Consider the following 57,671-nt stretch of genomic DNA (forward strand, 5'->3'; position numbering starts at 1 on the left):
AACACCAGGACAAATTGAGTTTGGTAAGTTATTAGTGGAAGAGCTAAAAGAAATTGGTTTAACAGAAGTAACGATGGATGATAATGGCTATGTAATGGCAACACTTCCAGCTAATACGGACAAGGATGTTCCTGTAATCGGATTTTTAGCCCATTTAGATACGGCAACAGACTTTACAGGGAAAAACGTCAAACCACAAATTCATGAAAATTTTGATGGTAATGCAATTACGTTAAATGAAGAGCTAAATGTTGTGTTAACATCAGAGCAGTTCCCGGAATTACCATCATATAAAGGACATACCATTATTACAACTGATGGTACAACACTTCTAGGAGCAGATGATAAAGCTGGTCTTACAGAAATTATGGTTGCAATGAACCATTTAATACATAATCCACAAATTAAGCACGGGAAAATAAGAGTAGCATTTACACCGGATGAAGAAATTGGTCGTGGGCCAGCGCATTTTGATGTAGAAGCGTTTGGTGCATCATTCGCTTATACGATGGATGGAGGTCCATTAGGTGGTTTAGAGTATGAAAGTTTTAATGCTGCAGGTGCTAAGTTAACGTTTAACGGAACGAATACACATCCTGGAACAGCAAAAAATAAAATGCGCAATGCTACTAAACTTGCTATGGAGTTTAATGGGTATTTACCAGTAGAAGATGCGCCAGAATATACAGAAGGCTATGAAGGATTCTATCATTTACTTTCTTTAAATGGTGATGTTGAGCAAAGTAAAGCATATTATATTATTCGAGACTTTGATCGTGAAAATTTTGAGGCACGTAAAAATAACGTTAAAAATATTGTGAAGACTATGCAAGAAAAATATGGCGAAGATGCAGTCGTTTTAGAAATGAATGATCAATACTATAACATGCTTGAAAAAATTGAACCGGTAAGAGAAATTGTTGATATTGCATATGAAGCAATGAAAAGTTTAGACATTGAACCAAATATTCATCCGATTCGCGGAGGCACAGATGGATCACAATTATCATATATGGGATTACCGACGCCGAATATTTTCACTGGTGGTGAAAACTATCACGGTAAATTTGAGTATGTTTCGGTAGATACTATGGAAAAAGCCGTTCAAGTTATTGTGGAAATTGCAAGACGTTTTGAGGAGCAAGCTTAAAAAAGAACCAAGTAGTACGAATGTGCTACTTGGTTCTTTTAATATAGTACTCGCCACAAATAAAAAGTCGCATAAGACTCCCAATTAGCCCAGTTTGCCGCGAAATCTTTTATTTCATTTTTTGTCGGTTTATTTTCGGAACCTGTTATAAATTTAATTGCATTATGCAGACCAACATCATCAATTGGAAAAGCCGAAGGAAATCTTAAACAACGCATTAAAACATAGTTGGCAGTCCATGGTCCTATACCATGGATAGCAGTTAATTGTTTCTCAGCAACCTTTACATCTTGTGTTTGCAGTAAATCCTCTTTTGATAATTTTCTCTCTGTAATAAGCTTCGCAATACCGATTAAATATTCACATTTTCTAGTCGTCATTTTTAATTGTTGAAGATTTTCTACATGTAGATTTGCAATTGTTTCAGGTGATGGGAATATCCAATGTTTTCTATCGTCCCATTCTACATAACTTCCAAATTGCTCAACTAATCTCCTTTTTAGTGTATAAGCATATGTTAAGTTAATTTGTTGACCGATAATTCCCCAGGAAAGTGCCTCAAATAAGTCTGGAATGCCTAAAGTACGAAGGCCATAATATTGTTCAATTGGTCCTTGAAGGAGTAAATCATGTTTAGCTAATGTATAAAATGGGGCTAAATCAGTAGTTAAATCAAACCATTCTTTTACATAGTTAACTACAGCTTCACGTATCGATTTTTCAGATGTATATGGTTCTTCTAAACAACGTATTTGAATATTCCCATCTGTATTCACACTAATTTCAACTAAAGGATTTACATCTTGAACAGGGATAACTTTATAAATTTTGTTATCTTCAATATGGAACATACATTCATTGTTAGAGCGTGATAGATAACGTAAATTTTCTTGGAAACAAAATTCTTTTGGAACTGCTATAGATAATGCGCTATTATATTCTGCTGTCATATGAATTCCACCTGCAACTTTTCTAATGTAAGCAATTTTTTCTTCATTTCTAATCCACCCCTAAATCCGGTTAGTTTCCCATTCTTCCCAATAACGCGGTGACAAGGAATGGTAATAAGAAGAGGGTTAGCAGCAATAGCAGAAGCAACGGCGCGCACAGCTTTAGGTTTTTGAATTCTTTCAGCAATTTCTGTATAAGAATATGTCTTTCCATAAGGAATTTCACGTACCGTATTCCAAACAGATAATTGAAAATTAGTTCCATAAGCATCGATAGGAAATGTAAAAGTTTCTCGCTTGTTTTCTAAATACTCGATAACTTCTTGCGTATATATTTGCAAGTAACCTGGACTATGGGTCAATATATGTTGGGGCAGTTTTTTTCTAGCCCATATATTTAATTCTTCAAAGTTTTCGTCTTGTGATCCAATGAAACATAGTCCATTTTCAGTTGCAGCAATATGAAATCGCCAATTTTTATGTGTAAGTAGCGTCCAATATATATAATTATTTTTGTAGGAATTCATTATCGTATCCCTCTTTCATTTCGTTCTTTTTTCGATATTCAGTAGGAGTAAATCCGGTTTTCTTTTTAAATAAAGTTGCGAAATACTCTGGGTTTTCTATCCCGACAGCAGTACTAATTTCTTTAATAGATTGATTTGTGTGTAAAAGGTATTCGGTTGCTTTAAGAACCCTGAATTGTTGTATATATTCTATAGGAGTTAACCCTATTATTCTTTTGAAAGTACGTTGTAAATGAAAAGGGCTACCGTGACACATTTCCGCAAGCATGTCGAGAGTTAAGGATTCGTCATAATGCTTTTCGATATAGTCTTTAATTTGTTCTACCCACTCTTCATTAGGTAAAGTGATCCCATTTGGCTTACAACGTTTGCACGGGCGAAAGTTCTCACTTAATGCTTGCTCTGCATGATGAAAAATTCGTACATTGTTTCTATTCGGTATTCTTGATTTGCATGATGGTCTGCAAAAGATTCCAGTTGATTTCACAGCATAAAAGAATTTGCTATCATAGGAAGAATCATTATGAATAATTGCTTGCCAATACTCATTTGTTAATGTAACTCCTTCATTGTGCATAGAACATCACCTCTGAAATTAGTATAACCTGAATAAAGTGCGTATGTATGTATTCATAAATGTAAGAGCAAGATTACAAAGGTGAAAATATGATTGTTTTCTATTTTGTGATAGCATGAAATTTGGAAATAAACATCAAGAGGAGGACTATAAATGAAGTTAATTTCATGGAATGTAAATGGTTTGCGAGCTGTTATCGCAAAAGGTGGATTTTTGGAATATCTTGAGGAATCAAGTGCTGACATATTTTGTCTACAAGAGATTAAATTACAAGAAGGGCAAATTGATTTAAATTTAGAGGGATATTATACATACTGGAATTATGCTGTGAAAAAAGGATATTCAGGAACTGCTATTTTTTCGAAAAAAGAACCGCTTTCAGTTACATATGGTTTAGGCATTGAAGAGCATGATCAAGAAGGGCGACTTATTACTTTAGAATTCGAAGATTTTTACATGATAACGTTATATACACCAAATTCAAAACGTGGATTAGAACGATTAGATTACAGAATGAAATGGGAAGATGATTTCAGGTCCTATATCAAACGATTAGATGAGAAGAAACCAGTTATTTTTTGTGGAGACTTAAATGTTGCTCATAAAGAAATCGATTTGAAAAATCCGAAAAGTAATCGTGAAAATCCTGGATTCTCTGATGAGGAACGAGAGAAATTTTCATGTATTTTAGAAGAAGGATTTATTGATACATATCGTTACCTTTATCCTAATCAAGAAGGTGCATACTCGTGGTGGTCGTATCGTATGGGCGCGAGAGCGAAAAATATCGGATGGCGTTTAGATTATTTTGTTGTTTCGGAAAGAATGAAAGACCAAATAACAGAAGCGAAAATTAATAGTGAAGTAATGGGGTCAGACCATTGTCCAGTTGAATTACATATAAATTTCTAAAAAAAAAGAAGTATCTCCCTAATATTAGGGAGATACTTCTTTAATTCAGTTTGTTAAAATTTTTCAAATCATTCTTGAAATAATTTCATATTAAATATATACTTAGTAACGATAATCATTATCAGTGAAAATGATTATCAAGTGATGAAGGCGTAAAAGAATTATAGTCTAGGGGAAGTGAACGGGAATGAGTTCTGGATAAAATTATTAATCTAATGAAATATATATATGGGACAAGGTTCATATAGTTAAATTTTATTGAGAATATAGTTTGAAAATTCGAGAGGAGACATATAAAGATGAACAAGAAATTATTTACTTTAGGGATGGTTACAGTTTTAAGTGTAGGTTTAGCGGCATGTAATAGTGCGGATAAAACTTCAGGCGAGCAAAAACAACAGACAAAAGCTACGGAAACGAAAAAAGATGAAAAACGAAAAATCACATATTTAGGTAAAGAGTATACAGTGCCAGCAAAAGTAGATAAAATTGCGACAGCTAGTTTAGAGTCAATGGAAGATGCGGCAGTACTTGGAATTAAACCAGTTGGTGCCATTACTGTAGGTGGTAAATTACCAAAATATCTTGAAAAAGAGTTAGAAGGTGCTAAATCTGTTGGTGAGAAAATGCAACCCAATTTCGAAACATTACTACAATTAAAACCAGATGTTATTACATCGAGTACGAAATTCCCAGCAGAAACAGCTGAAAAGTTTACGAAAGTAGCTCCTACATTCCCGGTATCACACGTTTCAACAAATTGGGAAGATAACTTAAAGTTAATGGGAGAATTAACTGGTAAAAAAGATAAAGCCGAAAAAATTATTAAGGATTACAATTCGGACGCTGAAAAAGCAAAAGCAAAACTAGGAGATAAGTTAAAAGATAAAAAAGTACTTGTCATAAGACTAAGAGCAAACGAATTATTCCTATATCCAGAAGGAGTATACTTCAATCCTGTAATTTATAAAGATCTTGGACTAACTGCTCCAGAACAATTGAAAACTGTAAAAGCACAAGAGAAAATTTCATTTGAAAAACTTGCTGAACTTAACCCAGATTATATTTTCTTACAATATGAGGCAAGTGAAAATAAAAACCCGAAAGTGTTAGAAGAAATTGAAAGTAATCCAATTTGGCAAAGTATGAATGCTGCGAAGGAAAAGAAAGTATTTGTAAATGTTGTAGATCCAATGGCACAAGGTGGTACAGCTTGGAGTAAAACAGCATTCTTAAAAGAAGCCGTGAAAAATTTATCTAAATAATACAATAAGTAAGGTGCGTTGAATGATATGCAGAAAACAAATGCAGTACCAGTAACTATATTATGTATAGCACCCATACTCATCTTATTTACAATTATACTTTCGATTTTGTATGGGGCAAAAAGTATTGACGCTGAAACAGTGTGGAACGCATTATTTCATTTTGATTCAAGCGATGTAAATCATAATATTATTATTACTTCACGTTTACCAAGGGTAGTTGCAGCTCTTTTAGTCGGAGCATTTCTAGCCATATCAGGAGCACTTATGCAGGGGATGACAAGAAACTATCTTGCATCCCCTTCTATTATGGGTGTGACGGATGGCGCTGCCTTTGTTATTACACTTAGCATGATTTTTCTTCCGGGAATGTCATCAATTGGTATGGTTGTATGTTCAATGATTGGTTCTGCACTAGGAGCCGGTATCGTGTTTGGTTTTGGTTCGCTCCTTCAAAATGGCTTATCACCAGTTAGGTTAGCGATTATAGGAACAGTTATTGGAACATTTTTAAGTAGTGTATCGGCTGCAATGGCTTCGTATTTCCAAATTTCTCAAAATGTTAGTTTTTGGTTTAATGCAAAGTTAGATCAAGTAGATCCTAATATCATTAAAATCACGATACCGTTTGGGATAATTGGAATAATTTTAGCATTGTTAATATCAAAATCTATTACCATTCTTTCATTAGGCGAAGAGGTTTCTATTAATTTAGGGCAACGTACAAAACTAGTTAAAGCGATGGCAATTTTATCGGTAATTTTCTTAACAGGAACAGCAGTTGCTTTAGTGGGGAAAGTTGGTTTTGTAGGTTTAATTATTCCGCACATTACGCGCTTTATAATTGGGGTAGATTATAAGTGGATTTTGCCATGTGCAGGTGTTATTGGTGGCGTTTTCTTAGCGTTATGTGACGTTTTGAGTAGATTTGTAAACTATCCATTTGAAACACCTATTGGAGTCGTTACCTCTTTAATTGGAATTCCTTTCTTCCTTTATTTAATCCGTACTAGAGGAGGAGAGAGACATGCTTAAAAGTTCAAGTCAACGTTTCGGAATGACGATGGGGATTATTATATTTTTAATACTATGTGCTATTTATATTAGTTTAACAAATGGTACGTTCGACATTACGATTACAGATGTATTTAAAACACTGTTTAGAATTGATCCAGTACCAGAACATGATTTAGTTATTTTTGAGTTTCGCCTTCCGCGCATCGTAATTGCTGGATTAGTAGGATTAGGCCTTGGTGTTGCGGGTGCCGTTATTCAAGGGATTACGAGAAATGGGTTGGCGGACCCAGGTATTTTAGGCGTAAATGCCGGAGCAGGAACAGCGATTGTCATTTTTATGTTTTTCTTTCAAGGGCAATTAAAAAGCACAGACTGGGTTTCTATTATGATGATGCCAATGTTTGGTTTAGTAGGCGGATTAGGTGCAGCTATCATCATTTATCTGTTTTCTTGGAAAAACGGTAAATTAGATTCGCAGCGACTTTTATTAACAGGGATTGCAATTGGATCAGGATTTGGAGCCTTTTCTATGTACTTATCACTCAAAATGAAGTCAACTGATTTTGAAATGGCCGCAGTGTGGGTGTCTGGAAGCATATATAGTGCAAACTGGAAGTATATTGTGGCTATGTTACCATGGCTTATTATCTTAATTCCGCTTATACAAAAGAAAGCTTATTTATTAGATTTATTTCAATTGGAAGAAACGAGTATTACAAGTTTAGGTGTTTCAGTAGAAAGAGAGAAATCGATTTTACTATTAAGTAGTATCGGGCTTGTGAGCGCATGTGTTGCTGTTTCAGGGAGTATCGGTTTTATTGGCTTAATGGCACCGCATATAGCGAAAAGGCTTGTCGGTATTCAACATAAGTATATAATTCCTACGTGCGGCGTAATCGGAATGTTTCTTGTAATTGCTTCAGACTTTATTGCGAAAACAGTTTTTACACCTGTAGAGCTACCAGTGGGAATCGTTATTTCTATTGTCGGTGTACCGTATTTCTTATATTTACTTTATAAGGCGAAAGCGTAAGAGGAGGAATAAAAGTGAGTATTTTAAGTGCAAAAAATTTAGAAACAAGTTATGAAAAGCTTACAGTGTTTCGCGATTTAAATGTGGAAATACAAGAAGGAAAAGTAACGACAATTATAGGTCCAAACGGTTGCGGTAAATCGACATTGTTAAAAACAATGGGAAGAATTTTAAAACAAAAAAGCGGTAAAGTATATTTGCAAGGACAGGATTTACATACAATTCCAACGAAAGAAATTGCGAAGCAGTTAGCTTTACTCCCGCAAACTCCAATTGCACCAGGTGAGCTTAAAGTGGAAGAATTAATTTCTTATGGACGCTATCCACATCGAAATAACGTAAATAAGTTAACGACAAAAGATAAAGAAATGATTGATTGGGCATTAGATATAACGAAAACTTCTGAATTTCGAACGAGACAAATTGCAAATTTATCAGGTGGTCAAAGACAAAAGGTATGGCTAGCGATGGCATTAGCACAAGAGACAGAAGTGTTGCTATTAGATGAGCCAACTACATACCTTGATATGTCTCATCAATTAGATGTATTACAAATTGTGGAGAAGTTAAATAAAGAACATAATTGTACGGTTGTTATGGTATTACATGATATTAACCATGCATCAAGGTTTTCAGATGAAATTATTGCAATGAAGGAAGGCGAAATTGTTACAACTGGTAGCCCAGAAGAAATCATTACAAATGAAGTGTTAAAAGAAGTATTTCATATTGATGCGCGTGTCATGATTGATCCGTATAACGGGGCTCCTGTTTGTTTCGGTTATGATAGCGTTGTATCTCAAGAAGAAAAAATCGAAATATATGTAACAAGTTAAAAAGGGGGGGATAGGGTGAATACTACAGTTGAAAAACAGCAGATTATAACATCTAATACAGAGCAGTGGAAAATGTATTCAAAATTAGAAGGTAAGGAATATCAAATTCATATTTCAAAGCCGAAGCAACCAGCACCGGATTCAGGATATCCTGTCATTTACGTATTAGATGGCAATGCCTTTTTTCAAACATTTCATGAAGCAGTTAAAATACAATCAGTAAGAGCGGAAAAAACCGGTGTTTCACCAGCTATTATAGTAGGAGTGGGTTATCCAATTGAAGGCGCATTTTCAGGGGAAGAAAGGTGCTATGATTTTACGCCTAGCGTAATTTCAAAAGATGCCCCTTTAAAACCAGACGGTAAACCGTGGCCTAAAACAGGAGGAGCACATAATTTCTTTACTTTTATTGAAGAAGAACTGAAACCACAAATTGAAAAGAATTTTGAGATTGATAAAGGTAAGCAAACTTTATTTGGGCATTCTTTAGGTGGCCTATTCGCTTTGCATATACTATTTACAAACTTGAATGCTTTTCAAAATTATTTTATTAGTAGTCCATCTATATGGTGGAATAATAAATCCGTTCTTGAAAAAGAAGAGAACCTTATAATTGAATTAAACAATGCTAAGTTTGAAACAGGAGTGTTCCTTACAGTTGGATCACTTGAACGAGAGCATATGGTTGTAGGTGCAAATGAATTATCAGAGCGCCTTCTCCAAGTAAACCACGATAAACTTAAATTTAAGTTTTATGAAGCTGAAGGGGAGAATCATGCATCTGTTGTGCCGACGTCTTTAAGTAAAGGATTGAGGTTTATTAGTTACGTATAGGAAAAAAGGTTATGGATGAAATATTCCATAACCTTTTTTAATGTGTAGAATTGTCCTTTTCGAAAGTTTTGTTTCAACTTTTCGTCTAAAGAGACAAAAAGTTGTCACAATTCGGTCACAATTAGCATAAACATAAAATAGACGAAATGAACTTATTTCCAAAAGGCTTGGTTTATTACAATCAGGATTCGTAGAGCTGAAAAAGCATGGATGAAAAGTTCACTATATTCCCAAGGAGGTAGATCGTATGAAAACAATTCTTGCTATCGCTGGACTTATTTGGGTTCTATCACATGGCATTCCAATTTATGAAGGAGAACAAATTCGCAGTGCTCTAAATAAAAATTTTAATGAATATCATATCATTGATCGGCAAGATAATGTTGTGACAGTTCGAGTAAATGACTGTTTTCATACGGTAACCGTTGAAGGAACTTCAGTAGTGAATGATACAAAAGTATGTGATCAGCAATAATTATATATGGAAAGAAAAAATTCTCGGGTTAAATATCTGAAAATTTAAATTAAAACATTATAGACGAAGAATAAGCGGGGGCGGGTAATCCCCGCTTATTCTTGTTTCACTTTATTGAATTTTGATGAGAGATATAATGATTTTTTGACAAAAAGGAAAGGGTATACTGAAAATTGAGATTAAGAAGCTAATGCGTTGTTAAGAATAATCATAAAGTGTAAATATACTCTTATGGGGTATCATGCGTAGATATTTAATGCTATAATTGGTATACTCATAAAAAACAATTGTTTTATTGGATGAAGAGAAACTTTAAGAAGGTGATAATATGGATCATAAAGAGCATGAAGCAGTAACACATAGATCAGAAAAAGAAAAAGAACAGATTATAAATAGATTAAAGAGAATTGAAGGACAGGTCCGCGGTATTCAAAACATGATTGAAAATGATCGTTATTGCGTAGATATTTTAGTGCAAATTTCAGCGATTAATGCAGCGATGAAAAAAGTAGGAATGGGCGTTCTCAAAAATCATACGAGTCATTGTGTTTCAGGAGCTATTAAAAATGGAAATGGTGACGAAGCAATTGAAGAATTAATGACAGTATTTGAACGTTTTTCAAAAGCGTAAAAACAAGCTAGTATTTAACTGGCTTGTTTTTTTGTTTACCCTCATATTGGATTTGGGTGTATTGTAGTGAAAAAGTGTGTGTAAAATAAACTTTTAGAAAATAATTGAAAAATCATGATACAAAACCATTGATTACCTTAGGGGGGTATGGTAAGATATAATTGTGATTAACAAACAATGAATAAACAAGAGGAGGATTTTAAATGGAACAGTTAACATTACAGGTTGAAGGTATGTCTTGTGGACATTGTGTAAATGCTATCGAAAGCAGTGTGAAAGAGCTAAACGGTGTTGAACAAGTGAAGGTTCAATTAGCAGAAGGAACTGTTGAAGTTACTATCGACTCGTCTGCTGTCACATTAAAAGATATCGTTGCTGTAATCGAAGATCAAGGATACGATGTTCAATAATTATTTTTAGATATGAAAATAAATCGTACTTTAAATGAAGTACGATTTATTTTGCTAATCATTATACCTCATAAGGGTATATAGAGGTGAGAGACATGAATGAAAAAAAAGAGGCCAATCTTCAAATATCAGGAATGACATGTGCGGCATGTGCAAATAGAATTGAAAAAGGTCTAAAAAAAGTAGAAGGTGTTCATGAGGCAAATGTAAATTTTGCGCTTGAAAAAACAAAAATAATGTACGATCCAACTAAAACAAATCCGCAACAATTTAAAGAAAAAGTTGAATCATTAGGATATGGAATTGTAAGTGATAAAGCTGAATTTACTGTTTCAGGAATGACATGTGCAGCATGTGCAAATAGAGTTGAAAAGCGTTTAAATAAGTTAGATGGTGTGAACAAGGCGACAGTAAATTTTGCTTTAGAATCAGCCACAGTAGACTTTAACCCTGATGAAGTTAATGTAAATGAAATGAAGAGCGCGATTACGAAGCTAGGATATAAATTAGAAGTGAAACCAGATGATCAAGATGCATCAACTGATCATCGATTACAAGAAATTGAAAGACAAAAGAAGAAGTTTATTATTTCGTTTATTTTATCTTTCCCATTATTGTGGGCAATGGTTAGTCATTTCTCATTTACGTCATTTATTTATTTACCGGATATGTTAATGAACCCTTGGGTGCAACTAGCACTTGCAACTCCTGTTCAATTTATCATTGGTGGACAGTTTTATGTTGGGGCTTATAAAGCGTTACGCAATAAAAGTGCTAATATGGATGTTCTCGTGGCGCTTGGAACGTCGGCCGCGTACTTCTATAGTGTATATTTAAGTATTCAATCTATTGGTTCTTCGGAACATATGACAGATTTATATTTTGAAACGAGTGCGGTACTTATTACATTAATTATTTTAGGTAAATTATTTGAAGCGAAAGCAAAAGGGCGCTCATCAGAAGCAATTAAAAAATTGATGGGTTTACAAGCGAAGACAGCTACAGTTGTGCGAGATGGAACAGAAATAAAAATTTTGATTGAAGAAGTAGTAACTGGTGATATCGTCTATGTAAAGCCTGGTGAAAAAATACCAGTAGATGGTGAGATTGTAGAAGGAAAGTCAGCAATTGATGAATCGATGTTAACGGGTGAAAGTATTCCTGTTGATAAGTCAATTGGGGATGTAGTAATAGGTTCGACAATAAATAAAAATGGATTTTTAAAAGTGAAAGCAACTAAGGTAGGAAGAGATACTGCATTAGCTCAAATTATTAAAGTAGTAGAAGAGGCACAAGGTTCAAAAGCTCCTATTCAAAGGGTAGCAGATCAAATTTCAGGTATTTTCGTACCGGTTGTAGTTGTGATTGCGATTATCACATTTGCAGTATGGATGATATTTGTTACACCTGGTGATTTTGGCGGAGCACTTGAGAAAATGATAGCAGTACTTGTTATTGCTTGTCCATGTGCATTAGGTCTTGCAACGCCTACATCTATTATGGCAGGATCAGGAAGATCGGCTGAGTATGGTATTTTATTTAAAGGTGGAGAGCATTTAGAAGCAACGCACCGATTAGATACGGTTATTCTAGATAAAACGGGTACAGTGACAAATGGGAAGCCGGTATTAACAGATGTAATTGTAGCAGATGGATTCAATGAAAATGAACTGCTTAGATTAGTAGGGGCAGCAGAAAGAAATTCTGAACATCCGCTTGCAGAAGCGATTGTAGAAGGAATTAAAGAAAAGAAAATTGATATCCCGAGTTCAGAAACGTTTGAAGCGATTCCGGGATTTGGTATCGAATCAGTTGTAGAAGGAAAACACTTATTAATTGGTACACGTCGATTAATGAAGAAATTCAATATTGATATTGAAGAAGTTTCTAAATCAATGGAAGCGCTAGAACGAGAAGGAAAAACAGCAATGCTTATTGCAATCGATAAAGAATATGCTGGTATAGTTGCCGTTGCAGATACTGTGAAAGATACTTCAAAAGCAGCTATCGCAAGACTGAAAAAAATGGGTCTAGACGTTGTGATGATTACAGGAGATAATACACAAACTGCTCAGGCAATTGCAAAGCAAGTTGGTATTGATCACGTAATTGCAGAAGTATTGCCAGAAGGAAAAGCAGAAGAAGTGAAAAAACTGCAAGCAAATGGTAAGAAAGTAGCGATGGTTGGAGACGGGATAAATGATGCTCCTGCTCTTGCTACAGCGAACATTGGTATGGCAATTGGAACGGGAACGGATGTAGCGATGGAAGCAGCGGATATAACGTTAATCCGCGGTGACTTAAATAGTATTGCTGATGCGATATTTATGAGTAAAATGACGATAAGAAATATTAAACAAAATTTATTCTGGGCATTAGCTTATAACGCGTTAGGAATTCCAATTGCGGCATTAGGTTTCTTAGCCCCTTGGGTTGCTGGAGCAGCGATGGCATTTAGTTCTGTATCCGTTGTATTAAATGCATTACGATTACAAAGAGTTAAATTAAAACCTTAAAAAGCTACATTAAGTAATTGAATAGAATTAAAAAACAATACTTGAATAAGTATTGTTTTTTTGTTCGTATAGAAATTAAAACGATATAATAAAGCAGAAATATAGAATCGTATGTAGTAGAAAAGTTAAGAGGTAGTTTGGTAAGGAGACTTATATATGTTAAAAGATATTATAATTAGAACATTCCAGAAAAAAGATTTAGATCAAGTATTACAATTGTTCTATGAAACAGTTCATACGGTTAATGCAAAAGATTATAATGAGTTACAGCTACAGGCGTGGGCACCGGAGCGACTAGATAGAGAAAATTGGTTACAGTCTTTAGAAAAGAATATTAGCTATGTAGCGGATCATAAAGGTATGATTGTGGGGTTTGGGGATTATAACGATGATCGTTACGTAGATCGTTTATTTACGCATAAAGATTATCAAGGGAAAAGAGTCGCTTCATACATACTACAGAAGTTAGAAAAAGAAGCAGTGAACTTGGGACATAGGGAGATATATACAGAGGCGAGCATTACCGCAAAACCTTTTTTTGAAAGTAAAGATTTTATTTGCATAAAAGAACAAAAGAAACAGCATAATGGTCAGATTTTTATTAATTATGTTATGAAAAAATATCCTTCTCATAAATGAGAAGGATATTTTTCATTATTTTACAGCTTCTTTTAGTTCTTTACCAGCTTTGAAAGCAGGTACTTTAGAAGCTGCGATTTGCATTTCTTCACCAGTTTGTGGGTTACGGCCTGTACGAGCAGCTCTTTCGCGAACTTCGAATGTACCGAATCCGATAAGTTGTACTTTTTCACCAGCAGCTAAAGTGTTAGTGATTGATTCTACTACAGTTTGTACAACTACAGTAGCTTCTTTTTGAGAAATCTCAGCATTTTGTGCTACGTTTTTAATTAATTCTGTTTTGTTCATGTTTTTCACCTCATATGTAAATAATGCTATTTAAGTTGTTATTATAACGTATAAAACATTCGAGAACAAGTGTACGTACATATATTCGCAAAAAAAATGAAATTTGTAATATTTTTAGGGTTCTTTATAGACATTCTATTTAAGCCGACAGAGATTTGTTCTTCATTTCAGTCTTCTCTTGATAAGAAGATAGTTTCTTATTATAAGATATGAAGTAAGGTAGTGCTACAAATAACATACCTCCTACTAAATTTCCAAAGAAAACAAAAATAAAGTTTGGAAAATATTCAGCCCAAGTGAAATGACCGGCAAAAATTGCGGCTGGGATGACAAACATATTTGCTACAACGTGTTGAAATCCAATCGCAACAAAAGTCATAACTGGGAACCAAATACCGATAATCTTTCCGATAAATTCTTTACTTCCCATACTGAGCCAAACAGCTAAACAAACGAGCCAATTACATCCGATTGCAGAAATAAATGCTTGCAATGGTGTATCTTGTAGTTTCGCTTGAGCGATAGAAATAGTTTTCGCTAAAAAAGCTCCTTCAGTTAAGCCAACGATATGGCCGAAAAAGTAGGCTACAAATACAGCCCCTATGAAATTGCTAAACGTAACAATAACTAAATTTCGTATGAAATGAAATAAAGTAATTTTCTTTTGAAGCCAAGCCATAGAAACTGTCATCATGTTACCAGTTACTAGTTCACCGCCTGCAAGAATAACGAGAATAAGACCGATAGGGAATACAGCAGCGCCTAGAAAACTAGTAAATGATCCCCAATATTTTGGCATTGTTCCAATAACATGAATATCGAGTAAATACCCTAATGCGATAAAAGCACCGCCAAAAAAACCGAGAATTAGCATAGGGAGTAATGATAAATGAGCTTTTTTCCTTCCGGAATTCGCAGCAAGTTCCGTAATTTCTTCTGGTGTAAATACAGACATGAATAACCCCTCCGTAATAAAATGATGGAATGAATAGAAAAAGATTCGAAAATATATGTATTATAAAAATATGGTATGACTTCTGTATAAAATTGTCAAAGTGAATAGGGAGGAAATTACATATTAATAACATTGTTCATGTTGTCACATTAATGTAACAATAAGGATTTAAAGTGTTTCTAGAGGTGAAAACATGAATACGAATCATGTAAAAAGAACGAAAAAATCAATCGTAAAGATATTTATTATTAGTTTTATAAGTATATTAATGATACTAGTAAGTTTGTATTATTATGCGACAGAAATAGAACGAAAACTAGTAACAGTTACATGGAATGAAATAGAAGCTTCTGCAATTCCTAAAGAATTTAATAATAAAAAAATATTACAGTTTTCAGATGTACATTTAGGGCCAGAGTTTACATTGAAGCAACTTGAACATTTGGTGGAGAAGATGAATGAATTACATCCAGATATAGTAGTTTTTACCGGAGATTTAATAGATAAATTTGGTTCTTATAGTGCAGAAAGAGAGGGAGCGAAGGCTATTTTGCAGAAAATTTATGCTCCCTTAGGGAAATATGCTGTGTTTGGGAATCATGATAGGGGCGGGGGCGGTAGTTTATTTTACAAAAAATATATCGAGGAAGCTGGTTTTTCTGTATTAGTAAATGAAGTGCAGAAAATTAAAGTGGAAAACGGCAAATATATTACAATATCAGGTTTGGATGATTTTCTATTAGGGAAGCCGAAAATAGATTCAACTTTAAAAAACTTGAAACAAAATGATTTCAACATGTTATTAGTACATGAGCCGGATGTTGTAACCAAAATAAATCGTTACCCAGTTGATCTTCAACTGTCAGGACATAGTCACGGGGGACAAGTCCAAATCCCTTTTGTAGGTCCGTTAATTACTACCAAACTAGCTGAGAGTTATGTTGAAGGTATGTATGAAGTGGAGGGGAAGAGTAAGCAGTTATATTTATATGTAAATCGTGGTATTGGGACTACTAGGATGCCTGTTAGATTTTGTAGTGTACCTGAACTTTCAGTTTTTGTGTTGAAGCAAAAGAGTGACTAGAATATTTAACAATATGATTCGGAGGAACGTGCGATGTTGGGCGATGGAAAACAGTTTCTTAAAACTTTAGATGTGACAAAGTAATTTTCATAAATAAAAAACAACAATAGGACCTATAAAGGGTCCTATTGCTGTTTTTATCCTGCATTGATTGCCCATAAATGTCCGATTGATGGGGGCTAATTATAGTTTTACTTTGTTATTTTTGCAAGGAAAGACCATCAAAATATGTTCTATAGTTATTTGAGAATTCGAAGTTGTTTTTGCATCCCAATTAATAGACCAAGACATTAGGCCGCGGAATGCAGGATAGCCACTCTGGTTAGAAAGTTTATACTTTCCTCCGAACGGAACTCCTTTAATGATATAATTTAAAGCTTTTTTCATTTCAGTTGGCGAAATGTATCCACCACTTGGAGCTGCCGCTGGTGCTGCTGGAAGCCCAATCATGACTTGATCTGAACGAAGAGCTGGGAAAATGTTATTTGCATTACCACCTACAGGAAAACCATGTAAGAGCATATCTGCCATAGCGACCTCGTAGTCTGCAGTACCTTGATTGTAGTTATTACCGTCCATTCCAATCCCGCTACCAGCGTTGTAGTGTTGAACATGAATGTATGTTAGTTTATCTTTCACTCCGTAAATAATTGGTAAATATGCACCCCATATGCTTCCATATGCGCTATAACCGCCTTGAACATAAGCTGTTTCAGGAGCCATGCTTAATAGAAAATCTGGACCATAATGATCTGAGATTGTTCGAATAGCTGATATAAGATTTACGATTTGGGGAGTAGTTGGATTTTTGAAATTAGTATCATTTCCGTTTAAGTAAATACCTGATTCAAGGTCAATATCTATTCCATCAAAACCGTATTTATCGATTAGAGACTGTATGGAATTAATAAAACGATCCTTAGCGGCATTGTCAGGAAGTAAAACGACTCCATTTTGTCCACCTATTGAAAGAACTACTTTCTTTCCTTTACTTTTTAAATAAGAAATATCTGATTTGAAGTCTGCATCTGTACCATACACAGGAGAAAATTCAACAGTGGAACGATCACCACCAGTTTCACCAAAAGATACATTGATTACATCCCATTTTGGTGAAACGTCTTTTAATTTAATAATGCCAGTACCGTTATCAAAGTTATGCCAATATCCAACGAGTAATTTTGAACCTAAATTGTTTGCTGCTTGTGCTTGGAAAGGGGATAGCGGTAGAAGTAAGAACATTACTAAAATACAACAAAAAAATTTGAACTTGTTTAACATATCAACACTCCTATACAAAAAGTTGTCTAGATGTATAATCTTGTTTATTTAATAATATCTGAAAATTCTTTCTTTTGTAAAGGGACTATAATTTTCTCAACAATTGTGTATGGGAAAGTATTAAACCTAATGTAATAATTTTTGAAGAAGGTTGAATTGTAATTGTTAAATTCAGAATATTTTGATATATTTTAACGTATAGAACAAAATCTTTCGCACAGTACTCTTACATAAGTTTCAAAATTTAGTTTGGAAGGGGATGTACAAGATTTGGATAAAAATCTAAAGAAAGACCTCAAAATACGCCACATTACAATGATTTCAATTGGCGGCGTAATAGGGGCTGGTTTGTTTGTTGGAAGTGGTGCAGTTGTACATTCGGCAGGACCAGGTTCTATCGTTTCATATGCATTAGCAGGACTTCTAGTCATTTTCGTCATGAGAATGCTAGGAGAAATGGCAGCTGTTAATCCGACAAGTGGTTCATTTGCAACGTATGCAAGAGAAGCGATTGGTCCTTGGGCGGGTTATACAATAGGCTGGTTATACTGGTTTTTTTGGGTAATTGTTATTGCAATAGAAGCCACAGCAGGTGCTGGTATTATCCAATATTGGATTCCACAAATACCGCTTTGGTTATTAAGTTTAATATTAACAATTTTATTAACGCTGACGAACGTTTTTTCGGTGAAATCATTTGGAGAGTTTGAATATTGGTTTTCTTTTATTAAAGTAATAAGTATTGTTTTGTTCCTTTGTCTAGGTCTTGCTGTTATTTTAGGATTTGTTCCAGGAACAGAAGCACCCGGCACTTCGAATTTAATTGGACAAGGTGGATTTATGCCAAACGGTATAAGTTCGGTCCTGCTTGGAATTACTGTTGTTATATTTTCATTTATGGGATCAGAGATTGTAGCAGTAGCGGCTGGTGAATCTGCAGAACCTGTAAAAGCAGTAAAAACAGCAACAAACAGTGTGATTTGGCGTATTCTTGTATTTTTTATTGGGTCTATAGCGGTAGTTGTTACGCTACTGCCATGGAATTCAGCAAACATATTAAAAAGTCCATTTGTAGCTGTACTTGAACATATAGGAATACCAGCGGCAGCACAAATTATGAATTTTATCGTTTTAACAGCTGTACTTTCTTGCTTAAATTCAGGCTTATATACAAATTCAAGAATGCTTTTTTCAATGGCAGAAAGAGGAGATGCTCCAAAGTCATTTTTAAAATTGAACAGTAGTGGTGTTCCCGTTCGAGCGGTTTTATTTGGAACTTTCTTCGCTTATATTGGAGTTGTGTTTAGTTACATTTCTCCAGATAAAGTCTTTTTGTTTTTAGTGAATGCATCTGGCGGGATTGCGTTACTAGTTTATCTCGTTATTGCAGTTTCGCATTTAAAGATGCGTAAAAAAATGGGGAAAGTAGAACAACAAAATTTGAAAGTGAAAATGTGGCTTTTTCCGTATGTAACATATGTTACAATTGCTGCTATTATAGCAGTTTTAGTTGCGATGTTCGCAATTGATACTTTACGTTCACAAGCACTTTTAACAATGTTTGTTACAGTTCTTATCATACTTTCTTATTTTATTTTTAATAGAAATAAAAATAGCACAGTTTTGAATCCTAAAAGTAAGAATGAGGAATCTGTTCGATTCTAATTTTCTTATTTTCGAAGAGAGTTACACCCAGTCATTGCTATAAAAGAATCATATATAATCATAGAAACAAGTAATTACTATTGTCATAGTGGATATAAACTTTTTTCTTGACTTTTTATACGAAGGCGAGCAAAATGGTAAAAAAGGAAGGGGGGATGATGATGGAAGAGTACGTATTAGAGCTGTATAACCTGTTATATACGACAGAATGGCAAGATATTGTTTCGTTTCTAGGAATCGTATTTTGCATGAAAATTGTAATTGTATATATGGAAGAGCAAGGTATGTTCTATTCCTTCTCATCTCCGTTCGATGTGCAGCGCGAGCCGTTGCTAAACTATGCCAATGTGAATTACGAACAATTTCCTTTTGTAGTTTTCTTTATGATTCGATTTATTACAGCAATTGTAAGGAAAAAGGAAAGTGATGATGAAGAGTGCCACTCAACTTGTAAGGTAGCTAACGTTTTTTAAGCTAAATACAAGGAGGAGATTTATATGTGGTTTCGATTTCTTATGATTGGTTTCTTTTCATTAACAGCAATTTCATTAATGGGATATCAAGTGTCTGAAATTTTTCAAGCATATAGCGATACATTTTTTAACAAAAACTAATCGCATTGCTATTTGAATAATAAAGCGATAAAATCCTTCTTAAGAAGTTTTATTAAGAAGGATTTTTTTCTTTGTCTGGTCTTGCTGTGTCAAACTATTGTCACATTTACACTGTGAATAATATGTTAAAATAGTGAGGTTATGTATACATACTTGAAGGAAGAGGGAGTGACCATTTTGGTGGATCAATCAACAAATCAGAAAAGCTATGCTCCTATTGTGATAACGCTTTCTGTAATTGTAAATGCGATTATTTTATTTTTGTTCTTTGGACCTGTTGGCTATGAAGGAGAAGTACATTTTGATGTAACGATTTTACCAATGTTAAACGCGATTTTTAATAGCTTTACGTTCGTATTTTTATTAGCAGCGTTATTCTCTATTATTAAAAAGAATGTGAAAATGCATCGTGGTTTTATCCTTGCAGCATTTACGACAACTTTACTATTTTGTGTGTCGTATTTATCGTATCATTACTTAGCACCGGCAACACATTTTGGCGGAGAAGGATTCATTAAATATGTGTATTTCATCATTTTAATTACACATATTATCCTAGCAGCAATTATCGTACCACTTGCATTGTTTGCGCTTGTATTTGGTTTTACAAATCAATTAACACGTCACCGTAAAATTGTACGTTGGACGATGCCGATTTGGTTATATGTAAGTTTATCTGGTGTTATTGTTTACTTAATGATCTCACCTTATTACCAATAAAAAAATCTCAGCCTGTAGGCTGGGATTTTTTTATTAGGCAAATATTTTTGTGAAATGAAAAAAATATGGTATACAAAAGTATAGTTGCTTTTCATATAGAAGGGATGGTAAAGAAATATGCAAAATTTTGTATTTCGTAATCCAACGAAACTTATTTTCGGTAAAGGTCAATTAGAACAGTTAAAAACTGAAATTCCACAGTTCGGTAAAAAAGTTCTTCTCGTATACGGGGGAGGCAGCATTAAAAGAAACGGTATTTATGATAATGTAATTTCTATTTTAAAGGATATTAATGCAGAAGTATTTGAATTAACAGGTGTTGAACCGAATCCACGTGTATCAACTGTAAAGAAAGGGATTCAAATTTGTAAAGAGAATGGTGTTGAATTTATTTTAGCAGTTGGTGGAGGAAGTGTAATCGACTGTACGAAGGCAATTGCAGCTGGTAGTAAGTACGATGGAGATGTATGGGATATTGTAACGAAAAAAACATTTGCTAATGAGGCATTACCATTTGGTACTGTACTTACTCTTGCAGCAACAGGATCTGAAATGAATGCAGGCTCGGTAATTACAAACTGGGAAACGAATGAAAAGTATGGATGGGGTAGCCCGGTTACTTTCCCGCAGTTTTCGATTTTAGATCCAGTTCATACTACTTCTGTACCGAAAGATCAAACAATTTACGGTATGGTAGATATTATGTCGCACGTATTAGAACAATATTTCCATCATGGAACGAATACAGAACTACAAGATCGTTATTGTGAAGCTGTTTTAAAAACAGTAATTGAGACAGCTCCTAAGCTTTTAAGTGATTTAGAAAATTATGAGCATAGAGAAACTATTTTATATTGTGGTACTATGGCGTTAAACGGCATTTTAGCAATGGGAGTAAAAGGAGATTGGGCGACTCATAATATTGAGCATGCAGTTTCTGCTGTTCATGATATACCACACGGGGGTGGCCTTGCGATTTTATTCCCGAACTGGATGAAGCATGTTGTAGAGGGAAATGTAAGTCGTTTTAAACAGTTTGCTATTCGAGTATTCAATGTAGAAACAGATGGAAAGACTGATCGAGAAATTGCGTTAGAAGGAATTCAGGCGTTACGTCAATTTTGGACTTCAATTGAGGCGCCAGTAACATTATCTGATTACGCTATTGGAGAAAATGAAATTGATTTAATGGCGGATAAAGCGATGGCGTATGGTGAATTTGGTAACTTTAAAAAATTAAATAAAGATGATGTTTTAAGTATATATAAAGCTTCTTTATAAGTGAATTTAGAAAAGAAATCTATTTGATTGTTTGATCGAATAGGTTTCTTTTTTTGCTGTTTATAAATGTTTGTGGATGTTTTTGGTTATTTTTGATTGTTTATGGTTGATTTTTGTGACCGTTTTCATTATACTGTAATCAAAGAAGAGGTGAATAAAATGTTAACTCCTGAACGTCATCAAATGATATTGCAACTTGTAAAAGAACAGAAAGTTGTAAAATTACAGCAATTAGTTGAAAGAACAGAAAGCTCTGAGTCGACAATTCGCCGTGATTTAGCACAATTGGAAAAGCAAAGGTTATTAAAAAGAGTTCATGGTGGTGCCGCTGTTTTAACAGGAAAAGGGCAAGAACCAACGATGGTCGAAAAATCATCCAAAAACATTCAAATAAAACAACAAATTGCTAAGTATGCGGCTAGCATTATTGAACAAGGTGATTGTATTTATTTAGATGCAGGAAGTACAACATTTGAAATGATTCCATTTTTAATAAATAAAGATGTTACTGTCGTTACGAATGGACTTATGCATATTGAAGCTTTAGTTGAAAATAATATTCGTGCGTATTTACTAGGCGGAATGATGAAGAGTAGGACGAAAGCTTTAATCGGTGCTATGGCACAGGAAAGTATGCAGAAGTATCGTTTTGATAAATGTTTTTTAGGTGCAAATGGTGTACATGAACAGCTTGGCTTTACAACGCCAGATCCAGAAGAAGCGCTCTTAAAACAAATGGCATTAACATTAGCAAACGAAGGATATTTCTTAATTGATGAAAGTAAGTTTTCAGAAGTTGCGTTTGCGAAAATTGCAAATGTTGAAGATGCAAATATTATTACAAACCATTTAGAAATTGATTTAGAAAAATATAAACAACAAACCAATGTAATTGAGGCTGATAAACAATGATCTATACAGTTACTTTAAACCCATCTATTGATTATGTAGTGCAAGTTTCTTCCTTTGATTTAGGAACAATAAATCGAGCGGAAAAAGATATGAAGTTTCCTGGAGGAAAAGGAATTAATGTTTCTCGTGTTCTTCAGCGTTTAGGTGTTAAAAATATAGCACTTGGATTTACTGGTGGATTTACTGGTCAATTTATTAAAGAGGTATTACAGACGGAAGGTGTAACAACAAACTTCGTCCAAGTAGATGAAGATACTCGCATTAATGTGAAAATAAAAGGGGAAGAAGAAACAGAATTAAATGGCCAAGGTCCTATTGTAACAAAAGAGCAGTTCGAACAGTTAATGAAAAAAATTGAGAGTATGCAACCTGGAGATTGTGTTGTACTTGCTGGGAGTGTACCAGTTTCTATTCCAAGTACCTTTTACGAATCAATTGCTGCGTTTGGAGCTGAAAAAGGTATTCGTGTAGTAGTAGATGCAAGTGGAAGTGCACTGCAACATGTAATTAAAAATAAGCCATTTTTAATTAAGCCAAACCACCATGAACTTGGTGAGTTGTTTGGAGTGGAGCTTTCAACAGTAGAGGACGTTTTACCTTATGGAAGAAAATTAATTGAACAAGGTGTAAAACACGTTATCGTATCGATGGCTGGAGAGGGAGCTTTATTATTTACGGCAGAAGGTATATATGAAGCGACTGTTCCAAAAGGTGTTGTAATTAATTCAGTTGGGGCCGGGGATTCTCTTGTTGCAGGGTTTGTAGGCAAATATGAACAGACAAAAGATATTGAAAAGGCATTTCATTACGGCGTTGCAACAGGGAGTGCAACAGCATTTTCAGCTGATTTATGTAAGAAGGAAAAAGTAGAAGAATTATTGTCGCAAGTAATTGTAGCTAAGCGATAGGGGGAAGCAACATATGAAAATTACAGAACTATTAAAAAGGGATACAGTCATTATGGATTTGACAGCTTCAAATAAAGAAGCTGTCATAGATGAATTAGTTGAGAAATTAAACGGGGCAAATCGTTTAAATAGTAAAACGGAATTTAAAGAAGCTATTTTAAAGCGGGAGGCCCAAAGTACGACTGGAATAGGGGAAGGTATTGCAATACCTCATGCGAAGACAAAGGCTGTTAAACAACCATCGATTTGTTTTGGTAGAAGTGTAAGCGGTATCAATTATGAGTCGCTTGACGGACAGCCAGCACACTTATTCTTTATGATTGCTGCAAGTGAAGGAGCGAATAATACTCATTTAGAAACGTTGTCTCGTTTATCGACATTATTAATGGATGAAGGATTTCGCAAGCAACTATTAGAAGCAAAGGATGAAAGTGAGCTTCTTCAACTATTTGATGAAAAAGAGAATGAAAAAGAAGAAGAGATTGAAGTCGCAAAACCAGAAGGAAATGAACCGTACGTACTTGCTGTTACAGCTTGTCCAACTGGAATCGCTCACACATATATGGCAGCGGATAGCTTAAAAGCAAAAGCGACAGAGTTAGGAATAGCGATTAAAGTTGAAACAAACGGATCAACAGGTATTAAAAACGGTTTAACGAAAGAGGATATTGAACGTGCAACAGCTATTATTGTTGCGGCGGATAAACAAGTAGAAATGAATCGTTTTGCTGGTAAACATGTCATTCAAGTGCCAGTTGCTGATGGGATTCGAAAAACGGAAAATCTGCTTAAGCGAGCTGTCAAACAAGATGCACCAATCTTTAAAGGTGTAAAAGAGGACGGGAAATCAGAAAGTATTGAGGGAGAAAAAGGATTAGGAATTTATAAGCATTTAATGAGCGGTGTAAGTAATATGCTTCCATTCGTTGTTGGTGGCGGGATTTTAATAGCGCTAGCGTTTTCGTTTGGTGGTATAAAGGCGGAAGGTCCTTTAGCTGAATTGTTCATGTCAATTGGTGGAGGAAAAACAGGTGCGTTTTTATTCCTTGTACCAATTTTAGCTGGATTTATTGCAAGTTCTATTGCTGATCGTCCTGGTTTTATGCCTGGTGTTGTAGGTGGATTTTTAGCGGCGAATGCGAATGCTGGATTTTTAGGTGGATTAATTGCTGGTTTCTTAGCTGGATATGTTGTTTTAGGGTTGAAAAGATTATTTTCAGGACTACCAGTACAATTAGAAGGAATTAAACCTGTATTGTTATATCCAGTCTTTGGATTATTGATTACAGGAGTTGTAATGCAAAAAGTAGTAATTCCGCCTGTAGTAGCATTAAATGAAATGTTGACAGGGTGGTTAAATGGTTTAAACGGTACGAATGCTATATTACTAGGTCTTATTTTAGGTGGTATGATGGCAATTGATATGGGGGGGCCAATTAATAAAGCGGCATTTACGTTTGGTATTGCTGCAATAGAAGCGCAGAATTTTGGAGTGCACTCAGCAGTTATGGCTGGTGGGATGGTACCACCACTTGCGATTGCATTCGCAACTACATTCTTTAAATCAAAGTTTACAGAAGCGGAACGTAAATCTGGTTTAACAAATTATATTATGGGAGCGTCGTTCATTACAGAAGGTGCGATTCCGTTTGCAGCTGCAGATCCGGTTCGAGTAATCGTAAGTTGTGTTGTTGGTTCAAGTATTGCAGGTGCGTTATCTATGTTATTCCAAATTACATTACCGGCACCGCATGGTGGATTGTTTGTTATCGCATTAGTAAATAAACCGGTGCTATATATTTTCTCGATATTCATAGGGACAGTTATTTCAGCTCTTATGATGGGGATTTGGAAAAAGAAAGTTAAATAACACATGAAAAAGGAGTAGCTTTTATTAGCTGCTCTTTTTTATTACAAAAAAGGAGATTAATAATTGGAGAATGATGATTTTTGGTAAAAGATGTAATGAAATATGGTTTTTTTGTAACAAAAAAGTAATACTGTAATTTTTTGGAAAAAATTCTGGGCTAGTATGTGGAAAATATATGAAAACTATTGGGGATTCTATTAGAAATGGAATTCATTAATATGGAAATTTATGTTACAACTCATTAATCGTGTATTACGAATGGTTTGTAATTGTGTGATTTCTAAAAATCCTAAAAATCTGTTGCTATAATGAAAATACGAAAACAAAGCAAATGGAGGCTATTCATGAAAAAATTATTAGGTATAGCAACGGCGGCAGTTTTTGGTCTTGGGATTTTTGCAGGTTCTGCGAAAGCAGAAACGATTGTAACAACAGACGTATTAAATGTTAGAGAAAACCCAACTGTAGAGTCAAAGCTTGTAGGTAAAATGTTAAGTGGAAATAAATTAGATGTTATAAATACAGAAAACGGATGGGCAAAAATTAAATTAAATGGTAAAGAAGCGTTTGTAAGTGCTGAATTTACAAAAAGTACATATTATGTAACGCCGGGCGTGTTAAATGTTCGTGCTGGAGCGAATACTGACTCTGAAATTCTTGGTAAACTGAATAAAGATGATGTAATTGAAACGACAAATCAAGTTCAAAATGAATGGTTACAATTTGACTATAATGGAAAAACAGGATATGTTCACATGCCATTTTTAACAGGGACGGCACCTGTAATTGAAAAGAAAGAAGTTGTAACGCAAGAAGAGGCGCCAGTAAGAGTAAATACGCCGGTTAAAAATAATAAAGTAGTTAAGAGCAAAGAGTCTGTTAAAAATGTAGAATCAAGTAAACCTGTGGCAAAACAGCAGTCAACTACGAAACAAGTTACGAAATCTACTGAAACAAGTGCACCTGCTGGTGGACGTGAAATAACAGTAGAAGCGACAGCGTATACAGCGCATCCAAGTGAGAATGGTACGTATGGTGGTCGTGTATTAACTGCAATGGGGCATGATTTAACAGCAAATCCGAATATGAAAGTAATTGCTGTTGATCCTAAAGTAATTCCGCTTGGATCAAAAGTATGGGTAGAAGGATATGGAGAAGCGATTGCTGGAGATACTGGTGGTGCGATTAAAGGAAATCGTATTGATGTATTAGTCGGTTCAGATGGTAGTGCCGATAGCTGGGGGCGCAAATCTGTAAAAGTGAAAGTAATCAAATAGTGTATATGTATTAATATAAAAGGCGGTTGCTTGAAAGTGTGTAGGCAACCGCTTTTTATGGATTATTGAAAAGGATAAATAGTTTTACCTGTAATAATTTTATATGCACTGCAAAATTGATTTTGTATATACTCTGTATTTTTATTTTCTGGATGTAATGTTGTTTCTTGGAGAGTAGAATGAAAAGAACGTAGCAAACAATTTAAGGCGAAATATAATTCTTCTTGTGAACAATTTTGTTCTTTTGTAGCAGTAGCTAAAATAAGGTCTTTTGTTAAAGATGAAAAATTGATGGTGGATTGTTTCATAGTCAACTCATCCTCTCGAAGGTATTTTTAATCATGTATATGCGGAATTGGACAAACTATGTTCTTTTTTATTTGTAATTTCATGTACCGGAATGAAAGAACTTGCAATCATGCCGTTAAAATTGGTAAGATTGGATATAATCAATAGATGGAGTACATTACATAAAGAGAGTTGAATGATATGGGAGAAGTGCAACGTGAAAAAGTTGCTGTCATCATTGGACCAACTGCTGTTGGAAAGACGAAGTTAAGTATTGATCTTGCCAAAGCGTTGAATGGTGAAATTATAAGTGGAGATTCCATGCAGATTTATCGTACGATGGATATTGGAACTGCAAAGGTGACAAAAGAAGAGATGGATGGAATTCCGCATTATATGGTCGATATAAAAAATCCGGAAGAATCATTTTCTGTTGCCGAATTTCAAGAACGTGTTCGTAAGCATATTCGAGAGATTACAGAGCGTGGTAAATTGCCAATTATCGTTGGTGGAACTGGTCTGTATATACAATCTGTTTTATTCGATTATCAGTTTACGGATGATGCTGGCGATACTATATACCGAGAACAAATGGAAAAGTTAGCATTAGAACGTGGTGTGGAATATGTACATAAGAAATTACAAGAAGTAGACCCAGAAAGTGCTGAGCGTATTCATGCAAATAATGTACGTCGTGTCATTAGAGCGTTAGAAATTTTCCACACGACGGGTGAAAAAATGAGTGATCAACTTGAAAAACAAGAAAACGAGTTATTATACGATGTTTCCTTGATTGGCTTGACAATGGATCGAGAAATGCTATACGATCGCATTAACTTACGAGTTGATATAATGATGGACCAAGGTTTATTAGAAGAAGTAGAAGGATTGTATAATAGCGGGATACGAGAGTGTCAATCTATTCAAGCGATTGGGTATAAAGAGTTATACGATTATTTTGAGAATCGTGTCTCTTTAGAAGAAGCGGTATCACAATTAAAGACAAATTCACGTCGTTATGCAAAACGTCAATTAACGTGGTTCCGTAATAAGATGGATGTCACATGGTTTGATGTTACAGACGGTGAAAAAACGTCAGAAATTTTACGATACATAGAAGGAAAGCTACAACTAAAGTCGAATAATAGTAAGTAGAGAAAAAGAGGAGGATTCGACATGAAGCAATCAATCAATATTCAAGATCAATTTTTAAATCAACTCCGTAAAGAGAATACGTTTGTTACGCTGTACTTATTAAATGGTTTCCAGCTTCGTGGATTAATTAAAGGATTTGATAATTTTACAGTCCTACTGGAAACAGAAGGTAAGCAACAGCTTATTTATAAACATGCAATTTCTACATTTGTACCACAAAAAAATGTTTCAATTGAATTAGAGTAGTAATGAATTATTGTACATAACAAAAAAAGAGCGAATTTGAAGTGACCCCTAAAAGTTAGACACGGTTATTTCATTAGGCAGCTTGATAAAAGTGAGTCCGGTATTGTACCGGGCTCATTTTTAATTTTGCCTTAATCCGTTTCGTATTATAATAATCTATATATTTTTTTAATTCTATTTTAAAGTGCTCTACATTTTCAAATTCTTTTATGTATAGGAACTCTGACTTCATAATCCCAAAGAAATTTTCTATTACTGCGTTGTCGTAACAGTTGCCTTTTCGAGACATACTCTGGACGATAGCTCTTGATTCAAGTGTCCGGACGTACTGTCTCATTTGATAATGCCATCCTTGATCCGAATGCATTAGTAGCTGGTGATTTTCAGGTAAGCGTTCTAATGCTTTCTCTAACATCTCTGAAACAAGTGAATACGTCGGTCTAGAACCAATTGTATAGGTAATAATTTCACCATTATACAAGTCTAATACAGGTGATACATACAGTTTCTCTCCAAACAATTTAAACTCTGTGATGTCCGTTACCCATTTTTGATTCGGGGCATCTGTATAAAAATTACGCTCTAAAATATTAGGTGCAATTTTACCGACTTTCCCTTTATAGGATTTATATTTCCTCATACGCACAACACACTTTAATCCAAGCTCTTTCATAATGCGCTGAACCTTCTTGTGATTCACTTTCTGATCACGATTCGTTAACTCATCACGAATGCGACGGTAGCCATAACGACCTTCATTTTCCTCATAAATTGCTTTAATTTCAGCTTTCAAATCGGCATCTTGATCCGGACGATTCATTTTCTTTACTAAATCATAATACGTACTCCGTGGAATACCAGCTAGCTCCACGAGTGCCTTCACTGAATATTTATGCCTTAATTCATAGACTACTTGTGCCTTGTCTTGTTTCGTGATTTTTCCTTGTTTTGAACTAAGGCATTCAACTTTTTTAAGTACTCATTTTCCATTTCAAGCTGTTGAATACGTGCTTCAAGTGCTTCGACTGACCCTTCAGCTAAAGCTTGTTTTACTTGTTTATTTGAATCTTTTTTCATGGATGGACGCCCCTTTTTCTTAGATTGAAGGGCATCAATTCCTTGTGTTTCGAGCTGTTTTCCAAACAGAAATCGTTGAAGGGCAGGAATGTTAAAGATAGCTGCCGTCTCAAATAAGGACATACCGTTTTCAATCATAAAGTTTAGTACGTCTAGTTTAAATTGTTGTGTGTAATTTGTACATCGTTTTAGAAAAGCTTCCATACCATTCTGTTTATATTGGTTTACCCAATTCAAAATAATTGTGTCACTTATACCAATCGATTTACCCATTTCTCGATAACTTTCATTTCCATTCAAATAACGTAGAACGATTTGTACTTTTTCATCAGCTGTAAATTTAGCCATAGAAAAACTGCACCTCCAATTGTTAGACTGTGTCTAACAATTGGGGTGCAGTTCAGTTTCCTCGCTCTTTTTTTATTTGTCATAAACAATATATCATGAAATTTAAGCGATTCTAAATACAGTAAGGCGGATGTTAGTATTTCCTGTCGCAGGGATCGTAATCTCATTAAGAGTAGATTGAACAGAAATTCTTGCACCAGCTGCTAATGTTTCGATTGTAGTAAATGAAAGTGAGTCGCCTATTAAATTTGAAGAGAAATTATCAGTTGCGACTGCTCCATTAATTGAAATTCCTACTCCGAGTGGAGCGCATCCTGGCGCAGTTGTAGAAATGGATACGCTAATTACATAAATACCACCGTTAATAACAGTAACTGTATCTGTGCCGTTGAAGATAATATTGTTTACGTTAATTGCAGTACTAAAAATAAAGTTATTAAATTGCAGTACTGTTTGCTGAATATTGTTTGTTACAACAATTGTTGCTATAGGGAAGCTAGGTCCAGTAGGCCCAGTAGGTCCGGTAGGTCCACCAGAAGGTCCAGTAGGTCCAGTAACTCCTATACCAGTAGCGCCGGTAGCACCCGTTGGTCCTTGAATGCCTTGAGGTCCGGTAGCACCCGTGTTACCTTGAACGCCTTGAGGTCCAGTAGCGCCAGTGGCACCAGTAGCACCTGTGTTACCTTGAACACCTTGAGGTCCAGTGGCACCGGTAGCACCCGTGTTACCTTGAACGCCTTGAGGTCCAGTAGCGCCAGTGGCACCAGTAGCACCTGTGTTACCTTGAACACCTTGAGGTCCAGTGGCACCGGTAGCACCTGTGTTACCTTGAACACCTTGAGGTCCAGTGGCACCAGTAGCACCAGTAGCACCTGTGTTACCTTGAACACCTTGAGGTCCAGTGGCACCGGTAGCACCCGTGTTACCTTGAACGCCTTGAGGTCCAGTAGCGCCAGTGGCACCAGTAGCACCTGTGTTACCTTGAACACCTTGAGGTCCAGTGGCACCTGTGTTACCTTGAGCACCTTGAGGTCCAGTAGCACCAGTAGCACCTGTGTTACCTTGAACACCTTGAGGTCCAGTGGCACCAGTAGCGCCAGTAGCACCCGTGTTACCTTGAACACCTTGAGGTCCAGTGGCACCAGTAGCACCTGTGTTACCTTGAACACCTTGAGGTCCAGTAGCGCCAGTGGCACCAGTAGCACCCGTGTTACCTTGAACACCTTGAGGTCCAGTGGCACCAGTAGCACCAGTAGCACCTGTGTTACCTTGAACGCCTTGAGGTCCAGTAGCGCCAGTGGCACCAGCAGGCCCTTGAGCACCTTGAGGTCCAGTAGCGCCAGTGGCACCAGTAGCACCTGTGTTACCTTGAACACCTTGAGGTCCAGTAGCGCCAGTGGCACCAGTAGCACCTGTGTTACCTTGAACACCTTGAGGTCCAGTAGCGCCAGTGGCGCCAGTAGCACCTGTGTTACCTTGAGGCCCTTGAGGTCCAGTAGCGCCAGTGGCACCAGCAGGCCCTTGAGCACCTTGAGGTCCAGTAGCGCCAGTGGCACCAGTAGCACCTGTGTTACCTTGAACGCCTTGAGGTCCAGTAGCGCCAGTGGCACCAGTGGCACCAGTGGCACCAGTAGCACCAGTAGCACCTGTGTTACCTTGAACGCCTTGAGGTCCAGTAGCGCCAGTGGCACCAGTAGCACCTGTGTTACCTTGAACACCTTGAGGTCCAGTAGCACCAGTGGCACCAGTAGCACCTGTGTTACCTTGAACACCTTGAGGTCCAGTAGCGCCAGTGGCACCAGTAGCACCTGTGTTACCTTGAGCACCTTGAGGTCCAGTAGCGCCAGTGGCACCAGTAGCACCTGTGTTACCTTGAACGCCTTGAGGTCCAGTGGCACCAGTAGCACCTGTGTTACCTTGAGCACCTTGAGGTCCAGTAGCGCCAGTGGCACCAGTAGCACCAGTAGCACCTGTGTTACCTTGAACGCCTTGAGGTCCAGTGGCACCAGTAGCACCTGTGTTACCTTGAGCACCTTGAGGTCCAGTAGCGCCAGTGGCACCAGTAGCACCTGTGTTACCTTGAACGCCTTGAGGTCCAGTAGGTCCAGGAGGCCCGCCAGAAGGTCCGGTAGGTCCGGTAACTCCTATACCCGTAGCGCCAGTGGCACCGGTAGCGCCGGTAGCACCTGTGTTACCTTGAACACCTTGAGGTCCAGTAGCGCCGGTAGCGCCCGTGTTACCTTGAACACCTTGAGGCCCCTGAGGTCCAGTAGCACCAGTAGCACCAGCAGGTCCTTGAGCGCCGGTAGCGCCCGTGTTACCTTGAACACCTTGAGGCCCCTGAGGTCCAGTAGCACCAGTAGCACCAGCAGGTCCTTGAGCGCCTGTATTGCCGGTAGCGCCCGTGTTACCTTGAGGCCCTTGAGGTCCAGTAGCACCAGTAGCACCAGCAGGTCCTTGAGCGCCTGTATTGCCGGTAGCACCTGTGTTACCTTGAGGCCCTTGAGGTCCAGTAGCACCAGTAGCACCGGCAGGTCCTTGAGCACCTGTATTGCCGGTAGCGCCAGTGTTACCTTGAGGTCCCTGAGGTCCAGTAGCGCCGGTAGCACCAGCAGGTCCTTGAGCACCTGTATTGCCGGTAGCGCCAGTGTTACCTTGAGGTCCCTGAGGTCCAGTAGCGCCGGTAGCACCAGCAGGTCCTTGAGCGCCTGTATTACCTTGAGGTCCTTGAGGTCCAGTGGCACCAGTAGCGCCTGCTGGTCCAGTAGGTCCGGTAGGTCCTTGAATAAACGAAGCAGAATTAACTAGAGCAGTTTGTAATGCTGCTATTAATTTAAGGAGCTCTTGAAGTGTGCAAGGGTCAATTCGGAATAATTTTGTAATGTATAGTAAATAGTTAATGAGATTTTGAAGCTCAATAAATACAGCGCTTGCTACAAAGGTTAGATTTCTTAATATAGTTATTAAGTTTTTAATAATAGCTAACCCTTGTGCTTTCAGGGAGGAAGTAGCGTCTAGTGAACAAATAAATTTACTCAGTAGGTTCAATGTATCGATTAGATCTTCAATATTTTGGGGAGATGGATTTGCGAAAAGTTTTGGGATTATTTTTGTTAAATCAATAATAATCGCACGAAATGTTCTAAGTTGAGCTTTAGTAATTGGGATTGATGGAGTATTTGGGATTCGTCCGGCGCTACTTGGAAAGCATGGTTTGGAGAATTTGTTTTGATTGTCGTTATAACGAGACATTAAATCTCTCCTTTCTCACGAAAATGTGAACGAAACTCATCATAGTAGATGCAGAAATTAGTTAAATGGTCATAGTAAAATCGTTTGTTTAAAGAAAAAATAGAAAAAACGCCTTACAATAAGGCGTTTTTTCTATTTTCTGCGTATTGATAATATCGCTTTAATGAAATTTTTGATTTGAATCCAGCGAGTTTTATAATTTCTGATTCAGGAGTTTCTTTTTTTATTAAGTTTAAAATATAGGTGTTACGAAAATGTTGTCCTGAAATTCCTTTACGTAAATTGGCTCTAGCCACTTCGAGGCGAATCATTTTTTGTATAGCAATTTCCGTTAATGCCTTTGGTGCATCATTTTCATATACCCATCTGTATGTTCCACGGTTAAAATCGAATGCGACAAATAATGGATCATCACTATGGTATTTGGGACGAACTGGTTCCGGGATGCTTTTGTAATAATTATATAGTTGTTTTTTGTCTTCTTTTGCTAATGTAATTGTTCTTTCTACACCTGCGGTTGCTGGGATTGATAATGTGTTAGTTTCAAAGTGAACGTGATGCATTGTTAATGCTGTAAGTTCCTGTAAGGATAAACCGTAGTCAATCAATAGATTTAAAATAGCAATATTGCGATCCATTAATAAGGGGCGCACAGGAAGTTGTTTTTCTGAAAGTCCTTCTAATGAAGTGACTATATACTTTAACCTTTTTTCTTCATCAGGTGAAATGAAATCTTCGTTACGAAGTGTACGGTCTGGTTGAATAGATATCTCCATATTTTTCAATGGATTAGGAATGTTTAGAAAATGATGCATTCTATTTAGTACAATAAATATACGATGCATCGTTTTTTCTGAGTAATGTCGATTCGTTTTTAAATCGGAAAAGTAATCTTCGTAGTCTTTTGTACAAAGTGTAGCCCATATATTACTGGAAGGGAGCTTTTTGTTTTTTTCTAACCAATGTCCGAAGTCTTCAACGTCATAAACATAACGTTTAATAGTTGAGGGTTTTCGGCCTTTATTCAATAAAAAAATAGAAAAGGCTTGTATTGTATCATGGAATTCCGTTGTCTCCATAGTCCCACCACCTTAATTATTTCTTATATTATAGCAAACTTTTCTGAAAATAGGCATTTACAAGGGGGACAGGAATAATAATATTTGGTGAGTGGATAAAATGAGGTGATTGTATGGAACAATCGATGCGAAAGAAAAACAATAATCAAATTAATATTGTGTTAAACCATCGAAAGAAAATTTCTTTGCCAGCCGCAGAAAATAAAACGGTAATTTCAAATGAAACTACAATTAAACATGAAATGCTGCAGAGAATTGAAGAAGAGATGGGGAAGCTTGTTGGGATGGATGATATAAAAAAGATAATAAAAGAAATATATGCTTGGATTTATGTGAATAAAAAAAGACAAGAGAAGGGATTGAAGTCAGAGAAGCAAGTACTTCATATGCTGTTTAAAGGGAATCCAGGTACAGGGAAGACAACAGTTGCTAGAATGATAGGAAAATTGCTGTTTGAGATGAATATTCTATCGAAAGGCCACTTGGTTGAAGCTGAACGTGCTGATCTTGTAGGAGAGTACATCGGCCATACAGCCCAAAAAACAAGAGACTTAATAAAAAAAGCAATGGGAGGTATTTTGTTTATTGATGAGGCGTATTCTTTAGCTCGAGGAGGAGAGAAGGACTTTGGAAAAGAAGCAATTGATACGCTTGTAAAACATATGGAAGATAAACAACATGGTTTTGTATTGATTTTAGCTGGATATTCAAGAGAGATGAATCACTTTCTTTCATTAAATCCAGGGCTGCAATCTCGTTTTCCATTTATTATTGAATTTGCGGATTACTCGGTAAATCAGTTGTTGGAAATTGGGAAAAGAATGTATGAAGAGCGTGAATATCAGTTATCGAAAGAGGCTGAATGGAAATTTAGGGATCATTTACATGCTGTAAAGTATTCGTCGCAAATTACATCGTTTAGTAATGGGCGGTATGTACGGAATATTGTTGAAAAATCAATTCGTACACAGGCGATGCGGTTGTTGCAAGAAGATGCCTATGATAAAAATGATTTAATTGGAATATCGAGTATGGATTTGATGCTCGAAGAGGAGACGCACAGTACATAAACTGTGCGTCGATTTTGTGTATAAGTTCGTTTACTCTTTTTTTGCTTTTTCTTGGTGTGCTTTATGGAAGTGTTCCATTTTAGCGCTCTTTTCGTGTGCTGAATTAGGATCGTGCCCGAATTGATTTACTGAGCTTTTTTGAGCTCCTTTATTAACGTGGTTTGTCATGTGTATTCACCTCACTTTAAAAATTAGTATAAACATTATATAAAGAAAAAATCGTTAGAAAAGAAAAACCTCTTTACGATATGTAAAGAGGTTAGATTGCTATTTATGCATTGAACGTTCTTTCGTTTCGATACGTCTGTGCGGTAAATGCCATTTGTAATGAATAGAAACCATGCGGAAGCAAACAATTAAAATGAATAAAATGTAAAGAGCCCAATCGCTAACAATAATTTGAGCGCCAATTAAGAAACCTGCTAAAATTGTCCAAAAGGCATATACTTCAGCTCGAAGAACGAGAGGTTTTCTGCGGGCTAAAAGATCGCGAATGATACCGCCGCCGATACCAGTTAAAACAGCTGCTACAATTGTGGCGCTAATTGGTAAATTTAATTTTTGGGCATATAATGCTCCTTGTACAGCAAATGCTGATAAGCCGATAGCGTCAGTGATATTTTCCCACTTTTTCCAATGTCTAATTAACTTATTTGGAAAAAGAAAAATAATAGTCATTGATAAAAGTGCGATTTGGAATAACATGTCTTGTTGCCAAAATGCGACAATCGGATAACCGATTAATAAATTACGAAGGGCACCTCCCCCAAATGCGGTTGCCATTCCTAAAATATACACCCCGAAAATATCATAATCCTCTTCCATTGCAACAATGGCTCCGCTTAGTGCGAAAGCGATTGTGCCTATGATGCTAAAAATCTCCCATGCCATGAATTTTCTCCCCCGCTAACTAGATGAAATGTGCTTCCTCTGCTATTATATTAGAAGGTTTAAATTTCGAAAAGGATGAGTGAACATATTTGATGGAAGAAAAAGAAAAAGTCATATTAGTAGGCTGTCAATTGCCACAAGATGATGATGAAAAATTTATGCATTCCATGAAAGAGCTTGCATCACTAGCGAAGACTGCACGAGCAGAATTGTTAGTGTCAACAACGCAAAAACGACCAAAGTTTCATCCGGCAACTTACATAGGTAAAGGGAAATTAGAAGAGCTTACAATGTTAACTGAAGAATTAGAGCCGGATGTTATTGTATTTAATAATGAATTAACGCCGAGTCAAATTCGGAATTTATCCTCAGTATTAAATGCGAGAGTAATTGATCGAACGCAACTAATACTGGATATTTTTGCGCAACGTGCGAAGTCGAGGGAAGGTAAGCTTCAAGTAGAATTAGCTCAGTTGCAATATACAATGCCGCGTCTTATGGGGCAGGGATTGTCCTTATCGCGTCTTGGTGGTGGTATTGGAACGAGAGGACCGGGTGAGACGAAATTAGAGACGGATCGTCGTCATATTCGATCCCGTATTGATGAAATAAAGAAACAACTTGCAGTTGTTGTGGAACATCGAAAAAGATATCGTGAGAGAAGAAAAGATAATAAAGTATTTCAAGTTTCGTTAATAGGGTATACAAATGCAGGGAAATCGACACTGTTTAATAGATTAACGGAAGCTGATACGTTTGAAGAAAACCTTCTGTTTGCAACATTAGACCCAACGACGAGGAAGATGCCGTTACCTTCTGGTTATACAGTATTACTAACTGATACTGTTGGTTTTATACAAGATTTACCCACTTCATTAATCGCTGCTTTTCGTTCGACACTGGAAGAAGCGGGGGAAGCAGATGTCATTTTACATGTAGTTGATTCCGCGGATTCTAACTACATAGGGCATGAAAAAACAGTAAAACGATTATTATCAGAACTTGAAATTAACCATATTCCTATTATTACGTTATATAATAAAAAAGATGAATTACATCAAAACTTTATTCCGTTTCCGAAAAGTGATTTCTTAATGACTAGTGCTTTTGAAGAAAGTGATTTATTGCGTATAAAAGAAGCGATAGAAACGAAGATGAAGAAAGAAATGGATCGTTATCGAGTGGAAATCCCTCCGAGTGAAGGTAAGTTGTTAACGCTTTTAAAGACGGAAACTCTATTAGCAAAGATGGAGTTTCTGGAAGATAAATTTGTATATGATTGTGCAGGGTATATTTTTACTCATTCATCGCTTAATGTGCAATTAAAGAGATTTTTAGTGGAAGAAGGAGAAAATAAAAATGTTTGATCGTTTGAAAAATGGAGAAAAAATTGCTCCAATCGTAAAAGAAGTAGAGAGTCAGATTACAGAAGTACATAAACGTGCGGATGAAGTAATTGAAAGTAATCAGTTTCGTGTATTAGAAAGTTTTCGTAAACATAAAATTAGTGACTCGCATTTTATCCCGACGACAGGTTATGGTTATGATGATATTGGCCGTGATACGTTAGAAAAAGTGTATGCTGATGTGTTTGGAGCGGAAGCTGGACTTGTTCGTCCGCAAATTATTTCAGGTACTCACGCTATTTCTACAGCGTTATTCGGTATTTTACGTCCAGGAGATGAGTTGTTGTACATCACTGGAAAACCGTATGATACGTTAGAGGAAATCGTTGGCGTGCGTGGGAAAGGTGTAGGTTCATTTAAAGAATATAATATTGGTTACAATGCAGTTCCGCTAACTGAAGGTGGGCTTGTTGATTTTGAAGCTGTTGCAGCAGCGATTCATAGTAATACGAAAATGATCGGTATTCAGCGTTCGAAAGGTTATGCTACTCGTCCATCGTTTACTATTTCTCAAATTAAAGAGATGATCGCGTTTGTTAAAGAAATTAAACCTGATGTTGTTGTGTTTGTAGATAACTGTTATGGTGAGTTTATTGAAGAGCAAGAGCCATGTCATGTTGGTGCAGATTTAATGGCGGGTTCGCTTATTAAAAACCCGGGCGGCGGAATTGTTAAAACTGGTGGTTATATTGTCGGGAAAGAACAGTATGTTGAAGCGTGTGCATATCGTTTAACGTCTCCGGGAATTGGTGCGGAAGCTGGAGCGTCTTTATACAGTCTGCAAGAAATGTATCAAGGGTTCTTCTTAGCGCCACATGTTGCAGGACAAGCGCTGAAAGGTGCAATTTTTACAGCTGCGTTTTTAGAAAAGTTAGGAATGAACACGTCACCAGCGTGGAATGCGCCAAGAACAGACTTAATTCAATCTGTTCAATTTGATGATAAAGACCGTATGATTGCCTTCTGCCAAGCGATTCAATATGCATCTCCAATTAATTCGCATTTTACTCCGTATGCAAACTATATGCCAGGTTATGAAGATGATGTAATTATGGCGGCGGGAACATTTATTCAAGGTGCAAGTATTGAATTGTCTGCTGATGGTCCGATTAGACCACCGTATGTTGCATATGTGCAAGGTGGATTAACGTATTCGCATGTTAAAATTGCGATTTGTTCTGCAATTGATGAATTGATTGAAAAGAATTTATTAACAATTTCTTAAAGGGGAGCTGTCGATATCGGCAGCTTTTTTCGTATAAAAGTAACGATTTATGCGATTAGAAAAAAGAATGAAAAAAATTATAAAAAAATCATGTAAGAAAAGCTAACATCTATTGACACTAAACATAACATGTTATAAAATGAGAAGCAGTTAAGGCGAAGGAGGAACTGAAAAATGAAAGAAGATAGACGTTCTGCCCCGCTGTTTCCAATTGGTATTGTTATGGATTTAACACAATTGTCTGCACGTCAAATTCGCTACTATGAAGAGCATAATCTTGTTTCTCCAACCCGTACAAAGGGGAATCGTAGATTGTTTTCATTTAACGATGTAGATAAGTTGTTAGAAATTAAAGATTTGTTAGATCAAGGCCTGAATATGGCTGGTATTAAACAAGTGTTACTAATGAAAGAAAATCAAACAGAAGCAGTGAAAGTAAAAGAAGAAACGAAAGAAATTTCAAAAACTGAGCTTCGCAAAATACTTCGAGATGAACTACAACATACAGGTAGATTCAATCGAACTTCATTGCGACAAGGTGACATTTCAAGATTTTTTCACTAAAGATAACTGATTCTGAAGGCGATTAGAGGGACTAAGGAGGAATTTATAATGTCTAGATACACAAAAGAAGATATTTTCCGTTTGGCGAAAGAAGAGAATGTAAAGTATATCCGTTTACAATTTACGGACCTTTTAGGGGTAATTAAAAACGTAGAGATTCCAGTGAGACAATTAACGAAAGCTCTTGATAACAAAATGATGTTTGATGGATCTTCGATTGAAGGTTTCGTACGTATTGAAGAGTCTGATATGTATTTATATCCTGATTTAGACACTTGGGTAATTTTCCCTTGGACAGCTGAAAAAGGTAAAGTAGCTCGACTAATCTGTGATATTTACAATGCAGATGGCACTCCATTTGATGGAGACCCACGTAACAACTTAAAACGTGTGTTAAAAGAAATGGAAGCTTTAGGATTTTCAGACTTCAATCTTGGACCAGAGCCAGAATTCTTCCTATTTAAGGTGGATGAAAAAGGAAATCCAACATTAGAACTAAACGATAACGGTGGATACTTCGACCTTGCGCCGATGGATCTAGGGGAAAACTGTCGTCGTGATATCGTTCTTGAACTTGAAGAAATGGGATTTGAAATTGAAGCATCTCACCATGAGGTTGCTCCAGGACAGCACGAAATTGACTTTAAATATGCAAATGCAATTCGCTCATGTGATGACATTCAAACATTCAAACTTGTTGTAAAAACAATTGCTCGTAAACATGGTTTACACGCAACGTTTATGCCAAAACCACTATACGGTGTGAACGGTTCAGGTATGCACTGTAACTTATCATTATTTAAAAATGGTGAGAACGTATTCTTTGATGCAAACGGTGACTTACAATTAAGTGATGATGCTCGTCACTTCATCGCAGGTATTTTAAAACATGCACCAGCATTTACAGCGATAGCAAACCCAACTGTAAACTCATACAAACGTCTAGTACCTGGATATGAAGCACCTTGTTACGTAGCATGGTCTGCACAAAACCGTAGCCCGTTAGTACGTATCCCTGCATCTCGTGGTATTAGTACACGCGTAGAAGTACGTAGTGTTGACCCAGCTGCAAACCCATATTTAGTAATGGCTACATTATTAGCTGCAGGTCTTGATGGAATTAAAAACAAATTAACTCCACCAGCTGCAGTAGACCGTAACATCTATGTAATGACAAAAGAAGAGCGCGAAGAAGCAGGTATCGTTGACTTACCAGCAACATTAGCGCAAGCGTTAGTTACATTACAATCTAATGAAGTAGTATGCGGTGCACTAGGAGAACACTTACTTGAGCACTTCATCGAAGCGAAAGAGATTGAGTGGGATATCTTTAGAACACAAGTTCACCAATGGGAACGCGATCAATATATGTCTCTTTACTAAGAGGCTTGAACCCTTGATACAACTCGTATCAAGGGTTTTTTAATTCCCTATTATTACAATTTTATGTGGTTGCAAAATGAAAAACAGCCACATAAAAGCCAATAATTAATAACAAGTAGTGATATCATAGAAAAACATTATCAGATAAATGTAAGTTTTATATAATTTGTGAAATGAAAAAGCCTTGATACTACGGTATCAGGGCTTTTTTAGTGAAGTTATTGGATATGTTAACTACTAGATAATGGATTGTTTTTGGTTATTTTGAATCATGTTACTAAGAAAATCTTTTCAAAAGAATTGATCTTATCTTTTTTAATCACTTGTGCTAAAACTTAATAATTCTTTACTGCCTGTACAACGCGACCAATTATTTTTACATCTTCAGCTGAAAGGTCGTAAGTTTTTGGTTCGTGGATAGGGTCATTACTCAATGGTATTAAAGTAATGATGCTTCCGGATTTTGAAATCTTTTTCACGGTAGCATCATAACCATTGACTTTTACAACAGCAATTTGTCCGTTTTCAACATAAGGAGTTTCCTCTACTAAAACATAAGAACCATCAGGGAATTCGAGATTCATGCTAGTGCCTTTTACAGTAAGATAAAAATACTTTTTACGCTTGTTTAAAAATGTACTTAGCATGGGTAAATAGCCTTCGATATTTTCTTCAGCGAGTATGGGTGTACCGGCTGCTACAGAACCAATGATAGGAATGTAAATAATGTTTGATTGATCGTTTTGGATGGTTTCATAAATAGAAACTTCTTCTTTAACAGTATTGTCCTCTTGAGTTGCGAGTCTTTCTAAATCATCAGTAGTGATTCCTAATCCCTTACAAACTTTTATGACATTATCAACAGATGCTTTACCAATCCCTCTTGATAACATGGATTGCAGTGTTGTGGGGGGGAGACCTATTTTTTCGGCGAAGGCTCTTTTACTATAGCCAGCTTCTTTTATTAAGCGTGTTACAACCTCTGCTTTTTTCATTACTTTCACCATCTTTCTTATTAAAATGTATACGATATTGCGTATTTCTGTATATATCATAACCTAACTAAAATTGTTAGTAAATAGAAAAGTATACGAAATTGAGTATTTAAATACGTTTTTTTGTTGACTAAATACGAAATTGAGTTTATATTTAAATGGAAATGAACGCAATATCGTACAAAAACAGGTGGTGAGTAAATGTATCCGAATTTGCGTGCAGAGATGGCGAGAAAAAGAATTATGATTACACAAATTTCTTCGCATCTGAAACTTCGCCACGCAACAGTGAGCGACAAAATAAATGGTAAATTTCGTTTTTATTATGATGAAGCTTTTGAAATTAAGAAAACTTTTTTTCCAGAACATAGTTTGGAATATCTTTTTGAATTTGAAGAAAATGAAGCGAATTGAAATCGGAGGAAATTTACTTAAAATGTAACCCTATAATCGAATTATTGAATGATGATTTAGTAAGAGGGTTCATATCAAAGTATTTAATTTAAATTCTGATAACTAGTTAATTTGTAAAAAGAAAGTAAAGAATTATGCGTAGTGCGAAATTATCTCAATGCAATAAAGATAGTCCAAAATTAGTAGTGAGGAGGAGATGAGGATGGGGCAATTAATTGACTCATCAGTACATAGTTCATTAGTATTTGAAGTTAATGGCAAAGTAGTAACGGATAGTTTGGTAATTGCGAAGATATTCAAAAAAAATCACTTCGACGTTTTGAAGGAAGTTCGAAAACAAATTGTATATGTAGGTGAAGAGTTTGGAGGAGAAAATTTTCACGAGTCCACTTATTTTAATTCAAAGAATAGGCGAATCCCTAAATATGATTTAACAGAAGAAGCATTCACGTTACTTGTTATGGGATATACCAGTAGAGAAGCGGTTGGAATGAAAATTAAATTTATGAAAGAGTTCAAACGAATGAAGCAATATATACAAAATCAACAAAATGTGCCAAAGGACCCAATGGGGGTTTTAAAGTTAACATTTGCTGCGTTAGAAGGACATACTCAGCAGATACAAGAGATAAAGTCTGAGGTGAAGGGTTTGCGAGAAAATACGCCGCTTTATGCTATCGAGTGTGAAGAGATAACAAGGGCTGTAAAAAGCTTAGGTGTTATGTTATTGGGAGGTAAAAATTCAAATTCTTATCAGGATATCGGCCTTAGAAGGAAGTTATATAGAGATATTTATAGTCAGTTACATCGGGAATTTGGTGTGAATAGTTATAAAGCTATTAAACGTTATCATTTGGATAGAGCAATACAAATGATTAATGAAGAATATTCAATTCCAACTGTTTTAAATGAAGAAATTACAGTTAAAAACTCACAAATAAATATGGCAGACATTCAGTAGGAGGAAAGAACATGCAAAGAAAGATTTTAGTAATTACTAGCAGTTTAGCAGGGTTACCAACTGTCAGTGAATTTAAAACAAAAGAAGATGCAAAAGAGCAGGTTAGAAAGCTTATTCAAAAAGGAATGAGTCAAAATGTGATTCGTATAACACAAGAAATTCCAATGAATATCGAAATTCAAGTGGATGTTGAACTTGAGGAATAAGAGAGGTTTAGAAGAAAATAGATATGGATAGCATGATTGTTTTGAATGAATGCATAAGAAAAGAATCCGTTGCAGCGGATTCTATAAGAAAAAATATCTCTAGATAAGTATAACATTGAATACCGTTTTTGAGAATTTATGAGGTGGCTAGTATGGGGATTATTCGAGTGAAAAAAGATAGTAATTATTCCGTTATAAATAATACTGGTTTAAAAGATGAAAGGTTGTCATGGAAAGCGAAAGGAATCTTAGCCTATGCGCTTACATTACCAGACGATTGGACTTTTCATATTAGTGAATTAGCTCGACATGCTAAGGATGGAGAAGATTCGCTCCGTACAGGTTTTAAGGAATTAAAAGAATTAGGTTATGTAAAACGTTATCCTGTTCGTGATGGGAATACAAAGAAAATTAAAAGATGGGATACGGAAATTTATGAAACACCACAAAGGAGAATTCCACGAATGGAAAAGCAAGATGTAGGAAAGCCATATGAGGAAAATCCGACACTACTAAATATTAATAAACTAAATACTAAAATACAAAATACTAATCATGATAATAAGGATAAATTAGAATCTCATATATTATTCGGTGGAGAGTTTAAAAAAATTCATAATTTTTTTAAAGAGAGCGGCATTCCGTTAAGTGAAATTGCATTGACGGAGTTAGGCGATTTTTGTGATTTGTTTAGTAGTGAGTTAATTCAGTATGCAATTAATAAAGCTATTGATGAGAACGCACCAAGATGGAACTACGTTAAAGCTATATTGAGTAATTGGAAGGAGCAAAAAGTTAAAACATTTGCTGATGTGATCGCGCTAGATAGGCGTTTCAAAATGAGTAAGAATAAGAAATTTAATGAATCAGGTAGAAATTATTTGACTAGAAAAGAGGTTGTCCCAGATTGGTTATATAAAGATGACGAACAAACGAATCAAGAAGTGGAAAGACAACAAGCACAATCCACTGATGAAGAGCGTGAGAGATTACAAGAGGTATTAAATAAATATAAGTCTTAAAAAAGATAAAATGGTCGTTGACTTTGATGTTTTAAAATGTTTTTCTTAATGTAAAGATTAAATGATTTTATTCTTTAAGGATGTTCGATGTATATTGAACATTCACATGAAGATATTCGTGAATGTTTGGAGCAGGTATTAATAATTTGTGATTTCTGTTTGCTTCTTAATGTCCTATAAGGACTGCTAGAAGGGGTTTTTATTATCTAGTCAGGAGTTAATTACAATATTGGAATTCTAAAGAGAAAATGAGTTTATAAATAGTAGGAAATGATTGTGTTTATTAAATGAAAGATGTTCTACAAATAACAAAGATTAAAAAAGCTAATAAGGATATAAGTTTTATTAAATTAGTAGTATTTAAATTTACAAAAAAGAAAGTAGGTGAATCGTTAGATGTTTGAATGGCTCAAAGATTATAAGAAGTTAGAAGAAGAAATTGCTTATTTAGAACACAACTTAGACAAATCAAAAGCGGAATTAAAGCGTTGGACTAGTGGGGACTTGCAAAATGTACGATTAACCGCTGAGTCAGAAGGGGCTAAGGTAGAAGACCGGATTGAAGCAATTGAATATGAATTAGCTCATAAGATGAATGAAGAATATGATTTAAAGCTTTTGATGAATAAGTTTGCAGGACTAGATCATCAAATACTTAAAATGAAATATGTTGATGGAATGACCTTAGAACAAATAGCATTTGAATTGCATTATAGTACAGGCTATATTCGACGCAAACATGCTGAAATAAGAAAGATTGTCAAGTTTTTAGATGGATTTTAATGTTACCTTTTTGTAGGGTACATGCGGTGTACAGAAAGTATTGAAAAAGTGATTTATAGTAGTAATATAAGATTTCGACGAAAGAGCAATTATTTTTATGGTTGCTCTTTTTGTTGTGAAAGAGGTGAGCCACATGAAGTGATTTTATAGATTAATGGGTATTTGGCTAATAACCATATGTAGTAAAGTAGTAGTTTTTTAGACAAAAATAATAGGAAAATAAGGAGATGTTTAGTAATGAGTATATTAGCTGCTTCAGCTACAACAAAAAATCTGCCACAACAAGTGTTACGTTGGCAATCGATGGTAGAAAGTGAATGTTCTGCACAAGGTGTTTCTGAGTTGGTTCCTTACGTACTTGGAATTATTATGGTGGAAAGTGGAGGGAACTCTGAAACAACACCGGATATTATGCAGTCAAGTGAATCACAAGGTTGGTCAATGAATACAATTAAAAACCCTAAAGATTCAATTTATTACGGAGTAAAGCATTTGAAAGGAGCTTTTGATGATGCAAAGAAAAATGGTATTACAGATTTAAGTGCCATTGTTCAATCATATAATTTTGGACGAGCTTACCTTCGCTGGTTAGCTTCTAACAATAAACAACATTCATTACCGGTCGCAGATCAATATTCTAAAACAGTGGTTGCACCATCGCTTGGAAATACGACTGGTGCTATGGTGAAATATAGTAACCCTATCGCTGTTGCATACAATGGTGGTTATCGATATAAAAACGGAGGGAATTTCTTCTACTCTGAAATTGTTAAACAATATGTAGATTTTAATGCAGGTGGAGTTCCGCAACCAGAGGGGATTGGGATGGCAAGATCAATATACTGGGAAGGATATGGCATTAACTATTATGATGGACCACACGGTAACTATCTTGGGGACTTTACGACAGCAGCAGAAGTATTATATTGGGATGCGTACTGGGGAGAAGATAATGATGTTTGGTTGGATTTAGGTAGAAGTCGTTGGGTAAAGGCAGAGCACTATTATTGGAGACCCTTCAAAGCAATATCAAAATTCCCAGAAGGATATGAAGTAAGCTATTGTGATGGAATTGACGGCGCATACAAAGGCAGTATTAATTCAAAAAAACCTCTTACAGTATTCTTCCGTAAAGAAGGCTGGATTGATATTGGTGGGAATAGTTGGGCACCAGAGAAACACTTTGACATTGTAGATATTCGATAAAAAAACAGCTCTGTTAAGAGTTGTTTTTTATCTTTAAACGGTGTTTTAGGCAAGAAGAGTTAGTTATATAGATAATAGCTTTCGATATTTTTGACTAAATTCAGTGACATTTAACTTATGGTTACAAGATGGATATTTTAATAGTAGATAACAATAGGGAAATGTTCTGTCTTGTTCACTTTAAGGTTGGGAAACCTACAGTATATTTAAAAAATAATAAATATAGACAATATAAAAATAGAAAGGAAGATTTATATGGCAACATTTATTTATCCAACAGATATAACGAGAGTAACAAGTGGTTTTAGGGGTGACAGACCGGATCATCATGGGATAGACCTTGCCCAAACAGGCTATCATCCGATTTATGCAGCGGCTAGTGGGAAAGTTAGTCGTTCGTATCTTTCATCTAGTTACGGTGAATGTATTATGATTGTTCATAATATTAATGGAGTTACATGGGAAACTGTATACGCTCATATGCGAAGTGGTTCTCGTACAGTTAAAGAAGGCGATTCTGTTACACAAGGACAAACAATCGGGGTTATGGGAGAAACAGGACAGGCTTATGGTCAACATTTACATTTTGAAATGCATAAAGGCGGCTGGAATATTAATAAGAGTAATGCTGTGAACCCATTAGACTACTTGGGAAAAGGTGGCGTTGTTGGTACACCGCAACCAGAAGGAATTGGGTTCGCAAAATCAATATACTGGGAAGGATATGGCATTAACTATTACGATGGACCGCACGGTAAATATATTGCGGACTTTACGACAGCAGCAGAAGTATTATATTGGGATGCGTACTGGGGAGAAGATAATGATGTTTGGTTAGATTTAGGTAGAAGCCGATGGGTAAAAGCAGAGCATTATTATTGGAGACCTTTCAAAGCAATATCAAAATTCCCAGAAGGATATGAAGTAAGCTATTGTGATGGAATTGACGGTGCATACAAAGGCAGCATTAACTCAAAGGAACCTCTCACAGTATTCTTCCGTAAAGAAGGCTGGATTGATATTGGTGGGAATCGTTGGACACCAGAGAAACACTTTGACATTGTAGATATTCGATAAAAACAACTCTGTTAGGAGTTGTTTTTTTTATTCTTAAATTTTTATAGGGGAAAGAAGGAAAATGGAAATGAAGAAAATTGCAGATTTATCTCATCACAATAATTCAATAAATTGGGCTGCAGCTAGTAAAGAGCTAGACCTTGCTATTATACGTGTACAATATGGGTCAAGGACAATTGATAAACGTTATAAAGAGTATGTGCAAGGTTGTAAAGACTATGGTGTTCCATTTGGACACTATGCTTATGGATGTTATGTAAGTGTTCAGGATGCTATTGTAGAAGCAAATGATTTTATGGCACGCGCTGATAAAGAGGCGAAATTTTTAGTATTAGATGTAGAAGATGATACTTTAGCAAGTTGTGGAGCGGCTAACTTAGCAAAAGCTTCGCAGGCATTTATTGATACGTGCCGTGCAGCAGGCTGGAAAGTGGGGCTATATGTATCACACCACATGTATACAAGCTATGGACTAAATACTGTGAATGCGGATTTCCTTTGGATTCCACGTTATGGAAATAAACCAGCATATAGTTGTGATTTATGGCAGTATACAGAAACTGGTAGTCTTGCAGGCGTAACTGGTAATGTAGATTTAAATTATTTAAACAGTGAAAAATCTCTTGACTGGTTTACAGGTAAGGGTGGCGCTGTTGGTACACCACAACCAGAGGGGATTGGGATGGCAAGATCGATATACTGGGAAGGATATGGCATTAACTATCATGATAGACCACACGGTAAATATTTGGGGGACTTCACAACAGCAGCAGAAGTATTATACTGGGATGCGTACTGGGGAGAAGATAATGATGTTTGGTTAGATTTAGGTAGAAGTCGTTGGGTAAAGGCAGAGCACTATTATTGGAGACCCTTCAAAGCAATATCAAAATTCCCAGAAGGATATGAAGTAAGCTATTGTGATGGAATTAACGGCGCATACAAAGGCAGTATTAACTCAAAAGAACCTCTTACAGTATTCTTCCGTAAAGAAGGCTGGATTGATATTGGTGGGAATCGTTGGACGCCAGAGAAACACTTTGACATTGTGGATATTCGATAAAAACTCCAGCAGTAACTGTTTTTGTATTTTATAAAGTTATGACATAAAAGATAGCTTTAGTAAGAATTATAAGACAGAGAGATAGCGATAAGGACATATTGGTGTTAAAAGATGATAAAAGATTAGAGTCACTCGAATGAGTAATTATTTAGGTTAGAAAAGGAGTGAGAATAATAGAAGAACAGATCTTAAATTCAATGATTCAACAAGGAGCATTCGCAGCTTTATTTGTGTGGATGCTGTTTACTACGCAAAAAAAGAATGAACAGCGTGAAGAACAATATCAAAAAGTTATTGAAAAAAATCAACAGGTCATTGAAGAACAAGCAAAAGCATTTAGTTCGTTATCAAAGGATTTATCAGATGTTAAACAAAAAATCTTGGGAAACGGGGATGAGAAATAAAATATAATATTAAATTATTCGTCGCGTATGCAGATTTCCCAGTAAGAATTCGACTAATATATACTAATGAGAAAAAGCCCTAATACCGCTAAGTATTGGGGCTTTTTTTCATTAATCTATAGTGAATACGGTTATGGTTGATTCTTCAAGAGGAAAGGGCGAATGAATTCCAATATTAATGTAAAGGAAATGAAACCTTGAATGATGTTTAGTGATAATACGTTTTTATTCAAGAGTTCGTTTGTTCATTTTCTAAATTTAAGGAATACATATAGTTGAGTACCTTGCAATAAACAATACTAAGTGGTATATTATGGATATGTCAGGTACCGTGTATTGAACAGTACTGGAATGAGAAAGGGGGATTGCACTTGAACGTTCAGTTTAAAAAAGGTGTGTTAGAACTGTGTGTACTGGCACTTGTGAAACGTAAGGATTGTTACGGTTATGAACTTGTTCAGCAAATCTCAAATAAATTTTTAATATCGGAAGGCTCAGTGTATCCTTTATTACGCCGTTTAACGAAAGAAGGATATTTTCAAACGTATTTAAAGGAATCCACGGAAGGGCCACCTCGTAAATATTATCAATTAACAGAGCAAGGGGAAACGCAACTGAATTTGTTAGTAACAGAGTGGCGTGATTTTGCGAAAGGTGTACAAGAAATTATTGAAGGGGTGGAATGGGATGAGTAAAGAACAGTTTCTTAAGGAATTATCAAGTCACCTTAGAAAGTTACCGGACGAAGAGAGGAAAGATATTTTATTTGATTATGAAGAGCATTTTCAGTTTGGGATAGAAGAGGGGAAAACTGAATCGGAAATAATAAAGGGTCTTGGCTCTCCGAAAGTAATTGCAAAAGAATTGCTTGCGATGTATCGTTTCGATGAAATGAAAAAAGATCCATCAACTTCAAATGTGACAAGAGCTGTTATGGCAGCGATTGGACTTAGTTTGTTTAATTTCATTATTGTGTTAGGCCCATTAGTTGCAATTATTGCTTTTATATTTTCTTTTTGGGTCGGTGGGATTGCTAGTGTAGTGACACCATTTTTCGTAATTGGAAAAGTATTTATGGGTACTTTTATATGGTTAGATTTATTCGTTAGTATAACTTTTGTTGGAGTAGGTTTGCTGTTATGTATTATTGCTTATTATAGTACGAAGTGGTTTAAAAGGCTTTGCGTACGTTATGTAATATGGAACTTCAAAATGATAAAAGGGGAGTAGATGATGAAAAAAATATTGTTAGTAGCAATCGCTTGTATCATTATTGGAGTAATTGGGATTTCGCAAACATATGAAAAAGCAGTGCAAACTGCAGAAGAAGGAAACAAAGAAGATATAATTAAAAACGAAACATTAAAAAATATAGAAGTTAAGTTAGATGCCGGGGATATTGTTGTTCAAAAATCTCCTGACTCTTCTTTTTATGTAAAGCAATCGGGAGATGTACGTAAACAAGAGATTCGTATCGCAGAAGATGGTGACACATTAAAAATTATTGGGGAAAGAGAAAAAGGTGCTTCATTTGATTTTTCTTTTTACGATTTTAGGTTTCAAACGTCTAAATTGACTCTACTTGTGCCCGAACGCTCTTACCAAGATGTAAAAGTAAATGCATCTGCTGGACAAATCGAAATGAGTGATGTGAAAAGTGATAGCGTAAGTGTTAGAACACTTGCTGGAGAAGTAGAGTTGAAACAAGTAACGGCTAAGAATGTGGAGGGATCGACAAAAGCTGGTGAGGTGAACTTTAAGAAGGTATTAGGGAAAGTGACCGCAAAAACAACAAGTGGGGAAATAAATATTCAAGATCATGATTCTAAATATAATCTAGAAGCAAGTTCAACTGCGGGAGATATAGATATTACTTTATCGGAAAAACCACAAGATGCGGTAATTACTGGGCAAAGTGCTGCGGGAGATGTAACGATTTTTAATGAAGAAAATAAAAATGTAACAATTGGAAATGGTAGTAAAAAGATTAGCGGTAAAACGGCTGCGGGAGATGTGACGATTGAAACTCGTTAATAAGAAATAGAATGCATGGAAATCTATCAAAATACAAAAAGAAGATAATTACCGTATATAAATAAGGTAATTATCTTCTTTTTGTTATTTTTAATGTAAATCACGATATACGCCAATTACTTTCCCGATAACTGACACTTGTTTTAAAATGATAGGTTCTAATGAAGAGTTTTCTGGTTGTAGACGGAAATGGTCTTTTTCTTTATAGAAACGTTTAACTGTTGCTTCGTTATCCTCTGTTAAAGCGACTACAATTTCACCATTATATGCAGACTGCTGTTGGCGAACAACAACTAAATCTCCATCGAAAATACCAGCTTCAATCATACTATCTCCAGAAATACGTAACATGAACACTTGGTCTGCTCCAGCAACAATACTAGCTGGAAGTGGGAAATGTTCTTCTACGCTTTCGACCGCTGTAATTGGTAAACCAGCAGTGACTTTTCCGACAATTGGAACTTGAATAACAGATTGTGTTTCCGTATCCATTCGGTCTTCACCTAAAATTTCAATGGCACGTGGTTTTGTTGGATCGCGTCGAATGTATCCTTTTTCTTCTAATCGTGATAAATGTCCGTGCACTGTAGAACTAGAAGCGAGGCCGACTGCTTGACCAATTTCACGTACGGAAGGTGGATATCCTTTTTCTTGTACTTTTAGCTTAATAAAGTCGAGAATGTCTTGCTGGCGTTTCGTTAACTTTTCCATGTTTTCTAACACCTCGTTTTCTTTCATTTTTCTTATTAATAAGTATAACATGTGAAAAAACATTCTACAAACATAAGTTCGAACAAATGGCGGATTTATGTTACACTATAGGGAAATAATAGGGAGAAAGAGGGGTTCAAAATGAATGCAATTATTTATGCACGTGTGAGTACAACGAAAGAAGCGCAAGAAACATCATTATTACGTCAAAAAGATGAATTATTGCATTTAGCTGAGCGCTATCAAATGAATGTTACTAAGGTGATTGAAGAGCAGGCTAGTGGATATACAATTGAACGTGACGGTATATTAGAGGTGTTGGATACAATTCGAGACGAACAAATTGATGTGTTACTTATACAAGATGAAACGCGTCTTGGTAGAGGAAATGCGAAGATCGCGTTAATGCATTGTTTACATAAAGAAGGCATAAAAGTATATACGCATACACATAATGGTGAATTACAATTGTCGGATTCTGATTCAATGGTATTAGATATTATTGGTATTGTTGAAGAATATCAAAGAAAGATTCATAATTTGAAAATTAAACGAGGTATGCAACGTGCAGTAGAAAAAGGTTATCGTCCAGAAAAAAATTTAAAAAATCGTCATTTAAGTGTAGGAAGAGAGAAAAAAGAAGTGCCAATTGAGGAAATTGTACGTTTGCGAAAAAGTGAACTCACGTTTGAAGAAATTGCAGCAACATTACGTGGATTTGGTCATAATGTTTCAAAGGCGACTGTACATCGTAGATATGTAGAGTATACGAAGCAATTGCTTGATAAAGAAGAGTAACTATTGTATGATAATAATCAGTTTTGATTAGAAGGGGGATTCGAGATGATTAATCACGAACTCGTTGAACGCATTAACTTCTTAGCGAAAAAAGCAAAAGCTGAAGGTTTAACTGAAGAAGAGCAACGTGAGCGTCAATCGCTACGTGAACAATATTTAAAAGGATTTCGTCAAAATATGTTAAACGAACTTAAAGGAATTAAAGTTGTTAACGAAGAAGGTACAGATGTTACACCGACGAAATTAAAAGCTTTAAAAAAGCAAGATAATGCAAAATTAAATTAAAAGATGGGCGAAGCCCATCTTTTTTTATTTGTAAAAAATCGTTAGTTAATAACTTTCCAGTTGTTATTAACTGTTGCTTCTATCGTTTTATGTTCCAATATATAATTAGCGATAAGTTCAGACATATCTGTGGGTATATCTTTTACTACCGGTTTGTTTTGAAACATAAAGAAATTTCCCCCGCCACTTGCACGATAATTATTCATTACAACGTCATATTCTTCATTCATATTAAGAGGAGCACTGTTATGCTGTAAAGATTCTACTCTTTCACCAATTGGTTTTGAAATGTTTAATACGTATGAAATCCCTTCCCACATATCATAATTATAATGTTGTGGCTTTGGTTCTATGTAGGTAGGACTTACGGTGATGGAGCCATCTGTTTTTAATGTGAAATAAGAAGCAGAGAGTTCAAGAGCATTTTTTATGTCCGCTCCAGTTAGTCTAATTACTTTTAATGTGTTCGGATAAATATAATTAGAAACGATGTCACGCATTGTTACATGTTCCGGGAAACCTGGAGATGTATTATGGAACAAACTTGTACAAGAAATTGATACATTAGCTATATCCATCTGTATTTTATTTATGAATTCGATAAAAGGATGATCATGCAAACGAGTTTGCATAGCATCTGAAATTTGCATATCCCCCTGAATGATTCCAATAGGTTGATCAAGCCACTTTTGTGTTTTCTCTTCGTAATCGGCTACCAATGAAAGTACATCTTGGTCAGCCTCAACTCCTTGTACAGATAATAATTCAGAAGAACTCTCTTTTTTAACCCATTTATGTTTTGTTTTTTCGAATGTTATTTTTACTTTTCCAACTGAGTGTCCATTACATCCGGTCTGTAAAATTGTTACACCGTTAGCCATTGTGTGAGCAATTTCCCGGTGCTGGTGGCCTGTTAATAAAATATCTATGTCTTCAATTTCATGGCACATTGCATATCCTTGGTTTTCTCCTGTTAAAACTTCAGTCGGTACCCCGGTTTGTAAATCTCGTTCAACTCCCCCGTGATACGCTACGACTAGTAAATCTGGTTTCTCATGTTTGCGAATGTAAGAAACCCACTTTTTCGTTGTTTCTAATGCGTCTTCAAATTGTAAGTCTTTAATGTGATGGGGTTGTTCCCAATTGGTAATGTAGTGCGTTGTCACCCCTAAAATAGCAATTTTTATATTGGATTCAATCTGTTTGATTATATAAGGTTTTCCGAAATAAGGCTTCTTTATGTTTTTATCTAAAATGTTTGCTGATAGGTACGGGAAGTTCGCAGTAGTCACAGCATTATTTAATATATCCATCCCGTAATTAAACTCATGATTGCCGATAATTGCAGCGTCATACTGTAAGTAATTCGCTAATAAGGACATTGGGTTTTTTTTGTTTTTTTCGTATGTAACATAATGATAAGTAAATGGTGTTCCTTGAATAAAGTCGCCATTATCAATTAAAAGAACGTTTGTATTTTGGGAACGTTCTTTTTTTATAAGAGTAGAAATTTTAGCTAAACCAAGTTCTGCTGGGGAGTTATCTTGGTAGTGAATAGGATAAACAGTGCCATGTATATCGCTTGTTAATAAGATGTTTAAAGTTACAGTTTGATTTTGTTCCAATATGACTCACCTTTTCTATTGTTATCTTCCAATTCATCATATCAAATATGTGAAGAGAATTTTAATGTGAGTGTATAGAATGTGTAAAGATTCTGTAAATAATCAATTATTTGTAAAAATATGTGATATATTTCTTCATGTTTATGAAAGGTTATTTTATAACAATGAAAAATGGAGGCATTAATATGTTGAAAAAAGTTTTTGCAATGAGCACAACAGTTGTACTAGCAGCGGGATTATTAAGTGGCTGTGGAACGAAGGAATCAAGTGCAAGTAAAAATGAAGATACGAAAAAAGGGTATGTACCGAAGACTTTAAATGTTCAATTTGTTCCTTCTCAAAATGCAGATACGTTAGAGGCGAAGGCAAAACCGCTTGAGAAGCTATTAAGTGATAAGTTAAATATTCCAGTAAAAGTTAGTATTTCAACGAACTACAATACAATTGTAGAAGCGATGGCATCTAAACAAGTAGATGTAGGATTTTTACCGCCAACAGCGTACGTATTAGCACATGAAAAGAAGGCTGCAAATGTAATTTTACAAGCACAACGTTTTGGAGTAGAGGATGAAACAGGAGCTCCTACAAAAGATTTAGTAGATTATTATAAATCTGAGTTTGTTGTTAAAAAAGACTCTAATATAAATAGTGTAAAAGATTTAAAAGGTAAAAAGATTGGTTATCAAGACGTAACATCATCAGCAGGGTATGTATGGCCTGCAGCTGTTCTATTAAAAGAGGGAATTGATCCGTTAAAAGATGTGAAACCTGTTACATTAAAAGGTCACGATCAGTCGCTTATTGCTCTTTTAAATGGTGACGTAGATGCAGCTGTTGTATTCCAAGATGCTCGTAATATTGTAAAAAAAGATTATCCGAATATATTCGAGCAAACGAAAATAGTGAAATTTACGGAGAAAATTCCAAACGATACGATTTCGGTACGTTCTGATTTAGATGAAGAGTGGAGCAAGAAATTACAGGATGCTTTCATTGAAATTGGAAAAAATGAGGAAGGTCACAAAATCATTAAAGAAGTATATTCACATGAAGGATATGTTAAATCTGATGATAGTAAATTTGACATCGTTCGTGAATATGGGAAGAAAGTAAAAACGCAATAATACATATGGAAATGGCAGCTAGCTGAAAGGGAATGTTTTCAGTTAGTTTGCCGTTTTGAATACATAGAAGGTAGGTAAGATGTGTGATAGAATTTCGAAATGTCTCCAAAGTGTATCCAAATGGTACAAAAGGATTGAATAATATAAACTTGAAAATTCAAAAAGGTGAGTTTGTTGTAATGGTAGGGCTGTCCGGAGCTGGAAAGTCTACACTTCTAAAATCGGTAAATCGTCTTCATGAGATTACAGAAGGCGAAATCATGATTGAATGTGAGTCTATTACTGCTGCAAAAGGAAAAGATTTACGACGTATGCGCCGGGATATTGGTATGATCTTTCAAAGTTTTAACCTTGTAAAGCGATCAACAGTATTGAAGAATGTATTAGCTGGCCGTGTTGGATATCATTCGACATTGCGTACAACGTTAGGTTTGTTTCCGAAAGAGGATGTGGAGCTCGCATTTCAAGCGTTAAAAAGAGTGAATATTTTAGAAAAAGCATATGCACGTGCTGATGAATTATCAGGAGGACAACAACAACGTGTATCGATAGCTAGAGCATTGGCGCAAGAAGCAAAAATCATATTGGCAGATGAACCTGTTGCGTCGTTAGATCCGCTAACAACAAAGCAAGTATTAGATGATTTAAAGAAAATTAATGAAGATTTTGGAATTACAACAATTGTAAACTTACATTCTATTGCTTTAGCTAGGCAATATGCGACGCGTATTATTGGATTACATGCAGGTGAAATTGTTTTTGATGGTTTAGTAGAAGCAGCAACGGATGAAAAGTTTGCTGAAATTTATGGTGACGTAGCACAGAAAAGTGAATTGTTAGAGGTGGCAGCTAAATGAATGATGTGACGATATATTCGAAGTCGATACCGAAGCCGCCGAGTAAGTTAAAACATATGTTAACGTTTATTCTAGTCATTTTACTGTTGTGGGGAAGTAGTATACAGGTCGACGCATCATTTTCAAAGCTAGTAGTTGGTTTTCCTAATATAATGGATTTGTTAAAAGAAATGGTGCCGCCAGATTGGAGTTATTTTCAAGTTATTACAACAGCAATGCTAGATACAATACGTATGGCGATTATTGGGACGACTTTAGGAGCGATTTTAGCTATTCCACTTGCACTGTTTGCGGCAAGTAATGTGTTTACTAGTACATTTTTATACAGTCCAGCTCGATTGATTTTAAATTTTATTCGAACGATACCAGATTTATTATTAGCGGCAATTTTCGTAGCTATTTTTGGAATAGGACCACTTCCGGGTATTTTAGCTCTTACTTTTTTCTCAATTGGGCTCGTGGCGAAATTGTTGTATGAATCAATTGAATCAATTGACCCTGGCCCACTAGAAGCGATGACAGCTGTAGGGGCTAATAAGGTGCAATGGATTGTTTATGGAGTCATTCCACAAGTAAAAGCACACTTTGTTTCCTATGTACTATATACATTTGAGGTTAATGTACGGGCAGCGGCTGTCCTAGGTTTAGTAGGAGCAGGTGGTATTGGACTATATTATGATCGTACACTTGGATTTTTACAATATCAACAAACTGCATCTATTATCATCTATACTCTTGTTGTTGTATTGGTAATTGATTATGTAAGTACATTGTTGCGGGAGAAATTATAATGAGTAAAACGACGATAATCGTACCAAAACCGAAGAAACCGAGTGTGTATCGCTCGTTTATTTTTATAGCACTTACATTTGTTTATATATGGGCTTTTTCAGGAGTACCGCTAGAGGGAATAAAGGAAACGGCGGGAGAAATTACAAAAGCAATTATGACAGGGATATTGAGTCCAGACTGGTCGTATGTATCTTTGCCAGATGGTGAAGATTTATTACATGGATTAATTGATACGTTGGCAATTGCGATATTAGGTACATTTATTTCTGCATTTTTATCTGTTCCGTTTGCCTTTTGGGCGGCAACGAATATGAGTAGTGGAAAATTAACTTCAGGATCTGGGAAAATTGTACTTAGTTTTGTTCGTACGTTTCCTGAATTAGTTATGGCTCTTTTATTTATAAAAGCTGTTGGTCCAGGCTCTTTTGCAGGAGTATTAGCCTTAGGATTGCATTCTATTGGAATGTTAGGAAAACTATATTCAGAAGGAATTGAAAACATAGATAAAGGACCGACGGAAGCGTTACTAGCAACAGGAGCAAATCGTTTTCAAATACTTTGGTATGCGGTGTTACCGCAAGTGTTACCAGATTTTCTATCGTATACGTTATACAGATTTGAAATTAATGTACGATCCGCTGCAATTTTAGGGGTTATTGGAGCAGGAGGGATTGGTACACCTTTAATTTTTGCGCTGAGTTCA

60 protein-coding genes and 1 pseudogene (2 of these 61 only partly in view) are annotated in these 57,671 nt (G+C 35.8%); 46 read left to right on the forward strand and 15 right to left on the reverse strand.

Annotated features, from left to right (window positions below):
- Positions 1-1,150 carry the 3' portion of a peptidase T gene (gene pepT, locus IQ781_RS24730; RefSeq protein ID WP_139846737.1) on the forward strand. It extends 83 nt beyond the left edge of the window, so 1,150 of the gene's 1,233 nt are visible here — the last part of the coding sequence; its start codon lies off the left edge, out of view; it ends in the stop codon at positions 1,148-1,150.
- 38 nt (positions 1,151-1,188) lie between these two features.
- Here pepT and IQ781_RS24735 read toward each other — a convergent pair whose 3' ends face one another.
- Genes IQ781_RS24735 through IQ781_RS24745 form a run of 3 tightly spaced genes read right to left on the reverse strand, consistent with a single transcriptional unit; the run spans position 1,189 to position 3,204 of the window.
- On the reverse strand, positions 1,189-2,100 hold the full coding sequence (locus IQ781_RS24735) for a DNA glycosylase (RefSeq protein WP_000123503.1): 912 nt from the start codon (positions 2,098-2,100) through the stop codon (positions 1,189-1,191).
- A complete protein-coding gene (locus IQ781_RS24740; protein ID WP_001089842.1) occupies positions 2,097-2,627 on the reverse strand; it encodes a methylated-DNA--[protein]-cysteine S-methyltransferase in 531 nt (176 codons plus the stop codon). Before IQ781_RS24740 ends, IQ781_RS24735 begins: the two co-directional genes overlap by 4 nt.
- Positions 2,608-3,204 carry a bifunctional transcriptional activator/DNA repair enzyme AdaA gene (locus IQ781_RS24745; RefSeq protein WP_000551322.1) on the reverse strand — a complete coding sequence of 199 codons (597 nt, stop codon included), beginning with the start codon at positions 3,202-3,204 and terminating at the stop codon, positions 2,608-2,610. The genes IQ781_RS24740 and IQ781_RS24745 overlap by 20 nt, the downstream gene beginning before the upstream one ends.
- A 153-nt stretch (positions 3,205-3,357) precedes the next feature.
- Here IQ781_RS24745 and IQ781_RS24750 point away from each other — a divergent pair, with 153 nt between their 5' ends.
- The 11 genes from IQ781_RS24750 to IQ781_RS24800 all read left to right on the forward strand — a co-directional run bounded on the left by IQ781_RS24750 (position 3,358) and on the right by IQ781_RS24800 (position 13,772).
- Positions 3,358-4,116, forward strand: coding sequence for an exodeoxyribonuclease III (locus tag IQ781_RS24750; RefSeq protein WP_000767620.1), 759 nt, complete (start codon positions 3,358-3,360; stop codon positions 4,114-4,116).
- 299 nt (positions 4,117-4,415) lie between these two features.
- Entirely contained in the window at positions 4,416-5,381 is a 966-nt protein-coding gene (locus tag IQ781_RS24755; RefSeq protein WP_001035506.1) for an iron-hydroxamate ABC transporter substrate-binding protein, read from the forward strand.
- A gap of 27 nt (positions 5,382-5,408) precedes the next feature.
- Entirely contained in the window at positions 5,409-6,416 is a 1,008-nt protein-coding gene (locus IQ781_RS24760; protein ID WP_001173042.1) for a FecCD family ABC transporter permease, read from the forward strand.
- Complete coding sequence (locus tag IQ781_RS24765) at positions 6,409-7,431, forward strand: FecCD family ABC transporter permease (protein ID WP_000920450.1); 1,023 nt, start codon at positions 6,409-6,411, stop codon at positions 7,429-7,431. The genes IQ781_RS24760 and IQ781_RS24765 overlap by 8 nt, the downstream gene beginning before the upstream one ends.
- 14 nt (positions 7,432-7,445) lie before the next feature.
- On the forward strand, positions 7,446-8,267 hold the full coding sequence (locus IQ781_RS24770; protein ID WP_000025766.1) for an ABC transporter ATP-binding protein: 822 nt from the start codon (positions 7,446-7,448) through the stop codon (positions 8,265-8,267).
- Positions 8,268-8,282: 15 nt separating this feature from the next.
- Positions 8,283-9,101 (forward strand): alpha/beta hydrolase, encoded by an 819-nt coding sequence (locus IQ781_RS24775; protein WP_001098699.1) that lies wholly within the window; start codon positions 8,283-8,285, stop codon positions 9,099-9,101.
- A 247-nt stretch (positions 9,102-9,348) separates the two neighbouring features.
- Positions 9,349-9,576 carry a hypothetical protein gene (locus IQ781_RS24780; RefSeq protein WP_000849103.1) on the forward strand — a complete coding sequence of 76 codons (228 nt, stop codon included), beginning with the start codon at positions 9,349-9,351 and terminating at the stop codon, positions 9,574-9,576.
- A gap of 328 nt (positions 9,577-9,904) precedes the next feature.
- Positions 9,905-10,207, forward strand: a complete 303-nt coding sequence (locus IQ781_RS24785; protein ID WP_000349637.1) for a metal-sensing transcriptional repressor — start codon at positions 9,905-9,907, stop codon at positions 10,205-10,207.
- A gap of 203 nt (positions 10,208-10,410) precedes the next feature.
- On the forward strand, positions 10,411-10,617 hold the full coding sequence (gene copZ, locus IQ781_RS24790) for a copper chaperone CopZ (protein ID WP_000436973.1): 207 nt from the start codon (positions 10,411-10,413) through the stop codon (positions 10,615-10,617).
- Between the two features lie 95 nt (positions 10,618-10,712).
- Positions 10,713-13,133 carry a heavy metal translocating P-type ATPase gene (locus IQ781_RS24795; protein ID WP_001003180.1) on the forward strand — a complete coding sequence of 807 codons (2,421 nt, stop codon included), beginning with the start codon at positions 10,713-10,715 and terminating at the stop codon, positions 13,131-13,133.
- A 156-nt stretch (positions 13,134-13,289) separates the two neighbouring features.
- Positions 13,290-13,772 carry a GNAT family N-acetyltransferase gene (locus tag IQ781_RS24800; RefSeq protein WP_000910167.1) on the forward strand — a complete coding sequence of 161 codons (483 nt, stop codon included), beginning with the start codon at positions 13,290-13,292 and terminating at the stop codon, positions 13,770-13,772.
- 15 nt (positions 13,773-13,787) lie between these two features.
- Here the strand turns inward: IQ781_RS24800 and IQ781_RS24805 are convergent, their stop codons facing one another.
- Positions 13,788-14,060, reverse strand: coding sequence for an HU family DNA-binding protein (locus tag IQ781_RS24805; RefSeq protein WP_001043904.1), 273 nt, complete (start codon positions 14,058-14,060; stop codon positions 13,788-13,790).
- A gap of 139 nt (positions 14,061-14,199) precedes the next feature.
- Entirely contained in the window at positions 14,200-15,015 is an 816-nt protein-coding gene (locus tag IQ781_RS24810) for a formate/nitrite transporter family protein (protein WP_000110545.1), read from the reverse strand.
- A 193-nt stretch (positions 15,016-15,208) separates the two neighbouring features.
- Here IQ781_RS24810 and IQ781_RS24815 point away from each other — a divergent pair, with 193 nt between their 5' ends.
- Complete coding sequence (locus IQ781_RS24815) at positions 15,209-16,099, forward strand: metallophosphoesterase (protein WP_242808198.1); 891 nt, start codon at positions 15,209-15,211, stop codon at positions 16,097-16,099.
- A gap of 199 nt (positions 16,100-16,298) precedes the next feature.
- On the opposite strand, the pseudogene IQ781_RS24820 reads toward IQ781_RS24815, so the two are convergent.
- Positions 16,299-17,380 (reverse strand): annotated as a pseudogene (locus tag IQ781_RS24820) (chitinase).
- Positions 17,381-17,650: 270 nt separating this feature from the next.
- On the opposite strand from IQ781_RS24820, the gene gabP reads away from it, so the two are divergent.
- From gabP to entD, 8 genes are all read left to right on the forward strand, one after another.
- A complete protein-coding gene (gene gabP, locus IQ781_RS24825) occupies positions 17,651-19,045 on the forward strand; it encodes a GABA permease (protein ID WP_000360113.1) in 1,395 nt (464 codons plus the stop codon).
- Between the two features lie 134 nt (positions 19,046-19,179).
- Positions 19,180-19,518, forward strand: a complete 339-nt coding sequence (locus tag IQ781_RS24830; RefSeq protein ID WP_121868051.1) for a hypothetical protein — start codon at positions 19,180-19,182, stop codon at positions 19,516-19,518.
- A 318-nt stretch (positions 19,519-19,836) separates the two neighbouring features.
- Positions 19,837-20,379, forward strand: coding sequence for a DUF420 domain-containing protein (locus IQ781_RS24835; RefSeq protein WP_000228315.1), 543 nt, complete (start codon positions 19,837-19,839; stop codon positions 20,377-20,379).
- 117 nt (positions 20,380-20,496) lie between these two features.
- Positions 20,497-21,660: an iron-containing alcohol dehydrogenase gene (locus tag IQ781_RS24840; protein WP_001179093.1), complete on the forward strand. Its 1,164-nt coding sequence runs from the start codon at positions 20,497-20,499 to the stop codon at positions 21,658-21,660.
- Between the two features lie 159 nt (positions 21,661-21,819).
- Entirely contained in the window at positions 21,820-22,572 is a 753-nt protein-coding gene (locus IQ781_RS24845) for a DeoR/GlpR family DNA-binding transcription regulator (protein WP_098213149.1), read from the forward strand.
- Positions 22,569-23,480, forward strand: a complete 912-nt coding sequence (gene pfkB / locus IQ781_RS24850) for a 1-phosphofructokinase (RefSeq protein ID WP_139846739.1) — start codon at positions 22,569-22,571, stop codon at positions 23,478-23,480. The genes IQ781_RS24845 and pfkB overlap by 4 nt, the downstream gene beginning before the upstream one ends.
- Positions 23,481-23,493: 13 nt before the next feature.
- Entirely contained in the window at positions 23,494-25,350 is a 1,857-nt protein-coding gene (locus IQ781_RS24855) for a PTS fructose transporter subunit IIABC (RefSeq protein ID WP_139846740.1), read from the forward strand.
- Positions 25,351-25,694: 344 nt separating this feature from the next.
- Positions 25,695-26,627, forward strand: a complete 933-nt coding sequence (entD, locus tag IQ781_RS24860) for a cell wall-binding protein EntD (RefSeq protein WP_060487491.1) — start codon at positions 25,695-25,697, stop codon at positions 26,625-26,627.
- A gap of 62 nt (positions 26,628-26,689) precedes the next feature.
- Here entD and IQ781_RS24865 read toward each other — a convergent pair whose 3' ends face one another.
- Entirely contained in the window at positions 26,690-26,935 is a 246-nt protein-coding gene (locus IQ781_RS24865) for a hypothetical protein (protein ID WP_000814419.1), read from the reverse strand.
- Between the two features lie 181 nt (positions 26,936-27,116).
- On the opposite strand from IQ781_RS24865, the gene miaA reads away from it, so the two are divergent.
- Together miaA and hfq are read left to right on the forward strand one after the other, a co-directional pair.
- The gene (gene miaA / locus IQ781_RS24870) at positions 27,117-28,070 is read left to right on the forward strand and encodes a tRNA (adenosine(37)-N6)-dimethylallyltransferase MiaA (RefSeq protein WP_139846741.1); all 954 of its coding nucleotides are present in this window, start codon (positions 27,117-27,119) and stop codon (positions 28,068-28,070) included.
- Between the two features lie 21 nt (positions 28,071-28,091).
- Positions 28,092-28,316: an RNA chaperone Hfq gene (hfq, locus tag IQ781_RS24875; protein ID WP_000813896.1), complete on the forward strand. Its 225-nt coding sequence runs from the start codon at positions 28,092-28,094 to the stop codon at positions 28,314-28,316.
- Between the two features lie 73 nt (positions 28,317-28,389).
- Here hfq and IQ781_RS24880 read toward each other — a convergent pair.
- The 3 genes from IQ781_RS24880 to IQ781_RS24895 all read right to left on the reverse strand — a co-directional run bounded on the left by IQ781_RS24880 (position 28,390) and on the right by IQ781_RS24895 (position 34,072).
- Positions 28,390-29,741, reverse strand: a protein-coding gene (locus IQ781_RS24880) for an IS3 family transposase (RefSeq protein WP_242808199.1) whose coding sequence is annotated in 2 segments (ribosomal slippage) — positions 28,390-29,291 and positions 29,291-29,741 — 1,353 coding nt in all. Because the reading frame shifts where the segments join, the coding sequence is not laid out codon by codon here.
- Between the two features lie 102 nt (positions 29,742-29,843).
- On the reverse strand, positions 29,844-32,993 hold the full coding sequence (locus tag IQ781_RS28500; RefSeq protein ID WP_481748661.1) for a Gly-Xaa-Xaa repeat protein: 3,150 nt from the start codon (positions 32,991-32,993) through the stop codon (positions 29,844-29,846).
- Positions 32,994-33,106: 113 nt separating this feature from the next.
- Entirely contained in the window at positions 33,107-34,072 is a 966-nt protein-coding gene (locus IQ781_RS24895; protein ID WP_139846900.1) for a tyrosine-type recombinase/integrase, read from the reverse strand.
- A gap of 113 nt (positions 34,073-34,185) precedes the next feature.
- Here IQ781_RS24895 and spoVK point away from each other — a divergent pair, with 113 nt between their 5' ends.
- On the forward strand, positions 34,186-35,142 hold the full coding sequence (gene spoVK / locus IQ781_RS24900) for a stage V sporulation protein K (protein ID WP_000438178.1): 957 nt from the start codon (positions 34,186-34,188) through the stop codon (positions 35,140-35,142).
- Between the two features lie 30 nt (positions 35,143-35,172).
- Here spoVK and IQ781_RS24905 read toward each other — a convergent pair whose 3' ends face one another.
- Positions 35,173-35,310: a hypothetical protein gene (locus tag IQ781_RS24905; protein WP_000181500.1), complete on the reverse strand. Its 138-nt coding sequence runs from the start codon at positions 35,308-35,310 to the stop codon at positions 35,173-35,175.
- 99 nt (positions 35,311-35,409) lie between these two features.
- Positions 35,410-36,033, reverse strand: coding sequence for a trimeric intracellular cation channel family protein (locus IQ781_RS24910; protein WP_000312267.1), 624 nt, complete (start codon positions 36,031-36,033; stop codon positions 35,410-35,412).
- Positions 36,034-36,125: 92 nt separating this feature from the next.
- On the opposite strand from IQ781_RS24910, the gene hflX reads away from it, so the two are divergent.
- From hflX to glnA, 4 genes are all read left to right on the forward strand, one after another.
- Positions 36,126-37,400 carry a GTPase HflX gene (gene hflX, locus IQ781_RS24915; protein WP_139846899.1) on the forward strand — a complete coding sequence of 425 codons (1,275 nt, stop codon included), beginning with the start codon at positions 36,126-36,128 and terminating at the stop codon, positions 37,398-37,400.
- Positions 37,393-38,664: a methionine gamma-lyase family protein gene (locus tag IQ781_RS24920; protein ID WP_000460302.1), complete on the forward strand. Its 1,272-nt coding sequence runs from the start codon at positions 37,393-37,395 to the stop codon at positions 38,662-38,664. Before hflX ends, IQ781_RS24920 begins: the two co-directional genes overlap by 8 nt.
- A gap of 174 nt (positions 38,665-38,838) precedes the next feature.
- Entirely contained in the window at positions 38,839-39,228 is a 390-nt protein-coding gene (glnR, locus tag IQ781_RS24925; protein WP_000656783.1) for a transcriptional repressor GlnR, read from the forward strand.
- 48 nt (positions 39,229-39,276) lie between these two features.
- A complete protein-coding gene (gene glnA, locus IQ781_RS24930; protein WP_000092763.1) occupies positions 39,277-40,611 on the forward strand; it encodes a type I glutamate--ammonia ligase in 1,335 nt (444 codons plus the stop codon).
- A gap of 335 nt (positions 40,612-40,946) precedes the next feature.
- Here glnA and IQ781_RS24935 read toward each other — a convergent pair whose 3' ends face one another.
- A complete protein-coding gene (locus IQ781_RS24935; protein WP_011110319.1) occupies positions 40,947-41,606 on the reverse strand; it encodes a LexA family protein in 660 nt (219 codons plus the stop codon).
- Between the two features lie 201 nt (positions 41,607-41,807).
- Here IQ781_RS24935 and IQ781_RS24940 point away from each other — a divergent pair, with 201 nt between their 5' ends.
- The 12 genes from IQ781_RS24940 to IQ781_RS24995 all read left to right on the forward strand — a co-directional run bounded on the left by IQ781_RS24940 (position 41,808) and on the right by IQ781_RS24995 (position 50,776).
- Positions 41,808-42,020, forward strand: coding sequence for a hypothetical protein (locus IQ781_RS24940; RefSeq protein WP_000283431.1), 213 nt, complete (start codon positions 41,808-41,810; stop codon positions 42,018-42,020).
- A gap of 202 nt (positions 42,021-42,222) precedes the next feature.
- Positions 42,223-42,981, forward strand: a complete 759-nt coding sequence (locus IQ781_RS24945) for an ORF6C domain-containing protein (RefSeq protein ID WP_000531225.1) — start codon at positions 42,223-42,225, stop codon at positions 42,979-42,981.
- Positions 42,982-42,992: 11 nt separating this feature from the next.
- A complete protein-coding gene (locus tag IQ781_RS24950) occupies positions 42,993-43,187 on the forward strand; it encodes a hypothetical protein (RefSeq protein ID WP_001189065.1) in 195 nt (64 codons plus the stop codon).
- 152 nt (positions 43,188-43,339) lie between these two features.
- A complete protein-coding gene (locus IQ781_RS24955; RefSeq protein WP_139846898.1) occupies positions 43,340-44,209 on the forward strand; it encodes a DnaD domain protein in 870 nt (289 codons plus the stop codon).
- A 396-nt stretch (positions 44,210-44,605) separates the two neighbouring features.
- Positions 44,606-44,992 (forward strand): hypothetical protein, encoded by a 387-nt coding sequence (locus IQ781_RS24960; protein WP_000464423.1) that lies wholly within the window; start codon positions 44,606-44,608, stop codon positions 44,990-44,992.
- A gap of 237 nt (positions 44,993-45,229) precedes the next feature.
- Positions 45,230-46,198 carry a lysozyme family protein gene (locus IQ781_RS24965; RefSeq protein ID WP_087967178.1) on the forward strand — a complete coding sequence of 323 codons (969 nt, stop codon included), beginning with the start codon at positions 45,230-45,232 and terminating at the stop codon, positions 46,196-46,198.
- 255 nt (positions 46,199-46,453) lie between these two features.
- Positions 46,454-47,275: a M23 family metallopeptidase gene (locus IQ781_RS24970; protein WP_000190128.1), complete on the forward strand. Its 822-nt coding sequence runs from the start codon at positions 46,454-46,456 to the stop codon at positions 47,273-47,275.
- 67 nt (positions 47,276-47,342) lie between these two features.
- On the forward strand, positions 47,343-48,338 hold the full coding sequence (locus IQ781_RS24975; protein ID WP_002183845.1) for a GH25 family lysozyme: 996 nt from the start codon (positions 47,343-47,345) through the stop codon (positions 48,336-48,338).
- Positions 48,339-48,511: 173 nt separating this feature from the next.
- A complete protein-coding gene (locus tag IQ781_RS24980; protein WP_033690712.1) occupies positions 48,512-48,742 on the forward strand; it encodes a BhlA/UviB family holin-like peptide in 231 nt (76 codons plus the stop codon).
- Between the two features lie 371 nt (positions 48,743-49,113).
- Positions 49,114-49,437 (forward strand): PadR family transcriptional regulator, encoded by a 324-nt coding sequence (locus tag IQ781_RS24985; RefSeq protein ID WP_001102620.1) that lies wholly within the window; start codon positions 49,114-49,116, stop codon positions 49,435-49,437.
- The gene (locus tag IQ781_RS24990; RefSeq protein WP_087967183.1) at positions 49,430-49,972 is read left to right on the forward strand and encodes a DUF1700 domain-containing protein; all 543 of its coding nucleotides are present in this window, start codon (positions 49,430-49,432) and stop codon (positions 49,970-49,972) included. The genes IQ781_RS24985 and IQ781_RS24990 overlap by 8 nt, the downstream gene beginning before the upstream one ends.
- Complete coding sequence (locus IQ781_RS24995; RefSeq protein ID WP_000976106.1) at positions 49,973-50,776, forward strand: DUF4097 family beta strand repeat-containing protein; 804 nt, start codon at positions 49,973-49,975, stop codon at positions 50,774-50,776.
- Positions 50,777-50,866: 90 nt separating this feature from the next.
- On the opposite strand, the gene lexA is transcribed toward IQ781_RS24995, so the two are convergent.
- Positions 50,867-51,487, reverse strand: coding sequence for a transcriptional repressor LexA (gene lexA / locus IQ781_RS25000; RefSeq protein WP_000413738.1), 621 nt, complete (start codon positions 51,485-51,487; stop codon positions 50,867-50,869).
- A 141-nt stretch (positions 51,488-51,628) separates the two neighbouring features.
- On the opposite strand from lexA, the gene IQ781_RS25005 reads away from it, so the two are divergent.
- Positions 51,629-52,285: a YneB family resolvase-like protein gene (locus IQ781_RS25005; RefSeq protein ID WP_000991469.1), complete on the forward strand. Its 657-nt coding sequence runs from the start codon at positions 51,629-51,631 to the stop codon at positions 52,283-52,285.
- Between the two features lie 45 nt (positions 52,286-52,330).
- Complete coding sequence (locus tag IQ781_RS25010; protein WP_000607015.1) at positions 52,331-52,570, forward strand: DUF896 domain-containing protein; 240 nt, start codon at positions 52,331-52,333, stop codon at positions 52,568-52,570.
- Positions 52,571-52,611: 41 nt separating this feature from the next.
- Here IQ781_RS25010 and IQ781_RS25015 read toward each other — a convergent pair whose 3' ends face one another.
- Entirely contained in the window at positions 52,612-54,195 is a 1,584-nt protein-coding gene (locus tag IQ781_RS25015) for a bifunctional metallophosphatase/5'-nucleotidase (protein WP_139846897.1), read from the reverse strand.
- Between the two features lie 185 nt (positions 54,196-54,380).
- Between IQ781_RS25015 and IQ781_RS25020 the strand changes: the two genes are divergently transcribed.
- The 4 genes from IQ781_RS25020 to phnE (IQ781_RS25035) form a co-directional block, all read left to right on the forward strand.
- Positions 54,381-55,319 (forward strand): phosphate/phosphite/phosphonate ABC transporter substrate-binding protein, encoded by a 939-nt coding sequence (locus IQ781_RS25020; RefSeq protein WP_000915065.1) that lies wholly within the window; start codon positions 54,381-54,383, stop codon positions 55,317-55,319.
- Positions 55,320-55,402: 83 nt separating this feature from the next.
- Complete coding sequence (gene phnC, locus IQ781_RS25025; RefSeq protein WP_000569244.1) at positions 55,403-56,176, forward strand: phosphonate ABC transporter ATP-binding protein; 774 nt, start codon at positions 55,403-55,405, stop codon at positions 56,174-56,176.
- Positions 56,173-56,967: a phosphonate ABC transporter, permease protein PhnE gene (phnE, locus tag IQ781_RS25030; RefSeq protein ID WP_001000764.1), complete on the forward strand. Its 795-nt coding sequence runs from the start codon at positions 56,173-56,175 to the stop codon at positions 56,965-56,967. The genes phnC and phnE (IQ781_RS25030) overlap by 4 nt, the downstream gene beginning before the upstream one ends.
- On the forward strand, positions 56,967-57,671 hold the 5' portion of the coding sequence (gene phnE / locus IQ781_RS25035) for a phosphonate ABC transporter, permease protein PhnE (protein ID WP_000047893.1). The gene runs 99 nt beyond the window's last position; the window shows 705 of its 804 coding nt (coding positions 1-705); the start codon lies at positions 56,967-56,969; the stop codon falls past the right edge of the window. The genes phnE (IQ781_RS25030) and phnE (IQ781_RS25035) overlap by 1 nt, the downstream gene beginning before the upstream one ends.

It is taken from the genome of Bacillus sp. N447-1, from assembly GCF_022701035.1.
GTDB classification, from domain to species: Bacteria; Bacillota; Bacilli; order Bacillales; family Bacillaceae_G; genus Bacillus_A; species Bacillus_A cereus.

Bases quoted from the DNA above. Each gene is read 5' to 3' on its own strand.
- IQ781_RS24735 (WP_000123503.1), bottom strand. From the start codon at position 2,100: ATGACAGCAGAATATAATAGCGCATTATCTATAGCAGTTCCAAAAGAA.
- IQ781_RS24740 (WP_001089842.1), bottom strand. From the start codon at position 2,627: ATGAATTCCTACAAAAATAATTATATATATTGGACGCTACTTACACAT.
- IQ781_RS24745 (WP_000551322.1), bottom strand. From the start codon at position 3,204: ATGCACAATGAAGGAGTTACATTAACAAATGAGTATTGGCAAGCAATT.
- IQ781_RS24750 (WP_000767620.1), top strand. From the start codon at position 3,358: ATGAAGTTAATTTCATGGAATGTAAATGGTTTGCGAGCTGTTATCGCA.
- IQ781_RS24755 (WP_001035506.1), top strand. From the start codon at position 4,416: ATGAACAAGAAATTATTTACTTTAGGGATGGTTACAGTTTTAAGTGTA.
- IQ781_RS24760 (WP_001173042.1), top strand. From the start codon at position 5,409: ATGCAGAAAACAAATGCAGTACCAGTAACTATATTATGTATAGCACCC.
- IQ781_RS24765 (WP_000920450.1), top strand. From the start codon at position 6,409: ATGCTTAAAAGTTCAAGTCAACGTTTCGGAATGACGATGGGGATTATT.
- IQ781_RS24780 (WP_000849103.1), top strand. From the start codon at position 9,349: ATGAAAACAATTCTTGCTATCGCTGGACTTATTTGGGTTCTATCACAT.
- IQ781_RS24785 (WP_000349637.1), top strand. From the start codon at position 9,905: ATGGATCATAAAGAGCATGAAGCAGTAACACATAGATCAGAAAAAGAA.
- copZ (WP_000436973.1), top strand. From the start codon at position 10,411: ATGGAACAGTTAACATTACAGGTTGAAGGTATGTCTTGTGGACATTGT.
- IQ781_RS24795 (WP_001003180.1), top strand. From the start codon at position 10,713: ATGAATGAAAAAAAAGAGGCCAATCTTCAAATATCAGGAATGACATGT.
- IQ781_RS24800 (WP_000910167.1), top strand. From the start codon at position 13,290: ATGTTAAAAGATATTATAATTAGAACATTCCAGAAAAAAGATTTAGAT.
- IQ781_RS24805 (WP_001043904.1), bottom strand. From the start codon at position 14,060: ATGAACAAAACAGAATTAATTAAAAACGTAGCACAAAATGCTGAGATT.
- IQ781_RS24810 (WP_000110545.1), bottom strand. From the start codon at position 15,015: ATGTCTGTATTTACACCAGAAGAAATTACGGAACTTGCTGCGAATTCC.
- IQ781_RS24815 (WP_242808198.1), top strand. From the start codon at position 15,209: ATGAATACGAATCATGTAAAAAGAACGAAAAAATCAATCGTAAAGATA.
- IQ781_RS24830 (WP_121868051.1), top strand. From the start codon at position 19,180: ATGGTAAAAAAGGAAGGGGGGATGATGATGGAAGAGTACGTATTAGAG.
- IQ781_RS24840 (WP_001179093.1), top strand. From the start codon at position 20,497: ATGCAAAATTTTGTATTTCGTAATCCAACGAAACTTATTTTCGGTAAA.
- IQ781_RS24845 (WP_098213149.1), top strand. From the start codon at position 21,820: ATGTTAACTCCTGAACGTCATCAAATGATATTGCAACTTGTAAAAGAA.
- pfkB (WP_139846739.1), top strand. From the start codon at position 22,569: ATGATCTATACAGTTACTTTAAACCCATCTATTGATTATGTAGTGCAA.
- IQ781_RS24855 (WP_139846740.1), top strand. From the start codon at position 23,494: ATGAAAATTACAGAACTATTAAAAAGGGATACAGTCATTATGGATTTG.
- entD (WP_060487491.1), top strand. From the start codon at position 25,695: ATGAAAAAATTATTAGGTATAGCAACGGCGGCAGTTTTTGGTCTTGGG.
- IQ781_RS24865 (WP_000814419.1), bottom strand. From the start codon at position 26,935: ATGAAACAATCCACCATCAATTTTTCATCTTTAACAAAAGACCTTATT.
- miaA (WP_139846741.1), top strand. From the start codon at position 27,117: ATGGGAGAAGTGCAACGTGAAAAAGTTGCTGTCATCATTGGACCAACT.
- hfq (WP_000813896.1), top strand. From the start codon at position 28,092: ATGAAGCAATCAATCAATATTCAAGATCAATTTTTAAATCAACTCCGT.
- IQ781_RS28500 (WP_481748661.1), bottom strand. From the start codon at position 32,993: ATGTCTCGTTATAACGACAATCAAAACAAATTCTCCAAACCATGCTTT.
- IQ781_RS24895 (WP_139846900.1), bottom strand. From the start codon at position 34,072: ATGGAGACAACGGAATTCCATGATACAATACAAGCCTTTTCTATTTTT.
- spoVK (WP_000438178.1), top strand. From the start codon at position 34,186: ATGGAACAATCGATGCGAAAGAAAAACAATAATCAAATTAATATTGTG.
- IQ781_RS24905 (WP_000181500.1), bottom strand. From the start codon at position 35,310: ATGACAAACCACGTTAATAAAGGAGCTCAAAAAAGCTCAGTAAATCAA.
- IQ781_RS24910 (WP_000312267.1), bottom strand. From the start codon at position 36,033: ATGGCATGGGAGATTTTTAGCATCATAGGCACAATCGCTTTCGCACTA.
- hflX (WP_139846899.1), top strand. From the start codon at position 36,126: ATGGAAGAAAAAGAAAAAGTCATATTAGTAGGCTGTCAATTGCCACAA.
- IQ781_RS24920 (WP_000460302.1), top strand. From the start codon at position 37,393: ATGTTTGATCGTTTGAAAAATGGAGAAAAAATTGCTCCAATCGTAAAA.
- glnR (WP_000656783.1), top strand. From the start codon at position 38,839: ATGAAAGAAGATAGACGTTCTGCCCCGCTGTTTCCAATTGGTATTGTT.
- glnA (WP_000092763.1), top strand. From the start codon at position 39,277: ATGTCTAGATACACAAAAGAAGATATTTTCCGTTTGGCGAAAGAAGAG.
- IQ781_RS24935 (WP_011110319.1), bottom strand. From the start codon at position 41,606: ATGAAAAAAGCAGAGGTTGTAACACGCTTAATAAAAGAAGCTGGCTAT.
- IQ781_RS24940 (WP_000283431.1), top strand. From the start codon at position 41,808: ATGTATCCGAATTTGCGTGCAGAGATGGCGAGAAAAAGAATTATGATT.
- IQ781_RS24945 (WP_000531225.1), top strand. From the start codon at position 42,223: ATGGGGCAATTAATTGACTCATCAGTACATAGTTCATTAGTATTTGAA.
- IQ781_RS24950 (WP_001189065.1), top strand. From the start codon at position 42,993: ATGCAAAGAAAGATTTTAGTAATTACTAGCAGTTTAGCAGGGTTACCA.
- IQ781_RS24955 (WP_139846898.1), top strand. From the start codon at position 43,340: ATGGGGATTATTCGAGTGAAAAAAGATAGTAATTATTCCGTTATAAAT.
- IQ781_RS24960 (WP_000464423.1), top strand. From the start codon at position 44,606: ATGTTTGAATGGCTCAAAGATTATAAGAAGTTAGAAGAAGAAATTGCT.
- IQ781_RS24965 (WP_087967178.1), top strand. From the start codon at position 45,230: ATGAGTATATTAGCTGCTTCAGCTACAACAAAAAATCTGCCACAACAA.
- IQ781_RS24970 (WP_000190128.1), top strand. From the start codon at position 46,454: ATGGCAACATTTATTTATCCAACAGATATAACGAGAGTAACAAGTGGT.
- IQ781_RS24975 (WP_002183845.1), top strand. From the start codon at position 47,343: ATGAAGAAAATTGCAGATTTATCTCATCACAATAATTCAATAAATTGG.
- IQ781_RS24990 (WP_087967183.1), top strand. From the start codon at position 49,430: ATGAGTAAAGAACAGTTTCTTAAGGAATTATCAAGTCACCTTAGAAAG.
- IQ781_RS24995 (WP_000976106.1), top strand. From the start codon at position 49,973: ATGATGAAAAAAATATTGTTAGTAGCAATCGCTTGTATCATTATTGGA.
- lexA (WP_000413738.1), bottom strand. From the start codon at position 51,487: ATGGAAAAGTTAACGAAACGCCAGCAAGACATTCTCGACTTTATTAAG.
- IQ781_RS25005 (WP_000991469.1), top strand. From the start codon at position 51,629: ATGAATGCAATTATTTATGCACGTGTGAGTACAACGAAAGAAGCGCAA.
- IQ781_RS25010 (WP_000607015.1), top strand. From the start codon at position 52,331: ATGATTAATCACGAACTCGTTGAACGCATTAACTTCTTAGCGAAAAAA.
- IQ781_RS25020 (WP_000915065.1), top strand. From the start codon at position 54,381: ATGTTGAAAAAAGTTTTTGCAATGAGCACAACAGTTGTACTAGCAGCG.
- phnE (WP_001000764.1), top strand. From the start codon at position 56,173: ATGAATGATGTGACGATATATTCGAAGTCGATACCGAAGCCGCCGAGT.